36 protein-coding genes and 1 riboswitch are annotated in these 41,398 nt (G+C 67.5%); of the genes, 18 read left to right on the top strand and 18 right to left on the bottom strand.

Annotated elements, in window-relative coordinates:
- The first annotated feature begins 459 nt into the window (after window positions 1-459).
- Complete coding sequence (locus AC13GI_RS13050; RefSeq protein WP_482996506.1) at window positions 460-1,881, top strand: DEAD/DEAH box helicase; 1,422 nt, start codon at window positions 460-462, stop codon at window positions 1,879-1,881.
- 425 nt (window positions 1,882-2,306) lie between these two features.
- Here the strand turns inward: AC13GI_RS13050 and AC13GI_RS13045 are convergent, their stop codons facing one another.
- Together AC13GI_RS13045 and AC13GI_RS13040 are read right to left on the bottom strand one after the other, a co-directional pair.
- The gene (locus AC13GI_RS13045) at window positions 2,307-4,901 is read right to left on the bottom strand and encodes a M14 family zinc carboxypeptidase (RefSeq protein ID WP_482996505.1); all 2,595 of its coding nucleotides are present in this window, start codon (window positions 4,899-4,901) and stop codon (window positions 2,307-2,309) included.
- A gap of 64 nt (window positions 4,902-4,965) precedes the next feature.
- The gene (locus AC13GI_RS13040; protein WP_482996504.1) at window positions 4,966-7,605 is read right to left on the bottom strand and encodes a TonB-dependent receptor; all 2,640 of its coding nucleotides are present in this window, start codon (window positions 7,603-7,605) and stop codon (window positions 4,966-4,968) included.
- A 195-nt stretch (window positions 7,606-7,800) separates the two neighbouring features.
- Here AC13GI_RS13040 and queD point away from each other — a divergent pair, with 195 nt between their 5' ends.
- Window positions 7,801-8,163: a 6-carboxytetrahydropterin synthase QueD gene (gene queD, locus AC13GI_RS13035; protein ID WP_025878441.1), complete on the top strand. Its 363-nt coding sequence runs from the start codon at window positions 7,801-7,803 to the stop codon at window positions 8,161-8,163.
- Window positions 8,164-8,742: 579 nt separating this feature from the next.
- Here the strand turns inward: queD and asnB are convergent.
- The gene (gene asnB / locus AC13GI_RS13030) at window positions 8,743-10,644 is read right to left on the bottom strand and encodes an asparagine synthase (glutamine-hydrolyzing) (protein WP_482996503.1); all 1,902 of its coding nucleotides are present in this window, start codon (window positions 10,642-10,644) and stop codon (window positions 8,743-8,745) included.
- A gap of 345 nt (window positions 10,645-10,989) precedes the next feature.
- Between asnB and AC13GI_RS13025 the strand changes: the two genes are divergently transcribed.
- Entirely contained in the window at window positions 10,990-11,679 is a 690-nt protein-coding gene (locus AC13GI_RS13025) for a winged helix-turn-helix domain-containing protein (RefSeq protein WP_482996502.1), read from the top strand.
- Window positions 11,676-13,019, top strand: coding sequence for an ATP-binding protein (locus AC13GI_RS13020; protein WP_482996501.1), 1,344 nt, complete (start codon window positions 11,676-11,678; stop codon window positions 13,017-13,019). Before AC13GI_RS13025 ends, AC13GI_RS13020 begins: the two co-directional genes overlap by 4 nt.
- Here the strand turns inward: AC13GI_RS13020 and AC13GI_RS13015 are convergent.
- Together AC13GI_RS13015 and AC13GI_RS13010 are read right to left on the bottom strand one after the other, a co-directional pair.
- Window positions 13,016-14,488 (bottom strand): sensor histidine kinase, encoded by a 1,473-nt coding sequence (locus AC13GI_RS13015; protein ID WP_099821600.1) that lies wholly within the window; start codon window positions 14,486-14,488, stop codon window positions 13,016-13,018. The genes AC13GI_RS13020 and AC13GI_RS13015 overlap by 4 nt on opposite strands.
- Window positions 14,485-15,204, bottom strand: coding sequence for a response regulator transcription factor (locus tag AC13GI_RS13010; RefSeq protein ID WP_025878436.1), 720 nt, complete (start codon window positions 15,202-15,204; stop codon window positions 14,485-14,487). The genes AC13GI_RS13015 and AC13GI_RS13010 overlap by 4 nt, the downstream gene beginning before the upstream one ends.
- A gap of 144 nt (window positions 15,205-15,348) precedes the next feature.
- Here AC13GI_RS13010 and msrB point away from each other — a divergent pair, with 144 nt between their 5' ends.
- The 4 genes from msrB (at window position 15,349) to AC13GI_RS12990 (ending at window position 20,097) form a co-directional block, all read left to right on the top strand.
- Complete coding sequence (gene msrB / locus AC13GI_RS13005; protein WP_099821598.1) at window positions 15,349-15,924, top strand: peptide-methionine (R)-S-oxide reductase MsrB; 576 nt, start codon at window positions 15,349-15,351, stop codon at window positions 15,922-15,924.
- A gap of 2 nt (window positions 15,925-15,926) precedes the next feature.
- The gene (locus tag AC13GI_RS13000; RefSeq protein ID WP_482996500.1) at window positions 15,927-17,690 is read left to right on the top strand and encodes a cytochrome c biogenesis protein DipZ; all 1,764 of its coding nucleotides are present in this window, start codon (window positions 15,927-15,929) and stop codon (window positions 17,688-17,690) included.
- Between the two features lie 14 nt (window positions 17,691-17,704).
- A complete protein-coding gene (gene msrA / locus AC13GI_RS12995) occupies window positions 17,705-18,442 on the top strand; it encodes a peptide-methionine (S)-S-oxide reductase MsrA (RefSeq protein ID WP_482996499.1) in 738 nt (245 codons plus the stop codon).
- Between the two features lie 212 nt (window positions 18,443-18,654).
- A complete protein-coding gene (locus tag AC13GI_RS12990) occupies window positions 18,655-20,097 on the top strand; it encodes an aminotransferase-like domain-containing protein (protein WP_482996498.1) in 1,443 nt (480 codons plus the stop codon).
- Window positions 20,098-20,179: 82 nt separating this feature from the next.
- Here the strand turns inward: AC13GI_RS12990 and bioD are convergent, their stop codons facing one another.
- Window positions 20,180-20,866, bottom strand: a complete 687-nt coding sequence (gene bioD / locus AC13GI_RS12985; RefSeq protein ID WP_099821594.1) for a dethiobiotin synthase — start codon at window positions 20,864-20,866, stop codon at window positions 20,180-20,182.
- A gap of 68 nt (window positions 20,867-20,934) precedes the next feature.
- On the opposite strand from bioD, the gene AC13GI_RS12980 reads away from it, so the two are divergent.
- On the top strand, window positions 20,935-21,417 hold the full coding sequence (locus tag AC13GI_RS12980) for a GAF domain-containing protein (RefSeq protein WP_205405366.1): 483 nt from the start codon (window positions 20,935-20,937) through the stop codon (window positions 21,415-21,417).
- Complete coding sequence (locus tag AC13GI_RS12975; RefSeq protein WP_482996497.1) at window positions 21,414-21,776, top strand: TfoX/Sxy family protein; 363 nt, start codon at window positions 21,414-21,416, stop codon at window positions 21,774-21,776. Before AC13GI_RS12980 ends, AC13GI_RS12975 begins: the two co-directional genes overlap by 4 nt.
- Window positions 21,777-21,860: 84 nt before the next feature.
- On the opposite strand, the gene AC13GI_RS12970 is transcribed toward AC13GI_RS12975, so the two are convergent.
- Window positions 21,861-22,439 carry a histidine phosphatase family protein gene (locus AC13GI_RS12970; protein WP_482996552.1) on the bottom strand — a complete coding sequence of 193 codons (579 nt, stop codon included), beginning with the start codon at window positions 22,437-22,439 and terminating at the stop codon, window positions 21,861-21,863.
- A gap of 176 nt (window positions 22,440-22,615) precedes the next feature.
- Window positions 22,616-22,836, top strand: a riboswitch (cobalamin riboswitch).
- Window positions 22,837-22,953: 117 nt separating this feature from the next.
- Here AC13GI_RS12970 and btuB point away from each other — a divergent pair.
- The gene (gene btuB, locus AC13GI_RS12965; protein ID WP_482996496.1) at window positions 22,954-24,795 is read left to right on the top strand and encodes a TonB-dependent vitamin B12 receptor; all 1,842 of its coding nucleotides are present in this window, start codon (window positions 22,954-22,956) and stop codon (window positions 24,793-24,795) included.
- A gap of 87 nt (window positions 24,796-24,882) precedes the next feature.
- On the opposite strand, the gene gph is transcribed toward btuB, so the two are convergent.
- Window positions 24,883-25,551 carry a phosphoglycolate phosphatase gene (gene gph / locus AC13GI_RS12960; protein ID WP_482996495.1) on the bottom strand — a complete coding sequence of 223 codons (669 nt, stop codon included), beginning with the start codon at window positions 25,549-25,551 and terminating at the stop codon, window positions 24,883-24,885.
- 127 nt (window positions 25,552-25,678) lie between these two features.
- Entirely contained in the window at window positions 25,679-26,608 is a 930-nt protein-coding gene (locus AC13GI_RS12955) for a LysR family transcriptional regulator (RefSeq protein ID WP_482996494.1), read from the bottom strand.
- A gap of 105 nt (window positions 26,609-26,713) precedes the next feature.
- On the opposite strand from AC13GI_RS12955, the gene AC13GI_RS12950 reads away from it, so the two are divergent.
- A complete protein-coding gene (locus tag AC13GI_RS12950; RefSeq protein ID WP_482996493.1) occupies window positions 26,714-27,352 on the top strand; it encodes an NAD(P)-dependent oxidoreductase in 639 nt (212 codons plus the stop codon).
- Window positions 27,353-27,516: 164 nt separating this feature from the next.
- Complete coding sequence (locus AC13GI_RS12945; protein WP_482996492.1) at window positions 27,517-28,428, top strand: MBL fold metallo-hydrolase; 912 nt, start codon at window positions 27,517-27,519, stop codon at window positions 28,426-28,428.
- Between the two features lie 299 nt (window positions 28,429-28,727).
- On the opposite strand, the gene dinB is transcribed toward AC13GI_RS12945, so the two are convergent.
- Window positions 28,728-29,816 carry a DNA polymerase IV gene (gene dinB / locus AC13GI_RS12940; RefSeq protein WP_482996491.1) on the bottom strand — a complete coding sequence of 363 codons (1,089 nt, stop codon included), beginning with the start codon at window positions 29,814-29,816 and terminating at the stop codon, window positions 28,728-28,730.
- 191 nt (window positions 29,817-30,007) lie between these two features.
- Here dinB and fabA point away from each other — a divergent pair, with 191 nt between their 5' ends.
- Together fabA and fabB are read left to right on the top strand one after the other, a co-directional pair.
- Window positions 30,008-30,523, top strand: coding sequence for a 3-hydroxyacyl-[acyl-carrier-protein] dehydratase FabA (gene fabA, locus AC13GI_RS12935; RefSeq protein ID WP_025878420.1), 516 nt, complete (start codon window positions 30,008-30,010; stop codon window positions 30,521-30,523).
- Window positions 30,523-31,731 carry a beta-ketoacyl-ACP synthase I gene (fabB, locus tag AC13GI_RS12930; RefSeq protein ID WP_025878419.1) on the top strand — a complete coding sequence of 403 codons (1,209 nt, stop codon included), beginning with the start codon at window positions 30,523-30,525 and terminating at the stop codon, window positions 31,729-31,731. The genes fabA and fabB overlap by 1 nt, the downstream gene beginning before the upstream one ends.
- 98 nt (window positions 31,732-31,829) lie before the next feature.
- Here the strand turns inward: fabB and AC13GI_RS12925 are convergent, their stop codons facing one another.
- The 3 genes from AC13GI_RS12925 to AC13GI_RS12915 are packed head-to-tail and all read right to left on the bottom strand — an operon-like array spanning window position 31,830 to window position 34,278.
- The gene (locus tag AC13GI_RS12925; protein ID WP_482996490.1) at window positions 31,830-32,513 is read right to left on the bottom strand and encodes an HAD family hydrolase; all 684 of its coding nucleotides are present in this window, start codon (window positions 32,511-32,513) and stop codon (window positions 31,830-31,832) included.
- Window positions 32,510-33,211: a pseudouridine synthase gene (locus AC13GI_RS12920; protein WP_482996489.1), complete on the bottom strand. Its 702-nt coding sequence runs from the start codon at window positions 33,209-33,211 to the stop codon at window positions 32,510-32,512. The genes AC13GI_RS12925 and AC13GI_RS12920 overlap by 4 nt, the downstream gene beginning before the upstream one ends.
- Entirely contained in the window at window positions 33,208-34,278 is a 1,071-nt protein-coding gene (locus AC13GI_RS12915; protein WP_346587087.1) for a class I SAM-dependent methyltransferase, read from the bottom strand. The genes AC13GI_RS12920 and AC13GI_RS12915 overlap by 4 nt, the downstream gene beginning before the upstream one ends.
- 156 nt (window positions 34,279-34,434) lie before the next feature.
- Between AC13GI_RS12915 and AC13GI_RS12910 the strand changes: the two genes are divergently transcribed.
- Window positions 34,435-34,698 carry a hypothetical protein gene (locus AC13GI_RS12910; RefSeq protein WP_025878415.1) on the top strand — a complete coding sequence of 88 codons (264 nt, stop codon included), beginning with the start codon at window positions 34,435-34,437 and terminating at the stop codon, window positions 34,696-34,698.
- An 85-nt stretch (window positions 34,699-34,783) separates the two neighbouring features.
- Here AC13GI_RS12910 and AC13GI_RS12905 read toward each other — a convergent pair whose 3' ends face one another.
- Together AC13GI_RS12905 and AC13GI_RS12900 are read right to left on the bottom strand one after the other, a co-directional pair.
- Window positions 34,784-35,077, bottom strand: a complete 294-nt coding sequence (locus tag AC13GI_RS12905) for a DUF3247 family protein (RefSeq protein ID WP_099821582.1) — start codon at window positions 35,075-35,077, stop codon at window positions 34,784-34,786.
- A gap of 44 nt (window positions 35,078-35,121) precedes the next feature.
- Window positions 35,122-37,107 carry a hybrid sensor histidine kinase/response regulator gene (locus AC13GI_RS12900; protein WP_243380374.1) on the bottom strand — a complete coding sequence of 662 codons (1,986 nt, stop codon included), beginning with the start codon at window positions 37,105-37,107 and terminating at the stop codon, window positions 35,122-35,124.
- 247 nt (window positions 37,108-37,354) lie between these two features.
- Here AC13GI_RS12900 and AC13GI_RS12895 point away from each other — a divergent pair, with 247 nt between their 5' ends.
- Window positions 37,355-37,921: a DUF3016 domain-containing protein gene (locus AC13GI_RS12895; RefSeq protein ID WP_089238446.1), complete on the top strand. Its 567-nt coding sequence runs from the start codon at window positions 37,355-37,357 to the stop codon at window positions 37,919-37,921.
- A gap of 62 nt (window positions 37,922-37,983) precedes the next feature.
- Here AC13GI_RS12895 and alr read toward each other — a convergent pair whose 3' ends face one another.
- Together alr and AC13GI_RS12885 are read right to left on the bottom strand one after the other, a co-directional pair.
- Window positions 37,984-39,054, bottom strand: coding sequence for an alanine racemase (gene alr / locus AC13GI_RS12890; RefSeq protein WP_482996488.1), 1,071 nt, complete (start codon window positions 39,052-39,054; stop codon window positions 37,984-37,986).
- A complete protein-coding gene (locus tag AC13GI_RS12885; protein ID WP_482996487.1) occupies window positions 39,033-40,337 on the bottom strand; it encodes a D-amino acid dehydrogenase in 1,305 nt (434 codons plus the stop codon). Before AC13GI_RS12885 ends, alr begins: the two co-directional genes overlap by 22 nt.
- 149 nt (window positions 40,338-40,486) lie before the next feature.
- On the opposite strand from AC13GI_RS12885, the gene AC13GI_RS12880 reads away from it, so the two are divergent.
- Window positions 40,487-40,966, top strand: a complete 480-nt coding sequence (locus tag AC13GI_RS12880; RefSeq protein ID WP_482996486.1) for an AsnC family transcriptional regulator — start codon at window positions 40,487-40,489, stop codon at window positions 40,964-40,966.
- Window positions 40,967-41,023: 57 nt separating this feature from the next.
- Here AC13GI_RS12880 and AC13GI_RS12875 read toward each other — a convergent pair whose 3' ends face one another.
- Window positions 41,024-41,176 carry a lana protein gene (locus AC13GI_RS12875; protein ID WP_089238441.1) on the bottom strand — a complete coding sequence of 51 codons (153 nt, stop codon included), beginning with the start codon at window positions 41,174-41,176 and terminating at the stop codon, window positions 41,024-41,026.
- Window positions 41,177-41,398 lie beyond the last annotated feature (222 nt).

Here is a 41,398-nt window from a genome sequence, read left to right as displayed (position 1 = left end):
GGGGTGGGTCCGGTTGCGGGGGCGTGAGCCGCATGGATGCGGCGACCGAGCTTACATGGACGTACTTGCGGCGTCCCCCGCAACCGGACCCACCCCGCCATCCCACAGGAACCCGGCTTTTGCCGTTGCCGTTGCCTTGGCCTCGGCGGGTGCAGGGCGCAGCCCTGCCGGAAACCCCAACCTGAACAGCCTGTTTTGCGTCAGGTCTCATCCTTCCGCTAGACTATCCGGGTCTGCAGCGGCCGTCCGTTTCCCTCCGGGATCGCCGGCGACAGGGGTCCGCCCCATCGCCCGCCCCCACTCCGACGCCGTTCGTCACGCATTCCAGCCTGCGCTTCGCGTTGGCTGCACCCAATTCTCGCAGCGCGGTTCACGGGAACGCTCCGAGTCAGCCGATCAGTTTGATCTGCCCCCGTCTGTCCGTTCGGACAGGCGTTAACTGTACTTGGAGCAATCTCGATGTCTTTTGAATCCTTGGGCCTTGCGCCCTTCCTGCTGCGTGCGCTCGCCGAGCAGGGCTACGAAACCCCGACCCCGATCCAGCAGCAGGCGATCCCGCTGGTGCTGGCCGGTCGCGACCTGCTGGCCGGCGCGCAGACCGGCACCGGCAAGACCGCCGCGTTCGGCCTGCCGCTGCTGCAGCACCTGGGCACCGCTTCGCAGGAAGTGCGTACCGGCCCGCGCAAGCCGCGCGCGCTGATCCTGGCACCGACCCGCGAGCTGGCCACCCAGGTGCATGACAGCCTGCGCGGTTACAGCAAGTACCTGCGCATCCCCAGCGCCTGCATCTACGGCGGCGTCGGCATGGGCAACCAGCTCGACATCCTGCGTCGCGGCGTGGACCTGCTGGTGGCCTGCCCGGGCCGCCTGATCGACCACCTGGAGCGTCGCAGCATCGACCTGTCCGGCATTGAAGTGCTGGTGCTGGACGAAGCCGACCGCATGCTGGACATGGGCTTCCTGCCCTCGATCAAGCGCATCCTGGCCAAGCTGCCCAAGCAGAACCGCCAGACCCTGCTGTTCTCGGCCACCTTCGAGGACAACATCCGCCAGTTGGCGCTGGAGTTCATGCGCAACCCGGAGCAGATCCAGGTGACGCCGAAGAACACCGTGGCCGAGACCATCACCCACAAGGTGCATCCGGTCGATGCCAGCCGCAAGCGCGACCTGCTGCTGCACCTGTTGGCGCAGGACAGCCGCGAGCAGACCCTGGTGTTTGCCCGCACCAAGCACGGCAGCGACAAGCTGGCTGCGTTCCTGGAAAAGTCCGGCATCAAGACCGCGGCGATCCACGGCAACAAGAGCCAGGGCCAGCGCCTGCGTGCGCTGGGCGACTTCAAGGCCGGCCGTGTCACCGTGCTGGTGGCCACCGACATCGCCGCGCGCGGTATCGACATCAACGAGCTGCCGAAGGTGATCAACTTCGATCTGCCGATGGTGGCCGAAGACTACGTGCACCGCATTGGCCGTACCGGCCGCAACGGTGCTACCGGTGAAGCGATTTCGCTGGTTGCGCAGGATGAAGTGAAGCTGCTGCGCGCGATCGTGCGCCTGCTCGGCCGTGACATGGACATCCGCGATGTGCCGGGCTTCGAGCTGCAGACGCCGATCCGCTGGGGCAACAGTGCTCCGGGCAAGGCCGAGGCCGATACCGGCGAGCGCGTGCCGCGCAAGACCCACGCGCGCCGTCCGCACGGCGATGCGCCGCGTCATGCACATGCAGGCCCGAAGAAGGCCGGCGGTGGCCGTCGCGAGGGCGCTGGCAACAGCCAGCAGCGCGCGGGCGCAGGTGCCGGTCAGGGCCAGCGTCGCGGTGGCGGTGCGAATACGGGTGGCGGTCGTGGCCGCAGCCAGGGTGGCGGCGGCGGTCGCGCCAGCTGATCCCAGCTGACAGGGATGGCGTCTCCCGCTGCGCGGGGGCTGCTTATCGAGGGACGACGCTAACGCGTCGTCCCTTTTTTGTTGCTGGCTGCCGGGTGGTTTGAGAGCTGGCGGTTGGTTTTGTGTGGGCGTTGGGGAGCGGGGAGAAGAAGGATCAAATTCAAATTCAAATTCAAATGCAAAGACAAAGACAAAGACAAAAGCAAAAGCCGGAATTCCAGCTTTTGCTTTTGCTTTTGCCCTTGCTCCCGCCTTGGGTTTGATGCATCCGCGCCCGCAGGAAACTGTCCGGGGAGGACGGATGGGCTGCGCAGGACCGCAGGCGCCATGGATGGCGCCTACGAGCCTACAGGGACGTACTTGCGGCGTGTCCTGCGCGGCCCATCCGTCCTCCCAATCCCAGCGTCAGTTCGGCGCGTAATGCCTCAACCCCGCGCTTTACTCGGATTCACCAGATTCCCGAAGAAGATCGCATTGATCAGCAACCGGTCGGTGCCATGCCAGTACTTGCGATGCGCCGGATCATCCGCAAACAGGATCACGTTGCCCTGCCCCTGCGCCGACACCAGCAGCCACGCACTGCCGGCCACGCGACTGCGGTTGCGCTCGGACAGATACCCGTTCACCCGCGGCGTGTCGTCGATCCGCACCACCGTGGAAAACCCGTTCGCGCTCGGCTGCAGGATGACCGTGTTCTCCTTGTTGATCGCCAGTTGCCGGCGCGGCACGCCGAATGCCAAAGGATGGCTGGTGTCGACGTCGGCACTGAGGATGTTGCCGCTGACACGCTCGATCGCGGCAATATCGCGCTGGTCACCGAAGGCGCGGCGCGCGCTGTCACCTGCTTCCTCGTCCTTGCCCAGCTTCTCGCCGTCGGCAAGTTTCTGTTCGATCGCCCACTTTGAAGCGCTGCCATAGGTCACCAGTGAGCCACCGGCCTGGATCCAGCGCTTCAATGCCGCTACTGCGGTTGCGTCGATGCTGGTGTAGGTGCCGCCGGAGAGCACGATCGTGGTGTAGCGATCCAGCGATACCTTGCCCAGCTGCTGCGGGTCCAGTTTGCTGGCCGGCAGGCGCAGCTGCTGGTCAAGCAGGAACCAGGCCGAACCGATTTCGGTGGCGGCCACGCCCTCGCCCATCACCAGCGCGACGGCTGGCTTGCGTAGTGCCTTGACGCCATCACTGCCCAGGTCGATGCCATCGCGGCTGCGACCACTGGACAGCGCATGCACCTGCACGCCGGCTGCCCGCGCTGCAGCGGCGACCGCTTCCTGCAGCGCCGCGCCCTGCAGCGGCTGCCCGGCCACCGGTACCACGATGCTGCCACCGGCAAAGGCCACGTCGCCCTGTGCGGTGCTGGCGGTGAACGGCTGGAAGGTGGCACGCGTGGACAAGCCCTTGGCCTGCAGGCCGGCCAGTGCGCGGCCCGCGTTGTAGTCGCGCCAGTCGATTACATAAGCGAAGCCCGCTTCACCGCCGATCACCCCGCCCTGTGCTGCGGGAACCTCGAGCACGCGGGCGCCGCCGTCGATGCGGCTGCGGCTGCCGGCAGAGGCCACGCCGTAGGCCGGGGCGATCGCATAGCTGGTACTGCCGTAGAACACGTCGCCCTTGATCGGCGGCGTCTCGGCGAAGATCGAATGGACCAGGCGGAACTGCGCCTGCTGCACCGGCACCACGTAGGCGCTGCCCGCGTCGAAACGCTGGCCATCCACGGTGACGGCGCGATCCAGCGCATGCACTTCAATCCTGTGCAGCAACAGCAGTTCCAGCAGGCGCCGGGTCAATGCCGGATCATGCGCATCGCCGAACACGAAGCTCTTTACCGGCTGCTGCGCGGCCTGCTTCAGCGCGCTCTGGAAGAACTGCTTCTGCAGATCGAACAGGGCGCTGCGCTCGGTCACCGCGCCGCGCACGGTGCCCAAGCCGGTGGCCACCTGGTTGCGGATGGTGAACGGGAACGTCAGCAGGCCATTCACCGATTCCTGCACGCGACCACGCGAGCTGGCCTGTTCGACGGTGACACCAACCGCGCCGTGGAAGTCCGGATAGGTCGAGCCGTACACGGGCGAGAAATTGTCGAAGTTCTCACCGGTGTAGTACAGCGAACCCAGCGCATCGAGCGCCTGGGCATGGTACTTGGCCAGAGTCTTGTTGAACTCGTACGACGCCGCCGGGATCAACGGGCTATGCATGCTCTTCGGCGATGGCTCGAAGTAGTACGTGCTGTCCTTGCCCATCTCGTGGAAGTCGATCTGCACGTTCGGGTACCACTGGTGGAACTGCGCCACCTTCGGTCGCGAATCCTGCTGGGTCAGCGCCAGCCAATCGCGGTTGAGATCGGTGAAGTAGTGGTTGGTGCGGCCCTGCGGGAACGGCTCAACGTGCTCCTTGTCGGCTGGATCGGCCGAGGCCGGATCTGACGCCCAGGCGTTGTGCCAGTTGGCGGCGCGGTCGCGGCCATCGGGATTCTGCGCCGGGTCGAACAGCACCACCGCCTGCTGCAGCCACTGCTGCGTTTCCGCGCTGCGGTTGGCCACCAGGTAGTACGCGGTCAGCATCGCCGCTTCGCCGCTGGAGGTCTCGTTACCGTGCACGCTGTAGCCCAGCCACACCACCACCGGACTGTCACCGGCAGCGCTGCGCGGCTGCGCCGGATCAACCAGGGTCGCGTGCTGCTGGCGGATCTGTTCCAGCCGCGCGTGGTTGCCGGCAGCGGTGACCGTGGCAATCAGCAGCGTGCGGCCCTCATAGCTGCGACCGATCTCGCGCACGCTGATCTTGTCCGAGTGCTTGGCCAGCTCCTGGAAGTAAGCCACCAGCTGGTCGTGGCGGGTGTAACGGCTGCCGATCGGATAGCCGAGGAACTGCTCCGGCGTGGGAATGGCGGTATCGAAGGCCGCTGCATCGGTGGTCTTCGGGAAGAAATAGGCGCTCTGCGCATGCACCGCAGACGGCAGCGATACGGCGGTGGCGACGGCAAGCAACAGCGGGAAAACAGCACGGCGGTGGAAGGACACGGTGACTCCCCAGAAACATGGCAACACGGCCGGCCACACGGGCCGGCCGGCCGCGGCGGGTGGATCAGAAGCGGTAATCGAAGCCCAGCGTGAAGTAGCGGCCACGCAGGTCGTACTGGCTGAAGTCGTACGGCGCACGGATGCCCGGGAACGACGCGTCGTACGGCGGCGTCTTGTCACCCAGGTTCTGCACCTTGGCATACACGGTCAGGTTCTCGATGCCGGTGTAGCCCAGGTACAGATCGAACTGGTTGTAGGCATCGACGCGGCTCTGCACTGCGGCGGCGGCGGTGCTGGCCTTCTGGTCGTAGCCACTGGTGTAGTACCAGGTCACCGCAGCGGTGTAGTCGCTGTACTTCCAGTCCAGGGTGGTGGTGGCCTTGTTCTTCGGCAGGGTGGCGCCGAGGTTGCTGCCGGCATAGTCCACCAACGGGCCACCGACCACGGTCGGGCGCCGGTAGTCGCGCACGTGGGTATAGGCCGAGGTCACGGTGAAGTCACCGAAGGCGGTGGTCGGGATGCGCTGGCGCAGCTCGACGTCGATGCCCGAAGTCTTCAGCTCGCTCAGGTTCTGGTAGCGGTTGTAGACCGCCTGCAGCTTGCCACGCTCATCGCGCTGCACGGCGCCGGCGACGTTGTCGTTGACCAGGGTCTGGGTGTTGTTGGTACCGACCAGATTGTCCAGCTGGATGCGGTAGTAGTCGACGCTCAGGTTGGTGTTCGCCCACGGCGACAGCACCACGCCGAAGTTCACGCTCTTGGTACGCTCCGGCTTCAGGTCGCTGTTGCCGACGGTGAAGAAGGTCGGGTTCTGCCGCGAGCCCGGCACGTCCGGATCACGCGGGTCGACCACGCTGCCGTAGGCGATGCTGGTGCTGTTGGAGTTCTCCGACAGCGACGGCGCACGGAAGCCCTTCGACGCCGAGGCTCGCACCAGCAGGAAATCCAGCGGCTGCCAGCGCAGGCCAAGCTTGGGCGAGAACGCGTCGCCGAAATCATCGTAGTGATCGGCGCGGGCGGCGGCGGACAGCTCCAGGGTCGAGGCCAGCGGCACGTTGACCTCGGCATAGGCGGCGCTGACCTTGCGCTCGCCGTGCACTTCGGCAATCGCCGGGCGCACCTGCAGGCCGGCGTCGATCTGCCACGGGTTGTTCGAGTCGAGCTTCTCGCGGCGCCATTCAGCACCGGCAGCGAAACCGATGTCACCGGCCCAGGTGTGGCCGAGGCTGCCGGAGATCTTCGCGTCGATGCCCTGCAGCACCGACTCGGCCGGACGCAGGGTGGCGATGTTGATCGAATCGCGCACCGACTGCGGCGTCGCCGCCGGGTTCAGCAGGTTGTAGCTGCCGGTCGCCAGCGCATTGGCCAGCGCCCAGCGGTTGGCGAAGCCGCCGGAGACGGTTTCGCGCTCGCTGCTGCGCGCACCGAATGCAGCCACTTCCCAGTCCCACTTCTCGGAGTTGCCACGCAGCCCGAACACACCGCGATAGGCAGTGGAGCGGTTGGTCTTGATGGTGCCGCCGAGGTCGAAGAAGGTGTATTCGATCGGAATCGCGCGGCCGTACGGGTTGTACGGGCTGCTGGCCGGCAGGTTGGACGACACCGGCTCGGCCAGGCCGGTCTGCGCGTTCAGTGCGAAGCGACCGCTTTCCAGGGTGAAGAACGGGCTGCTGCCGAACCACGCAGCGCTCTTGATCTGGCTGTACAGCACTTCGCCGAACGCTTCGACGTTGTCGCCAAGGCGGAAGGTGCCGTTGGCGTAGGCCTGGTAGCGCTTGGTCGAGGGAATCAGGGTGGTGTACGGGGCCTGGTTGAAGCCGCAGGTATCACCGGCCAGACCGTCGATCGGTGCACTGGCCACGCGGGTGGTGCCGGTGGGGCAGTTGCCGTTGGCATCGAGCATCGGCACGGAGGTGCCATTGACCAGATAGCGTGCGCCCTTGGCCGACCAGCCGTTCCAGCGGCCGCCGGGCTGGTCGCTGTAGATGCCGCTCTTGGTCAGGTTGCGCTCGTCCTGGTCCAGTCGCTCGCGGTTGTAGGCCTGCAGGCTGAAGAGGATGTTGTAGCCGTCCTTGTCGATGTCGCCCAGACCACCGACGAACTTCAGGTTCTGCTCGTGCAGGCCGCCCTGGTCGGCGCCACCGAAGCTGCCGCCGATCTCGGCGCCTTCGAAGTTCTGCCGGGTGATGATGTTGACCACGCCGGCCACCGCATCGCTGCCGTACACCGCCGATGCACCGTCCTTGAGCACTTCAATGCGTTCGACGGCCACCAGCGGCAGCGCGTTGAGATCGACGAAGGTGTCCGACAGGCCGCCGGCCGGGAAGCCGTAGTTGGCCAGGCGACGGCCGTTGAGCAGCACCAGCGTGTTCTTCTGCGAGAGGCCACGCAGACCGATGCCGGCCGAGCCCGACGCCCAACCGTTGTTGGTGGTCTCGTTGTTGGCATTGCCGGTGTTGGCCGAGATCGAGCGCAGCACATCGGCCACGGTGGCCTTGCCGGTCTGTTCCAGCTGCTGGCGGCCGATCACCTGCACAGGGTTGGAGGCTTCGGTATCGGCGCGTTTGATGTTGGAACCGGTGACGCGCACGGCAGCCAGGGTGCTGGCTTCGCCGCTGGCGTCGGCGGTGGTTTCGGCGGCGGCAGACAAAGGCGCGGCCAGAGCGACGGCCAGGGCCGCCACGAGCAGGGTGTGCTGGGGCATGACGATGTGGGGGAGGTAGTGGAAGGACGAGGTAAGTTCCGCAGTAATCCATGCCTGGCCGGGTTGCGGCCAATAACATCTCTTCATACGGATATAAGAGAAACTATCATCTCTTCATCCGGATGAAAAGAATTTCTTCACAGAAAGGCAACGCGGGACCGGGCTGATCGGGCGCCTGCGGCGTACAATCGCGACATGGAAATCTTCAAAGTCTTCATGCTCGAGGCGGCGCACCGCCTCCCCAACGTGCCGCCGGGGCACAAATGCGCGCGCCTGCACGGCCACTCCTTCCGGGTGGAACTGAAGGTGGAGGGCGAGCCGGGTGCGCAGACCGGCTGGATCATGGATTTCGGCGACGTGAAGGCGGCGTTCCAGCCGATCTACGACCGCCTGGACCATCACTACCTCAATGACATCCCCGGCCTGGAGAACCCGACCAGCGAGAATCTGGCGGTGTGGATCTGGAACGAGCTCAAGCCCACCCTGCCGGCACTGAGCGAGATCACCGTGCACGAAACCTGCACCTCGGGCTGCCGCTACCGCGGCCCTGCTGCCTGATCAACCCATTGATCTGAAAGGGATCCAGGCGCCGGAAACGGCGCCTTCGTATTTTTTGTTGCATTGCCGCATGATCGGCGTATGCTGCATTGCATCAACGCAAATGCACGGCGGATGCGACTGGCAACAGCCACTGGCGCGACGCCCACGCTCATTGCATGGGTCCCTCCCCCCATGCAATCCGGACCCGGCAGATCCCTCCCTCTGCCGGGTCTTTTTTTGCCTGCCGTCTGGGATTCTGGAGCGCGTCTTCGTCCGGCTCTCTGCCAGCTGAAGGGCCCCGCCGGGGCAGGTAGGGGGCTGGGCAAATGTCCCCCGGCGCCGGCCTGCGGCCGCCCCCTCCTCCTTTACTTTGCCCAGACCCCTACCCGCCCCGACGAGGCTCGGCTTGCGGCACCAGGCGCGCAGATCGCTGCTTTTCCTGAGGCCACCGAAGATCTCCCCACGCAGGGCGGAGGCCCTTGCGTGCGAAGTAAAGGGGGAGGTGACGGCCAACGGCCGGCGCCGGAGGACATTCGCACGCAAGGGCCTCCGCCCTGCGCCAGCAAGATCCGCCGCGCCCGTAAGGATCGCTCCCGGCTAGCGCCCGCGATTCCCGTGCCAGTGCTGGTACCACGCCTGGAACATCAACACGTTCCACAGGTGCGTATGCCATTTGCGCTCGCCGCGCAGGAACGCCTCCCAGATCGCGCGCACGCGCACCGCATCGAAGCAGCCCTGGTTGCGCAGCAGTTGTGGGTCGAGCAGCGCTTCCGCCCAGTCACGCAGTGGGCCGGCCAGCCAGCGTGCCATCGGTGGGCCGAAACCGCGCTTGGGACGATAGACCAGCGGCGCGGGAAGGTAGCGCGACAGCAGATGCTTGAGGATCCGCTTGTGCTCACCGTCGTGGTATTTCAGGTGCTGCGGCAGGCGCCAGGCCAGGCGCACCACCTCCATGTCCAGCAACGGCGAGCGCGTTTCCACGCCGGCCGCCATGCCGGCGCGGTCGACCTTGGCAAGGATGCCTTCGGCCAGATCCATGCGGAAATCCAGCAGCTGGATGCGTGCTTCTGCCGGCAGTGCGGTGTCCTGCTGCTGGAAGATCGTCGCCGGCTCGCGTGCGCCCAATACCACCTGGGTCGGCTGCCGCCAGCGGGTGACGCGCTGCAGGTAATGCCCCTCCACATCGTTGGCGGCCACCTCGGCCACCAGTGCCCGCCATCCGCCAAGCCGGCCCCGCTCGACGTTCAAGCGGCTGCTGCCACGTCGCGCGAGGTCGCGCACCCAGTCCGGCAGGCCACCGCACAGGCGCGCATTGCGCAACGCACGGCCATAACTGGGATGGCCGAAGAACAGTTCATCGCCGCCGTCGCCGGTCAACGCCACCGGCTTGCGCGCGCCGAGCAGCTCGCTGGCCAGCAGGGTGGGCAGCTGCGAGGCATCGGCGAACGGTTCGCACCAGACCTGCGGCAAGCGTTGCAGCAGATCCAGGCCCTGCCGGCTGTCCATCCTGTGCAGGTGGTGATGCACGCCCAGGTGGCGGGCGACCTGCGAGGCCCAGTCGCTCTCGTCGTGACCGGGGTCGTCGAACCCCACCGTCCATGCTTCGATCGGCAACGCCGATTGCGCCTGCATCATCGCCACCACAAGCGACGAATCGGTGCCACCGGACAGGAACGCGCCGCAGGCCACGGGTGAATGCATGCGCGTGGCGATCGCCTGCTGCAGCACCACCTCCAGCTGGTCGGTGGCCTGCTCCAGGCTGGGCGCCGGCTGCAACGGCTGCTGCAGCGCGGATTGCATCGCATCGCGCGCGCACCAGTAACGATGGCCTCCCTGCGTCGCCTGCGTTGATCTGCCGGCGGCATGATCGTTGAGGTCCACGCGCAGCATCGCCCCGGCCACCAGCTTGTGGATGCCGCGATAGATGGTGTGCGGCGCGGGCACATAGTCATGGCGCAGCAGCAGGCTCAATGCATCCTGGTCGATGCTGGGAGCGAATCCGGCAAAGGCCTGCAGCGCCTTCAGCTCCGAAGCGAACAGGAACTGGCCCTGGTACCACCCGTAATACAACGGCCGTTCGCCGACCGGATCGCGCGCCAGCCAGAGTTCATGCGCATGGCGGTCCCAGACACTGAACGCAAACGCCCCTTCGATGCGCGTCAGCGCACGCTGCACGCCCCACTCGACGATGGCCTGCAGCAGCAGGCGTGCATCGGTGCAGCTGCGTGGCAGATCGCGCAGCTGCGACTGCAGCGCCGCCCTGTTGTAGATGCGGCCATCCAGGCACAGCACGTAGCGCCCGCAGCTGGAGCTGAGCGGCTGCAACGGCATGTCGGTCGGTGCACGGCAATGACCAAGGGCCAGTCCCGCGTCGGCATCGGTCCAGTAACCGATGCGACCGCGGCCGCGCTGCTGCAGCGCCCGCAACATCGGCGCCAACTGCTGCAGCAGCTGCTCGTCGTCGGCCGGCGGCAGCCAGGCCCCGACCACGCCGCTCATCGCTGGCCTCCATGGCAATGGCAATCAAGGGAACGCACGGGGCAGGAGGCGGACGGCATGAGGGCGGCACGCGGATGGGGAAAGCTGCCATGCTCGGCCCCGCCGAGCGCCACGTCAGTCGTAGCGCTGTCAGCGACCGTCACCACAGGCGCGCTTTGCGTAACGTTTTGTAACGACCGGATTGCTACGCTGCAGCCAAGTCATTGCCTGGCCTGAGGCCCGGCCCGTGCGCCAGCAACCCCGGCTGAATGGCGCCCGCCCCCAGGACCCGGGCGGCCCGACAGCTGGGATAGCATCGCCGCGCTCGTGCCACGGCGGTACGGAAGCGCCCCGGAGGCCTTGTAAATGCTGGATATCGTACTGGTTGAAGACGACGCTCGGCTGGGCACGATGGTCAGCGACTACCTGCAGCGGCACGGTTACCAGGTCGCCCATGAGCGCTGCGGCCAGCGCGCGATCGCCCGGATCCTCAGCGAGAAGCCGGCGCTGGTCCTGCTCGATATCGGCCTGCCGGACCAGGATGGTTTCGAAGTGTGTCGGCAGATCCGGCCCCACTATGACGGGATCATCTGCGTGCTGAGTGCCCGTACCGACAACATCGACCAGGTACTGGGGCTGGAACTGGGCGCCGACGACTACATCGGCAAGCCGATCGAACCACGGGTGCTGCTGGCCCGGCTGCGCGCCCATCTGCGCCGCCACCGCCGAGTCGAGCCACGCGATGAAGCGCTGCGTTTCGGTGAACTGAGCATCGACCCGTCCACCCGCAACGTGCATCTGCAGGGCCGCCTGCTGGAACTGACCACCGCCGAATTCGACCTGCTGTTCCTGCTGGCCGGCAACGCAGGCCAGATCCTCGACCGCGATGCGCTGCTGCGCGGCCTGCGCGGCATCGCCTTCGATGGCCTGGACCGCTCGATCGATGCGCGCATCTCGCGGCTGCGGCGCAAGCTGGGCGACAACCCGGAACAGCCCGAGCGGATCAAGACCGTGCGCGGCCGTGGTTACCTGTTCAGCCGATCGGCATGGGGATGAAGCATCCATCGTCGGCCATGCGTGGCCACGCCTTCCACTTCCTGCGCTACGGCATCGGCTTCCTGGTCGCCCATCTGCTGCTGATCGTGCTCGGATTGTGGGCCTGGGATGCGCTGCTGGAAGACCGCACCGAGGCCAGCCTGCAGGCGGAAATGCGCGGCCCGCATGCGATGCTGCAGCATCGATTCGCCGAAACGCCGCCGGCGCAGTGGCCAGCCCTGGCACAACAGCTGGACAGCGATTTCGCCTATCCGCTGCAGCTGATGCCGCTGACCGAGGCGGCCGCGATACTGCCGGCGAAACAGCGGCAAGGCCTGTACAACGGACACGTGCAGATCGAACTGGACAGCATGCGCAGCCTGCAGCGCGTCGGCACCAGCAGCAGCGCATTGATCCTGGGACCGTTGGACCAGGCCCTGCCCGAGGAAGGCTGGCAGGACAGCGAGGCCTCCGGCGTGGCCATCATCCTGCTGATCCTGATGGTGGCGGTGGCGTTGCCGATGTACGTGATGGTCTACCGGCTGTGGCGCGATGTCTCGCAGCTGGCGCAGACCGCGCGACGGATGCGCGATGGCCAGCTCGACAGCCGTGCGCCGCGTGCCGGCACCGCGCTGGTGCGGCCGTTGGCCAAGGCGTTCAACCACATGGCCGAACAGCTGCAGTTGCTGCTGGAAAGCCAGCGCGTGCTGGCCCAGGCGGTGGCGCACGAAGTACGTACACCGCTGGCGCGGATGCGTTTCGGCCTGGCCGATCTGGAAGACACCGGATTGGACGACGCCCAGCGCGATGCGCTGTCCGGGCTGCGCATTGATGTGGACCGCCTGCAGCACCTGACCGACGCTGGCGTTGAATACGCCGCACTCGGCCGCTGCCATCAGCTCACCCGCCAGCGCCTGCAACTGGCCGCACTGGTACGCGGGGTGGTCGACCAGTTCGCGCCTCTGACGATCCCGGTGCAGCTGGACCTGTCGCCGGCAGGGCTGGTCAACGTCAACCGGCACATGCTGGAACTGGCCCTGCGCAACCTGCTGGGCAACGCACTGCGCTATGCGCGCCGGCAGATCCGCATCGTCAGCACGCTCAACGAGGGATGGCTGTGCCTGCAGGTGGAGGACGACGGCCCCGGCATCGCCGTCGAACTGCGCAGCCAGGTGTTGCAGCCCTACGTGCGGCTGGACCAGGCCAGCCCGGGTTTCGGGCTGGGGCTGGCGCTGGTGCAGGTGGTGGCGGACAAGCATCGCGGCCACGTGGAAGTGGCCGATTCGGCGCTCGGTGGTGCCTGCATCCGGCTGCTGCTGCCGATGGAAAGCGGTGTCGCGCCAGCGGCAGAAGACGTCTAGTTCGTCTCCGCATCCGCGCGCGGCAAGGCGAACACGAACAGCGCACCCTGCTCGCTTTCGCGCAGCTCGATGCGGCGGCCATGCAACTGCACGATGCGCTGCACGATCAGCAGGCCGAGCCCGCCGTTTTCGCCACGCCGTGCCCCCAGTGCCGCTGGTGCCTGGAACAGTTGCCCACGCAGCGCTGGCGGCACTCCGGGGCCATCGTCCTGTACCGCCACCTGCACACTGTCGGGCAGCGCCGACAGCTGCACCTGCACGCGGCCACCGTCCGGTGCATGCCGCAGCGCGTTGTCGAGCAGGTTGGTCAGCACGCGCTCCACCAGACCGAGATCGGCGCGTACCAGCGGCAGGCCCGGCGGGAAGTCAGCATGCAGGCGCTGCCCACGCGCCTGCGCGGCCAGTTCGAATTTCTGCAGTACGTCCTGCAGCAGTTCCGGCAGCGCGAAGACTTCCCACTCCAGCCGCACTTCGCCGTGTTCCAGCCGCGCCAGTTCGAACAGCGCGCGGGCAAGACGGCCGACCTTGGCGCTCTGCGCCAGTGCGATACCGAGATAGCGACGACGCTCCTGCGGCGACAGCGTGGCTTCCTTCAGTGCCAGCGTCTCCAGGTAACCGTGCAGCGAGGACAACGGCGTGCGCAGGTCGTGCGAGATGTTGGCCACCAGCTCGCGGCGCTGCAGGTCCTGTTGTCGCAGCTGCTGCCACTGCTCGCCCAGCCGCTGTGCCATCTGTGCATGGGCATGTTCGAGGATCTTCAGTTCATCGCGTTCACCCACGCGCAGCGGTACCGGCGCGGGCAGCGGCGTTGGTGCATCGATATCGAAGGCCTGTATGCGCCGGGTGACCTGGCGCAGCGGCCGGGTCACCCAGTAGAAGGCCACCAGGCCGGCAAGCAGGCCCAGCCCGCCGATCAACAGCACCGACCACAGCGTGGTGCGCCATTGGCTGCCGGCGGCCAGGTCATCGGCCAGCATCTGCCGGTGTTCGCCCACCAGCACCACATACACGTAGCCGGCCTGGCGCCCCTGCACCACCAGCGGCGCGACACTGAACACCTTGCGGCCATCCGTGCTGCGCGGATCGTCACCGAGGATCGGCAGCGGCGCACCGGACAGCAGCCGCCGCAGCGGTGCCACGTCCACCTGGCTGCGCATCAGGTGGCCGCTGGGTGCATCGTGGCCGAGGATGCGGCCCTGGTCGTCCAGCAGGTACACCTCGACGCTGGGGTTGACCGCCATCAGCTGGCCGAACAAGGCGCGCACCGCCGCATCGCGCATGCCGCTGGTGTCCATCAGCTCGCTGCGCTGGGCGATGTGCTCGGCCAACCCCAGCGACAGGCGCTGCACCACTTCCTGCTCATGCCGGGTATTGGTGCGCATCTGCCAGGCCAGCAGCGCCATGCAGCACGTCAGCATCAGCGCCGACATCACCAGCGCCAGCTTCTGCCACAGATTCGGCTTGATCACGCTGCCGCCCCGGCCGGGTCGACCAGCTTGTAGCCACGCCCCCACACCGTCAGCAGACGCCGTGGATTGCCCGGGTCGGTCTCGATCTTGCTGCGCAGGCGGTTGATGTGAGTGTTGACCGTGTGCTCGTAACCATCGTGCTGGTAGCCCCAGACCTGGTTGAGCAGTTCCATCCGCGCAAAGACCTGGTCCGGGTGGCGGGCGAAGAACAGCAGCAGTTCGAACTCGCGCGGGGTGAGCTCCAGCGCGTTGCCATCGACGGCGGCGGTGCGCGCGACCGGGTCCAGGCGCAGCCCACCGAGCTCGATCGCCCCGGCATCGATGCGCGCGTTCTGTGCCATGGCTTCGGCGCGGCGCAGCAGTGCACGCACGCGCGCCACCAGTTCCGGCATCGAGAAGGGCTTGGCCAGGTAGTCGTCCGCGCCCAGTTCCAGGCCGACGATGCGTTGGGTCTCGCTGCCGCGCGCACTGATGATGATGATCGGCACATAGCGCGCCATCGCGCGTGCACGCTGGCAGACCTGCAGGCCGTCCACGCCCGGCAGCATCACGTCCAGCACCAGCGCATCCCACGGACCTTCCTGTTCGATCAGGCGCAGGCCGGCATCACCGCTGGCGGCGTGCGCGACTTCATAGCCCTCATCACCCAGGTGCATGCGCAGCAGGTCGGCGATATGGGCATCGTCTTCAACGATCAGGACACGTTTGGCGGACATCGGCAGGGTCGGGCCAGTGGGGAGGCTGCCCGCATTGTGGCGCGGGAGCGGCGTGGATACCTCACGAAAAATTGAATCCTGCGTGAGGATTCGTTGACCGGAGGGGGCGCAGCATGACCCCGTCGCCCCTTCCAGGAGTCCGCCATGTCCCTCACCCGCCGCCATCTGCTGGGCCTGGGCGGTGCTGTCACCGCCGCCGGCCTGCTGGGCCTGGGCGCATGCAGCCGCGCTGCCCCCGCCGCTGCCGAGGCACGGCCTTCGCGACAGTTCGAGGTGGCCCGCAGCGATGCCGAGTGGCGCCGGCTGCTGAGCCCGGCGCAGTACGCCGTGCTGCGCCAGCAGGCCACCGAGCGCCCCTGGAGCAGCCCGCTGAACAAGGAACACAGGCAGGGTACGTTCGCCTGCGCCGGCTGTGCGCTGCCGCTGTTCTCGTCGTCCACCAAGTTCGAGAGCCACACCGGCTGGCCCAGCTTCTGGGCACCGCTGCACAACGCCATCGGCGAAGACCGTGACACCACCTTCGGCATGTTGCGGGTGGAGGCACATTGCCGCCGTTGTGGCGGCCACCTCGGCCACGTGTTCAACGACGGCCCGCGTCCGACCGGACTGCGCTACTGCATGAACGGCGCGGCGATGACGTTCATTCCCGGGGCTGCACAACAGGACGCCGCTGGCGGCTGGCGCGTGCCGCTGGGTTCTTCCCCCACTTCGGGAGCGTGATGATGCTGCTGTTGCTGCTTGCCTATCTCGGGGGCGTGCTGACCCTGCTCAGCCCGTGCATCCTGCCGGTGCTGCCGTTCGTGTTCGCACGCGCCGATCGTCCTTTCCTGCGCAGCACCCTGCCGCTGCTGGTGGGCATGGCGCTGACCTTCACCGTGGTCGCCAGCCTGGCCGCGGTCGGCAGCCAGTGGGTGGCGCAGGCCAACCAGATCGGCCGCTGGGTGGCACTGGTGCTGATGGCCGTGTTCGCCGTCGCGCTGCTGTGGCCGACCCTGGCCGACCATCTGCTGGCGCCGTTCCAGCGCATCGGTGCGCGGCTGAGCGCGCGCGCCGACGCCGCGGATGCGGCCGGCCGTGGCGGCGCCTGGACCTCCCTGCTGATCGGCATTGCCACCGGCCTGCTGTGGGCGCCCTGCGCCGGCCCGATTCTTGGCCTGGTGCTGACCGGCGCCGCCCTGAACGGCGCCAGCGTCGGCACCAGTTCGCTGCTGCTGGCCTACGCGCTGGGCGCAGTCACCGCACTGGCGCTGGCAGTGTGGGTGGGTGGCCGCGTGTTCCGTGCCCTGCAGACCCGGCTCGGCCTGGGCAATGTGCTGCGCCGGGTGCTGGGTGTGGCCGCGCTGCTGGCGGTAGTGGCGATCGGCCTGGGCTGGGACACCGGCCTGCTGACCCGCCTGTCCGCGGTCAGCACCGCGCGCATCGAGCAGGTCCTGCTGGACGCCGTGCCCGACGCGCAACCGGCAGCACCGCCGATGATGATGATGGCGGCCGGGCAGGCAGGCGCGCCGCTGCCAGTGGAAGGCACACTGCCTTCGCTGGACGGCGCCACCGGCTGGCTCAACAGCCCACCGCTGAGTGCGGAGCAGCTGCGCGGCAAGGTGGTGCTGATCGATTTCTGGACCTACTCCTGCATCAACTGCCTGCGCGCGATGCCGTTCGTGCACGAGTGGGCGCAGCGCTACCGCGACCATGGCCTGGTGGTGGTCGGCGTGCATACGCCGGAGTTCGCCTTCGAGCGCGACCCGCGCAACGTGATGAAGGCCGTGCAGCAGCTGAAGGTCGAATACCCGGTCGCGCTCGACAACCAATATGCGATCTGGCGCGGGTTCAACAACCGCTACTGGCCGGCGCACTACTTCATCGACGCGCAGGGCAACATCCGCGGCCATCAGTTCGGCGAGGGCAACTACGCGCACTCCGAACAGGTGATCCGCCGTCTGCTGGTGGAAGCCGGGCAGACCGACCTGCCACCGCCTGCAGACCCCGCTGCGGCCGACCTGCAGGGCGTAGCCACGCAGGCCGACATGGGCAACCTGCGCTCGCCGGAAACCTACCTGGGCCACGCACGTGCCAAGCAGTTCGCCTCGCCGGGCGGGCAGCGTGCCGACGCAGCCTTCGGCTACGCGCTGCCGTCCACCCTGGCGCTGAACCAATGGGGCCTGTCCGGGCAGTGGCGGGTCAACGATGAAGCGGCACAGCTGCGGCAGGCCGGCGGGCGCATCGCTTTCCAGTTCCATGCCCGCGACCTGCATCTGGTGCTGGCACCGGGCGAGGACGGAACGCCGGTGCGCTTCCGCGTGCTGCTCGATGGCAAGCCACTGCCAGCGGCTGATGCCGGTGCGGACGTGGCCGCCGATGGCACCGGCACCGTCAACGAACACCGTCTGTACCAGCTGATCCGCCAGCGCGGCACGATCGGTCCGCATCGTTTCGAGATCGAATTCCTTGACGCAGGCGTGCAGGCCTACGCCTTCACCTTCGGTTGAACCGGGAGCACATGATGAAACTCTCCTTCGAACAGGGCATTGCCGCCGGCGTCGCCGGCCTGGTTGCCACCGCGCTGATCGCGGGTGTGCTGCTGGTGGACCACGGCGCGGTGGCCGCAGCAGCCGAGCCCACGGCGCAGGTGCAGGCGTTGCCTGCGCCCAGCGGCGATGCGGCGTTCGGCGATGACGCCAGCCATGCCAGCGTGGTCTTCGCCGGCGGGTGTTTCTGGGGCGTGCAGGGCGTGTTCCAGCACGTCAAAGGCGTGAGCAACGCGGTGTCCGGTTACATCGGAGGCAGTGCCACCGATGCCCGCTATGAGCGCGTCAGCGGTGGCCGCACGGGCCACGCCGAAGCGGTGAAGGTGGACTACGACCCGCGCCAGGTCAGCTATGGGCAGCTGATGCAGGTGTTCTTCTCGGTGGCGCACGACCCGACCCAGCTCAACCGCCAGGGACCCGATCACGGCAGCCAGTACCGCTCGGCGATCTTCGTCGATGACACGCGCCAGCTGGCAGCAAGCCGCGCCTACATCGGCCAGCTCGGCCAGGCCGGCAGCTACCGCGCGCCGATCGTTACCCAGGTGGGCAGTGGACAGCGCTTCTACCCCGCCGAGAGCTACCACCAGAACTACATGAGCAACTACCCGCAGGCCGCGTACATCCGCTATTACGACGCGCCCAAGCTGGCCGCGCTGGGCAAGCAGTTCCCGGCGTTGTACCGGCGCGATCCGGCGCTGGTACCGATGCGGTGACCCCCTCTTCTGTAGAGCCGGGCCCATGCTCGGCTGCTGTTGGCGGAAGAGCAGCCGAGCATGGGCTCGGCTCTACACACAACAGAAAAAGACGCACGGCCACAGGGCCGTGCGCTTGGGAAGTATCGACCCGGCCCCGATCAGGCCCGGCCGACAACGACATGCTAGGCTCGTCGGCATCATGGGTACAGAACCAGATGCGGGTCGAGTCGATGGATACAGAAGACACCACCACGATGATCCCACCCCGCTACCAGCGGCTGTCGGACGAGCTGGCTGAAGCCATCCACGGCGGGCGCCTGCCGGTCGGCAGCCGGTTGCCGTCGCTGCGGCAGATGGCTTCGCAGCGCCAGCTCAGCCTGAACACCGTGATTGCGGCCTATCGCCAGCTGGAAGATGCAGGGCTGGTCATTCCGCGGCCGAAGGCCGGCTTCGAAGTCGCGCCACGATTGTCGGCGCCGCAGCGATCGCTGCGCGATGCTCCGTCCGCACCGACCGCGCCGCTGCAGCAGGTGCTGATGGCCCGCGTGCTGGAAGCACAGCGCCGCCCCGGTGTGGTCGACCTGGCCTTTGCCGGCCCACGCGGACGACAGTTCTACCCGGGCGCGCAGCTGGCCCGGCACACCGCGCAGGTTCTGCGCCATGGTCAGCAGACCGTGGAAACCTACGCCCGTCCCAACGGTTCGCAGCGCCTGCTGGCGCAGATCGTGCGGCGTGGGCCCCGGCTGGGCCTGCATACCCATGCCGATCGCCTGCTGTTGACCCACGGCGCGATGGAGGCACTGCAGCTGGCGCTGCGCGCAGTCACCCAGGCCGGTGATGCCGTCGGCATCGAGGCGCCCTCGTACTTCAACCTGTACCCGTTGCTGACCACCCTCGGCCTGCAGCCGATCGAACTGCCCACCCATCCGCAGCGCGGTCTGGACGTGGATGCGCTGGACGCACTGCTGGAGCACACACCGCTGGCGGCGCTGGTGGTGATGCCGACCGTACACAACCCTCTTGGCTGCACGATGCCGATCGCCGACAAGCAACGCCTTGCCGAGCTGGTCAACGCGCGCCAGCTGCCGCTGATCGAAGACGCGGTGTATGCCGAACTGCAGTTCTGCGAGCCGCCGGCCCCCTTGCTGAAGGCGTTCGACCGCGATGGCTGGGTGATGGTGGTCGGTGGCTTTTCAAAGACGCTGGCGCCGGACTACCGGATCGGCTGGCTCGATGGAGGACGCTTCGCCGAACGCATCGCGCTGCTCAAATTCCAGTCCACCGGCGGCGAACCGCAGCTGCTCGGTGATGCGGTGGCCGCCTACCTGGAAGCAGGCAGTTACGAGCACCACCTGCATCGCATGCGCCGCCTGTACCGCGAACAGGTCGGTCGCCTGCGGCAACTGGTGGCCGAACATTTCCCTGCCGGCACCCGCGCGACCGAGCCGCAGGGCGGCTTCCTGCTGTGGCTGGAACTGCCGGGCGTGGACACCCGTGAACTGTTCGAGCGCGCACTGGCAGAGGACATCGTGTTCATGCCGGGCCAGGTGTATTCGCGTGGCGCGCGGTACCGGCACTGCCTGCGGCTGTCGTGCTGCCAGACCCTGGACGCGCGCTTCATCGGTGCGGTGGAACGGTTGGGTGCGATCGCGCGGGAGCTGGTGGCACGCTGATGGATCGGTAGCGCCGGGCCACGCCCGGCGGCTTCTCTGCCTGCCGCGCTGCGCGCTCGCCGGGCATGGCCCGGCGCTACCCTCACGCGTCGTGCAGGTGTGTGCTCAATGCTTCGCCACCGGCTTCCGGCAGATGCGGCAGCCGTCCCCAGCAGGGCATCGGCAGGCGCTGCTGCAGGGTCGCGAAATTCTCATCCTGGCGTTGCATCGACGGATCGATGTGGTTGCCGATCCAGCCCACGCAGTCCACGCCGCTTGCCTGCAGCGATTGCGCGGTCAACCGCGCGTGGTTGACGCAGCCCAGGCGCATGCCGACCACCAGCACCACCGGCAGCCGCAGCGCTCGCACCAGATCACGCTGGTCCAGCTGCGCCGACAGCGGCGCCAGCCAGCCGCCCACGCCTTCGACCACCACCACGTCGGCCTGTGCGCGCAGGCGTTCGAAGGCCGCCACGATCGGGGCCAGTTCGATGTGCACGCCATCTTCTGCCGCCGCCAGCTCCGGCGCCAACGGCTGGCGCAATGCGTAGGGGTTCAGATCGGCGTAGTCCGGCACCGGCAGGCTGGCGGCCTGCAGCGCCAGCGCGTCGTCGTTGCGCAGCCCCTGCCCCGGATCGTGGCTGCCGCTGGCCACCGGCTTCATGCCCACCGCGCGCAGGCCGCGCCGGCGCAGCGCGTGCAGCAGCGCGGTACTGGCGGCGGTCTTGCCGATCTCGGTATCGGTGCCGGTGACGAACAGGGCAGGCGGCAGCGTGGCGGGCAACGGCATCGATGGGCTCCAACGGGGAAACAGTGTGTGCATTATCGCCGGCCCGGCACGCTTGCTAGACTGCGGCCATGTTCGCCAACGCCTCGCTCACCGGCAGCAAGCCGGAACAATACGCCCAGCTGCTGGAACAGGCCCGTGGCCTGGTCTACGGCGAGTCCGACCGCATCGCCAATGCGGCCAACCTCGCTGCACTGGTCTACCACGCCCTGCCCGACCTGAACTGGGTGGGCTTCTACCTGTATGACGGCAAGGAACTGGTGGTCGGTCCGTTCCAGGGCCTGCCGGCCTGCGTGCGCATTCCGCTGGACAAGGGCGTGTGTGGTGCGGCCGCCAGCCAGCGCGTGACCCAGCGCATCGAAGACGTGGAGGCCTTTCCCGGCCATATCGCCTGCGATGCCGCATCGCGCTCGGAGCTGGTGGTGCCGCTGGTCCGGGGTGAGGAGCTGATCGGCGTGTTCGATATCGACAGCCCGGTCGTCGGCCGCTTCGATGCTGAAGACCAGGCCGGTCTGGAAGCCATCGCCCAGGTGTTCGTCGGGGCGTTGGCGTGAGCGCGGTCAAGCTGCGCAACATCGGCCCGAAGAGTGCGGCATGGCTGCGCCAAGTGGGCCTGCGCAGCCGCGAGGATCTGGTTGCCATCGGTGCCGTCGGCGCCTTCGTCAAGGTCAAGCGTGCCGGCTTCAAGCCCAGCCTCAACCTGCTGTATTCGCTGGAAGGTGCGCTGCTGGATTGCCACTGGCAGGAACTGAGCGAAGCGCAGCGCACCGCGCTGGTGCAGGACTACGAAGCGCGTATCGCCGTGCATCCGCTGAAGGCGGCAGGTCCGGCATCAGGCCCGGTGCATGAGCAGCGCTTCGACGCCGAGGACGACGGCGAAGAAAGCGCGGCCGAAAGCACCGACGAGGATTGATCGGTAGCGCCGGGCCATGCCCGGCGAGCGCGTAGCGCGGGTGATGTGGAATCCGCCGGGCATGGCCCGGCGCTACCGGATTCGTCAGGGCTGCTGCAGTTCCAGCAGCTCGCCCACCAGTCCCGTTTCACCGCGCTCGACCCACACCCGCAGGCGTGTTCCGTGGTCGATGCGCAGCGCCCAGCACAGCGACATCGGCAGGCCACACACCTGCGACAGCACCATGCGCAGTGGACCGCCGTGGCTGACCACGACCGTCGGCGCCGGGTCGTCGTCATCCAGCAGTCGATCCAGCGCGCGTGCGATGCGCCGTTCGAAGTGGCCCCAGCTCTCGCCATGCGGCGGCGGAAACGCGTGCGGATCGGCGTGGAAGGCGGCCAACGCGGCTTCCGGCAGGTCGAACAGCGATTGGCCATCCCAGTCGCCGAAATCCAGCTCTTCCCACTCCTCGTCCGTCTCCACGTCCAGCGCGCGCGGTGTGGCCAGTGCCATCGCCGTATGCAGCGAGCGCAGGCGCGGCGAACTGATCACCCGTTCCCACGACTGCCCGGCATAGGCATCGACCAGCTCCTGCGGCAAGCGGGCCAGCTGCGGCGGATCGCTGCGGCCATCAAGGAACTCATCACGACCGTTGCCGGCATGGCGGACCAGGTCGAGGATCATGCGCGTGCCCAGTACGGGCGGCGCGGGAACAGCGGAAAACAGACGGACATCGGCAACGGCACCACGATAATTCGAGCTGCATTCTAGGCGCTGGCGCAGGTCTGCTGCACCGTGCAGGTGCATTCGCGCCTGTCCAGGCGCGCAGGTTCAACGCTACGGGTCGGCCGCGATGCCGTAGACTGCGCGCACTTCCAGGTGACCTGCGGCCCTGCCGGCAGGTTGAAACGGGAAGCCGGTGACGCGTGACAACACGCCATGCCGGCGCTGCCCCCGCAACGGTAAGCACGTCAGTTCCAGGCAACCCGCCACTGTGCCGCAGGCATGGGAAGGCGCCTGGACGGTGGCCTCGGGCCACCCGGCGGCGAGCCCGGAGACCGGCCCGGAAGCCTCAGGTCGCGATGCGGTGGGCATGGCGCTGGATGCCTGTGGCGATGGCCGCGGCATCGGCGCGTGCCTGCCTGTTGTGACTCCTCCCCTTCGCTGCGCGGGCGTGCGCGGCACCTGGAGTCCCCCGATGAAACTGCAGTCCCGAATGCTGTCCCTGGCCGTGCTGGCCGCACTTCCTGCATTGGCCCTGGCCGATGATGGTGCCGCCGACCTCGACCAGGTGCTGGTCACCGCCACCCGCACGCCGATCGCCCTGCAGGACAGCATCGCGCCTGCGCAGGTGATCGACCGTGCGCAGATCGAATCCAGCCAGGCCACCTCGCTGCAGGAACTGCTGCAGGGACGCGCCGGCATCAACCTGACCAATGCCGGTGGCCTGGGCAAGCAGAGCTCGCTGTTCCTGCGTGGCACCAACTCCTCGCATACCGTGGTGCTGGTCGATGGCGTGCGCATCAACAGCGCCGATCTCGGCCTGGCGATGTACCAGGACCTGCCGCTGGCGCAGATCGAGCGCGTGGAAATCGTGCGCGGCCCGCAGTCCAGCCTGTACGGTGCCGACGCCATCGGTGGCGTGATCCAGATCTTCACCCGCCGCAACCAGGGCGACTTCGCGCCGCACTTCCAGCTGGGGGGCGGCAGCAACGGCCTGCGTGAAGCCAGTGGCGGCATCGGCGGTGGCACCGAACGCGGCTGGTTCGGCGCCGACATCGCCTACCAGCATTCGGACGGCATCGATGCCTGCCGCGGTTCGGCCACGCTGTTCACCGGCTGCTTCGCCGATGAACCCGACCGCGATGGCTACCGCAACCTGTCCAAGAGCCTGCGTGGTGGGTACAACCTGAGCGACCAGTGGACCGTGGAAGGCAGCGCCCTGCGTGCCGACGGCAAGAACCACTACGACGGCTACTACAACTACTCCGAGACCCGCCAGCAGGTGCTGGCCGGCAAGGTGCGCTACACCCCGTCCGAGCGGCTGACGCTGACTGCCAATGTCGGCCGCAGCGACTACGAGTCCGACAACTTCGGTGATTTCGGTGCACGCGGCAGCGCACAGACGCACCGTGACAGCGCTTCGCTGCAGGCCGACCTCGGTGTGGCCGAAGGCCAGCTGCTCAGCGCCGGCGTGGACTGGAGCGAAGACAACCTGGACGGCAGCAGCGCCGGCTACTTGGTCGACAGCCGCCGCAATACCGGCGTGTTCCTGCAGTACCAGGCGCGTTTCGGCCGTCACCAGCTGCAGGCCAGCGCGCGCAACGACGACAACCAGCAGTTCGGCAACCACGCCACCGGCAGCCTCGGCTGGGCGATGGAGCTGGGCCATGGCCTGCGCGCCAACGCCAGCTACGGCACCGCGTTCAAGGCGCCGACCTTCAGCGACCTGTACGACCCATGGAGCGGCGTGCCGACGCTGGACCCGGAGAAGTCCAAGAGTGCCAACCTCGGCATCTCGCAGCAGGGCCAGGGCTGGCGTTGGGGCCTGGACGTGTACGAGACCCGCATCGATGACCTGATCACCTATGACGCGGCCACCTTCCGCATGCAGCAGGTCGAAAAGGCACGCATCCGCGGTGCGGAACTGACCGGCGGCGCCACCGTGGCCGGCTTCGACATCAATGCGCAGCTCAGCTTCACCGATCCGCGCAACCGCACCCGCGGCAGCGCGCAGTTCGACAACTGGCTGGCACGCCGTGCGCAGCAGACCGCGCGCCTGGACATCGACCGCCGCTTCGGTGATTTCCGCACCGGGCTGACCGTGCAGGGCGCGGGCAAGCGCTACGACGATGCCGCCAACGCGGTGAAGGTCGGCGGCTACGGCACGCTGGATCTGCGCGCCGAATATGCGCTGACCCCGGCATGGTCGGTGCTGGCGCGGGTGGCCAATGTGTTCGACCGCGCGTACGAGACCGTGGCGTGGTTCAACCAGCCCGGTCGCGAGTACCAGCTGAGCGTGCGTTACCAGCCGAAGTGAAAAGGGGCGCCGGGCATTGCCCGGCGCCCCCAGATGCCATCGACGCATGGCGTCGATCTACTTGTAGAGCCGAGCGCAGGCTCGGCTCTACACCGGAATGCCTGCAGCCAACCCCGGCAGCTCGCGCAGATCGTAGATCACCGCGACAGCGTGCGCGTTGTCCAGGTCCAGTCCGCGCGGATAGCCGTAACGCACCAGCGCGATCGGCATGCCGGCGTCTTCGGCGGCGCGGTAATCGGTAAGCGAGTCGCCCACCATCAGGCACGCATCAACGGGCAGTTCGAAATGCGCGGCGATATGCCGCAACGGCTCGCCGCTGGGCTTGCGCTGCGGCAGCGAATCACCGCCCAGCACCAGCGCGAAGGCCTCGGCGATGCCCAGGTGCTGCAGCAACGGCGGCACCAGCGCGGCCGGCTTGTTGGTGCAGATGGCCAGCGGTACGTTCAGCGCGCGCAATCCTGCCAGCGCTTCCACCACGCCATCGAACAGCCGCGGGCTGCGCAGCAGGCATTCGCGGTAGTGGACCATGAACGTCGGCATCACCGCTGCCAGGTCGATTTCGCGCCCGGCAGCCTGCACCGCCTGTTCGACCAGCCGGCGCACGCCGTCGCCGATCCAGCCCAGCACGGTGGCTTCGGGTACGCGTGCCAGGCCGATGTCTTGCAGCGTGCGGTTCAGTGCTTCGGCGATATCGGCGGCGCTGTCGACCAGCGTGCCATCGAGGTCGAACACGACCAGCGGATAGGGATACGACAAGGGACGGCTCACTCGTGCAACGTGGGGCCGTCCATTGTACGCCCGCGCTTTCAGCCGATCCGGCGTGCGCGGCTGGCCTGGCGGTCCCAGGCGGCACGGTCGTGGTCGATCAACGCCTGTCCATGGTTCATGTGTTCTCCTTGCCCGAAGGACGCCAGTCCAGATCCTGGAAGGCCGGGCTCGCGAAGCACTCGGCGAGGAAGTCCAGGAATCGCCGCATGATGGCGGGCTGCTGTCGACGCGACGCGTACACCGCATGGATGCCGAGCTCGTCCAGGCTGTACTCGGGCAGCAGTTCGATCAGTTCGCCACTGCGCAGCAACGGTGCGACCTGGTAGGTCGGCAACATGGCGATGCCTGCATTGGCGCGGACGGCCTCCAGCAGCAGCGATGCTTCATTGGCACTGATGTTGCCGCCCACCGCAACCGACAACGAACGCCCTTCGCGATGCAGCTGCCATAGGCTCTTGCCGACGTAGTGATGGGTCAGGCAGTTGTGCACGGCGAGGTGTTCGGGTGCGGTCGGCGTGCCACGCGCCTGCAGGTAGGCCGGCGTCGCGCACAGCACCGAGCGGCAGATCGCCAAGCGACGTGCGATCAGGCTGGGATCGATCTGCCTTGCGATGCGCACCGCCAGGTCGACGCGCTCCTCCACCAGGTTGACCGTGCGGTCGACCAGCAGCAGTTCGATGCGTGCGGCCGGATGGCGCTGCACGAAGGCGGCCACTGCGCGCGCCAGATGACTCTGCCCGAACGACACGCTGGCGGTGATGCGCAATGTGCCGTGCGGCTCAGGATCGTCGCTGGCCAGCTCGCCCTGCAGTTCATCGCCGATCGCCAGCATCTGCCGGAAACGCGCCAGCGCGGCTTCACCTGCCCCGGTCAGGCTGACCCGCCGCGTGGTCCGGTGCAGCAGCCGCGCACCCAGCCAGCCTTCTACTTCGGCCAGGTAGCGGCTGACCATCGCCCGCGACATGTCCAGCACCTCGGCGGCGGCGGTCAGGCTGCCGCGCTCGGCGACCTCGACGAACACGGTCATGGCGGTCAATCGGTCCATCTGCTCGATCCATGCAACAAACAAGCGCGTTATACGCTGTTTTTCGAGCGACTGCAGCGGCCTACAGTGGCCTCATTCCCCCGCCCTACCCCACGGAGTCCTGCCATGAAGATCGCCCTCGTCGGTGCCACCGGCAACATCGGCCGCCAGATCGCCCGCCACGCGCTGGCCAACGGCCACCAACTGACCGTCATCGTGCGCAGCGCGCAGGACCTGCCGGCCGAGCTGGCCGGCGCCCATCCGGTCATCGCCTCGCTGGACGACCAGGATGCCCTGGTCGCCGCCATTGCCGGCCACGATGTGCTGGCCAGCGCCTACGGCCCGCGCCCGGGCGACGACATCGGCCGCGTCGGCGAGGTTGCCGCGCAGCTGGCCGACGCCGCCCGCAAGGCCAACGTGCCGCGCCTGGTGGTGGTCGGTGGCGCCGGCAGCCTGGAAGTCGCCCCCGGCGTGCAGCTGGTCGACACCCCCACCTTCCCGGAGGCCTACAAGCCCTACGCGCTGGCCCACCGTGAAGCCTTCAACCGCCTGCAGGCAGTGGATGACCTGGACTGGACCTTCTTCTCGCCGGCGGCCGAAATCGGCCCGGGTGACGAGCGTGGGCAGTATCGCGTGCAGCCCAAGGCCTTCCTCGCCGATGCCAGCGGCCACAGCCGCATCAGCTACGCCGACTACGGCGCCGCGTTCGTCGCCGAACTGGAAGCGCGCAAGTACCCGAAGCAGATCATCACGGCCGCATATTGATCGACACGCTTGTTCTATAGAGCCGAAGGCAACGGCAGGAGCCGTTGCCAACGTCGCTTGCGACGGCCCGCAGGGGGCCGGGCAAGGACGCCCGGCGTAGCTCACGCTCGGCTCAACGCAAACATGCAGCCGAGCGTGGCTCGGCTCTACACGAGGAATTCCCCATGCGTACCGCTGCCCTGCTGCTTCCCCTCGCGCTGGCTGCCAGCTTCGCCAGCACCCCGCTGCTGGCCGCACCGGCCGCGCCTGCGCCTGCCAGCGCCGCGAAATCCCAGCTGCGCCTGCAGACCTTCCATCCCGGCCCGCAGGCGATGTTCTCGGTGTCTTCGGTGCTGATCGAAGGGCGCAACGACGCGATCCTGGTCAACGCGCAGTTCGCTGCCGGCGATGCGCGCCGGCTGGTCGAGCAGATCCGCGCCAGCGGCAAGCGACTGACCACCATCTACATCAGCCATGGCGATCCGGACTATTACTTCGGCCTGGCTACCGTGCAGGACGCGTTCCCGCAGGCGCGCATCGTCGCCACCGCGCAGACCGTGGCGCATATCCGTGAATCCCAGGCCGGCAAGCTGGCGTACTGGGGGCCGAAGATGGGCGCCGACGCCCCCGCACGCATCGTGGTGCCAGCGGTACTGGAAGGCGATGCACTGCAGCTGGAAGGCCAGCGCCTGCCGTTGATCGGCCTGGATGGACCGACGCCGGACCGCAGCGTGCTGTGGGTGCCGTCGCTGCGTGCGATCGTCGGCGGCATTCCGGTGGTGGCCGGCGAGCATGTGTGGATGGCCGATACGCAGACGCCGCAGTCGCATGCCGATTGGCTGCGCACGCTGCAGCAGCTGCAGGTGTTGAAGCCGAAGGTGGTGGTGCCCGGTCATTACGCGGAGGGTGCGGCGCTGGATGCCAGTGCACTGCGCTTCACGGCGGAGTACATCCGCGCCTTCGATGCTGAAACGGCCAAGGCCAAGGACAGTGCGGCGTTGGTGAAGGCGATGCAGGCGCGCTATCCGAAGCTGGCGGGCGTGGCGTCGCTGGAGTTGAGTGCGAAGGTGGCCAAGGGCGAGATGCAGTGGCCGTAAGGTAGGGGTTTTCTTTTGCAGGGCTGCGCCCTGCACCTGCCGAATCGACGGCAACGGCAACGGCAACGGCAACGGCAACGGCAAAAGCGGGCATTCCGTGGGTTGGCGGGGTGGGTCCGGTTGCGGGGGACGCCGTGAATACGTCCCTGTAGGCTTGGCCGCGGCATCCATGCCGCGGACACCCCCGCAACCGGACCCACCCCGCCTTCGACATGTTCCCGCTGCTGTTGGTATCCGCTGCTGTTGGTAGGTGTCGACCTTGGTCGACACTTCGATCCACGCCATGCGTGGATGAACGATCAGGGACGATCGGTCTGGGTGTGCTCGAACAATTCGCCCTGCACCACCGGCTCTTTTTCGCGGAAGCCGCCGAGGCCGACGCCGACCAGGCGGTAGCGGGTGTCGGCGGGTAGGTCGACGCGGGCGCGCAATGAAAGTGCGATGTCGCGAAGTTCTTCCATCGACTCGGGCGGGCGTTCCGGGGTGAAGCTGCGGGTAAGGAGGCGGAACTGCGCGGTCTTCAATTTCAGCACCACGGTGTGGCCGATGCGTTCGGTCTTGCGCGTGGCATGCCAGGTCTTCTCGGCCAGCTGCACGATCGCTTCAGCCAGGTCTTCCAGCAACAGGTCCTCGGCGAAGGTGTCTTCGGAGGAGATCGACTGCACCTGCTGGTCAGGTTCCACCGGCCGCTCGTCGACACCGCGTGCGCGGTTGTACAGGCTGCGGCCGAAGCTGCCGAAGGCTTCTTCCAGGTCCGGCAGCGTCCACTGCCGCAGGTCGCCGCAGGTGACGATGCCGCGCGCTGCCAGCTTGCCTTCCATCACCTTGCCGACACCGGGCACGCGGTTCACCGGCAGCGGCAGCAGGAATGCGTCCACCCGCTGCGGCGGAATCACGAACTGGCCGTCAGGCTTGCGCCAGTCCGAGGCGATCTTGGCCAGGAACTTGTTCGGCGCGATCCCGGCGGAAGCAGTCAGCTGGGTTTCCTCGCGGATCTGCGCGCGGATGGTGCGGGCGATGTCGGTGGCCAGTTCGATGTCGCTCTTCGGCACCGTGACATCCAGATAGGCCTCGTCCAGCGACAACGGCTCGACCAGGTCGGTATGGCGCAGGAAGATCTCGCGCACGTGGCGCGACACCGCCTTGTAACGTGCGAAGTCCGGCGGCACGAAGATCGCATCCGGGCACAGGCGCTCGGCGCGCAGGGCCGGCATCGCCGAACGCACGCCGAACACGCGCGCCTCGTACGAGGCCGCACACACCACTGAACGCGCGCCGCGCCATGCCACCACCACCGGCTTACCGCGCAGTGACAGGTCGTCGCGCTGCTCCACCGACGCGTAGAAGGCGTCCATGTCGACGTGGATGATCTTGCGCAGTGCGTTCATGGTTGGCCCACATGATACCTGCACCGTACCCGTCCAGACGCCGAAGTATGGTCGTTGTGCATCAACGGGATGCGTGGTTTCAGCTGAAAACACTACGCACGCGTACGGAGACGCGGTTTGATATCCGCCTGATCCGTCGTGCATCCTCGGGAACTCGTTGCCTTGTTTTCGCTTCCAGGATTGCGCTTTCCATGACTCGTCTCCACGCGTTCAACCGCGACCAGCTGCTGGCCAGCGCACGCGGTGAACTGTTCGGCGCTGCCGCCGGCCGGTTGCCCAACGACCCGATGCTGATGTTCGACCGCATCACCGAAATCCGCGAGGACGGCGGACCGCATGGCAAGGGCATGGTACGCGCCGAACTGGATATCCGCCCGGACCTGTGGTTCTTCGGCTGCCACTTCATCGGCGACCCGGTGATGCCCGGCTGCCTGGGTCTGGATGCCATGTGGCAGCTGACCGGCTTCTTCCTCACCTGGCTGGGTGCCCCCGGCAAGGGCCGCGCCCTGGGCTGCGGCGAAGTGAAGTTCACCGGCCAGGTGCTGCCAGACGCGAAGCTGGTGCGCTACGAGATCGACATCAGCCGCGTCATCAACCGCAAGCTGGTGATGGCCCAGTCCGACGCGCGCATGTACGTGGACGACCGCGAGATCTACAACGCCCGCGACCTGCGCGTGGGCCTGTTCACTGAAACCGGGAGCTTCTGATGCGTCGCGTCGTCATCACCGGCATGGGCATCACGTCCTGCCTCGGCAATGATCTGGATACCGTTTCGGCTGCCCTGCGCGAGAGCCGCGCCGGCATCACCGCGCTGGCCGACCACGCCGAAGCCGGCCTGCGCAGCCAGGTCGGCGGTCGCGTCGACCTCGACCTGGACGCGCTGATCGATCGCAAGCAGAAGCGCTTCATGAGCGATGCCGCCGCCTTCGCCTACCTGGCGATGGCCGATGCCATCACCGATGCGGGGCTGACCCCGGAACAGGTCAGTGGCCTGCGCACCGGCCTGATCGCCGGTTCCGGCGGTGGCTCCAGCGAATGGCAGGTGGGTGCGGTGGATCTGCTGCGCAGCCGTGGCGTGCGCAAGGTGGGTCCGTACATGGTGCCGCGCACGATGTGCTCGACCGTGTCGGCCTGCCTGGCCACCGCATTCCAGATCAAGGGCGTCAGCTACTCGCTGTCGGCCGCCTGCGCGACCTCGGCGCACTGCATCGGTGCGGCTGCCGACCTCATCCGCCACGGCGCGCAGGACATCATGTTCGCCGGCGGCGGTGAAGACCTGCACTGGTCGATGAGCGTGATGTTCGATGCGATGGGCGCACTGTCCACCAGCTTCAACGACACCCCCGCCAGCGCCTCGCGCCCGTATGACAAGGACCGCGATGGCTTCGTCATCGCCGGCGGTGGCGGCATGCTGGTGCTGGAGGATTACGACCACGCCGTGGCACGTGGCGCGCACATCCATGCCGAGCTGATCGGTTATGGCGTGACCTCCGATGGCGCCGACATGGTCGCCCCGTCCGGCGAAGGCGCCGTGCGCTGCATGAAGATGGCGCTGCAGAACGTCGATCGTCCGCTGGATTACCTCAACACCCACGGCACCTCGACCCCGCTGGGCGATGTGACCGAGCTGGGTGCGATCCGCGAGGTGTTCGGCGATGCGATTCCGCCGCTGTCCTCGACCAAGGCGCTGTCGGGCCATTCGCTGGGCGCTGCCAGCGTGCATGAAGCGATCTACTGCCTGCTGATGATGCGCGACGGCTTCGTGGCCGGTTCGGCCAACATCGGTGAGCTGGACCCGAGGGTGGAAGGCTTCCCGATCCTGCGCGAAAGCCGCGAGCAGAAGCTGGACACGGTGATGTCCAACAGCTTCGGCTTCGGTGGCACCAACGCGGCGCTGGTGTTCGGCAGGGTGTGATCTGAAAGCGTGCCAACCAAGGTTGGCACCTACCAGAGCGGTTGCCAGGGATGTAGAGCCGAGCCTATGCTCGGCTCAGTGCCAACCAAGGTTGGCAGCTACCTTGGCAACAGCGGCAGCAGCAGTGCGTGGGCGTCCACCAGCGAGCCGACGATGCGGTGGCCCAACGCACGCAGTTCTTCATCGGGATGCACCAGGTCCGGCACCTGGATCACGGTCATGCCCGCCGCCAGCGCGGCACGCGTGCCGGCCGGGGAATCCTCCAGCGCCAGGCAGCGTTCCGGTGCCTTGCCCAGCCGCTGCGCGGCCAGCAGGTAGATATCCGGTGCCGGCTTGGCCCGCGCCACGTCGCCACCGGCGATCACCGCATCGAAGTACGGCAGCAACCCGGTCGCGGCCAGCTTGCGGTTGGCCCGCGGTTGCCGTGTCGAGGTCGCCACCGCACGCGGCACCGCGTGCGACTTCAACAACTCAAGCAGTTCCAGGATGCCCGGACGCAACGGCAGGCCGGTCTGGGTGCGTTCCTCGTACAGATCATGACAACGCGCGGCCATCGCCTCGATCACGCTGTCTTCGATCCCCTGCTGGCGCAGCAGCGCTTGGCTGTCGCGGTCGCCAAGACCGACCATGCGCACGAAGAAGCTGGCATCCAGCGGCAGGCCAAACGCCTCTGCGGCCTCGCTCCAGCACGCAAGCGATACACGCTCGCTGTCGATCATCAGGCCGTCCATGTCGAAGATGACGGCGTCAGGCAGGAACGGCAGCGCAGCGATGGAGGTCATGGAGCGAACAGCGTATCCAGATCGGTGGAGGTCAGCAGCCGCCATTGCCCTTCGGCCAGTCCCTGCAGGTCCAGGCCACCGACACGGCTGCGATGCAGTGCCTGCACGTGGTTGCCTGCGGCAGCGAACATGCGGCGTACCTGATGGTAGCGACCTTCGTGCAGTACCAGGCGCGCCTTGCGCGGCCCGAGCACCTGCAGTTCAGCCGGCAGCAGGGGCGTCTTCTCCGCTTCCAGCATCAGCGTGCCGCTGGCAAACAGCGCCACCTCGTCACCGCGCAGGTCTTCAGCCAGCTCCACTTCGTAGACCTTGGGCAGCTTCGACTTCGGCGAAATGATCCGGTGCAGCAGGTTGCCGTCGTCGGTCAGCAGCAGCAGGCCGCTGGTCTCGCGGTCCAGGCGGCCGACGGTGGACAGCACCGGGTCGCGGTCGCGGAAGCGCGGCGGCAGCAGGTCGTAGATCAGGCGGCCCTTGTCCTTGGTCGAACAGGTGTAGCCGGCCGGCTTGTGCATCGCCAGCGACAGGCCCACCGGCGGATCCAGCGGCTCGCCGTCGACGCGCACCGCTTCATGCGGCACCTGGTCGTCGGCATACAGCACCTCGCCGTCGGCGTCGGTGACGCGGCCTTCGCGGAACATCCACTGCACCTGCTTGCGGCTGCCGTAGCCGAGGTTGGCGATGAGCTTGACCAGTTTCACCGACCCTTCCCCTTGCCCTTCACCGCCTCGACCAGCTTGAAGCCATCGCGCTCGGCAACCACGCGCACCGCGCCGAAGCTCTCATTGAGCGTGTACTCGTACGGCAGGTGGCGGTTGGCCACCACGTACAGGCGCCCACCCGGGCGCAGCGCCTGCGCGGCCACGGCGATGAAGCGCTGGCCGATGTCCGGGCGATCCGCACGCGAGGGCGTGTGGAACGGCGGGTTGCTGATGATGACGTCGTAGTCCGGCTCGATACCGGCGGTGACATCACGCCACAGGAAGCGCAGCGGCACCGGGCGCGGCGGCGGCGCAAGATTGAGTTCGGCCAGGTCCAGCGCGCGCTTCTCGGCCTCGTACAGGTCCAGCGCGGTGATCTTCGGGCAGCGCTCCAGCAGCTCGCGCGACAGGTAGCCGTAACCGGCACCGAGGTCGGCCGCACGCCCGGCCAGGTCGGCCGGCAGGTGTTCGGCCAGCAGCGCCGAGGCCGGGTCGATGCGGTCCCAGGCGAACACGCCCGGTCGGCTGAGGAAACGGCCGCCGACGATCGGCCGCACCGCGTCCAGGCTGCCCCAGCGCTTGGCCACGTCCACATCGTGCTGGCCCTGCAGCGGCGCGGTCCAGAACACGCGGCAGTGGTTCTTGGTCAGGCTGCCGCCGAGGCCGGCCAACTGCTTGAGGTCGCCTTCGCCGGAGCGGGCGCCCTCGTTGTTGTGCTGGCAGGCCACGATGCGGCCCCCCTCGGCGACCAGCGCCAGGGCGCGGGCGAACAGCGCGCGGGCTTCCTCACGCTGGCGCGGCGGCAGCACCAGCACCAGCGGGTAACGGCCGCGGCCGGCAACATCATCCAGCTGGCCGCTGACGGTCCAGCCAGCGGCCTGCTGCAGCGGCTGCGCGAACGGAGCGAAGCTCTGCTCGCAGTCGACCTCGCGGCCGCCGGCCTGCTCGCGCAGAGGCCAGCCGTCACGGGCGCGCAGGAAGGCCACCGGCCCCTCCGGCCAGCGCAGGGCGCCGCTGGAGAACGGCAGGAACAGGGTCTGCAGGGGGGCGTCGTCGCTGGATGCCATCGGCGCGGGTACTGGAAGCGTGAGGGCCGTCCATTGTACCGGCTTGTCCTGCCCGGCCCCGGCCGCCGCTTTGCGAAACTTCAACGTTGCCTTGATGCCGCAGCAACATGCCAGCGTTCAGGGTAGAAGCTCCCCCGCAACTCCTGGAGATCCTGCATGCGTGCCTTGTTCGTCGGAGGTGTTGTCGACAACAGTGAAATGGACCTGGAAGGCAGCCATCCCCCCGTGCATTACCCGGAGGACACCGGCGGTGGTCATTCCCGCTACCGCCTGCACCAGGTCGGCCACGGCGCCGATGGCAGTGTGGCCTACGCCGTGTATGGCGCGCCGGACTTGGCAGACGATGAAGTGACCCGCGTAGCCGAGGAGCGCGCCTATGCGCGCAGGTTCGAGGCGACGGCAACGCTGTTCGAGCACTGACAGGCCTGTAGCGCCCGAGCCCATGCTCGGGCGGCGGCGCAGCTGCGCGGACGGCAGCCGAGCATGGGCTCGGCTCTACATCGGATCAAGGCGCTGTGGGCGGCAGCTCGCGGATGCTGGCGATTTCATCCAACCACACGTGATGCTGCTGCACCGGCGTATCGAGGTCATCCAGCCGCAGCTGGCCGTTGCTGCCTTCGTCGCCGGCGTCGTTGCGGTACTGCTGCAGCGTCGGCTGCACCGCAACCGTGCCCAGCAGGCGGCGGCCATCGTGCAGGGTCAGCTGCACCTGGGTTTCGCCGCGCAACTGTGGCAGCAGGGCTTCCAGGCGCGTGATCTGCGCTGGATCGGTATGGATGCGGGGAGCAATACGGGACATCGGCGACCTCCTGCTCTGCAGGGTCGCCGATTGGCCGTGAATGCTCAGTGCAGCAGTCCGTCCCCGCGCGTGGCCTGCACGCGCCGCACGACACCTACCAGCTGGGCCACCGAGTACGGCTTGGCCACGTGTTCCTGGAAGCCCGAGGCCAGCGCGCGACGTCGGTCGTCCGCGCGCGCCAGCGCCGTCACCGCCACCGCTGGCAGTGCGGCGGCATCCACGCCCAGATCCTGTCGCAGCGTGCTCACCAGGCCATAGCCATCCATGCCCGGCATGCCGATATCGGTCAGCAGCACGTGGTACTGCAGGTGGCCATTGTCGGCCAGCAGCGCCAGCGCCTCGCCTGCGGAACTGGCCGCGGACACGCTGGCGCCCTGCTCTTCCAGCATGCGCCGCAGGTACTCCAGCACTTCTGGCTGGTCTTCCACCGCCAGCACATGCAGGCCGCGCAGCGGGTAGGGCTCGACCACCATCGGCTCCAGGATCGGACCGCTGACGACCTCACGCAGCGGACGCCGCTCGGCATCGGGCAGGTGCTGCGGCAGGCGCACAGTGAAGGTGGAACCGTGACCGTGGCCATCGCTGGCCGCGCTGACCGTACCGCCGTGCAGTTCGACCAGCTGCTGCACGATGGCCAGGCCCAGGCCCAGACCGCCGTGGCGGCGGGTGGTGGTGCCGTCGGCCTGGCGGAAGCGGCTGAACAGATGGTTCAGGAACTCCGGCGCGATGCCGTCGCCGGTATCGCGCACGGTGATCGTCCAGTAGTTGCCATCGGCCTGCAGCTGCACGTCGATGCGGCCTTCGGCCGGGGTGAACTTGATCGCGTTGGACAGCAGGTTCCAGAACACCTGCTGCAGCCGGGTGGCATCGCCCAGCACCTGGCAGGCCTGCGCCGGCAGCTGCAGGGTGACGTCCAGCGCCTTGCCCTCGGCCACCAGCTCCTGCGCGCCCATCGCTTCGTTCAACTGGTCGCGCAGATCCAGCACTTCCACTTCCAGCTGCACCTTGCCCAGCAGCATGCTGCTGAGATCGAGCATGTCCGAGATCAACCGCTTCTGCGCGGTGGCACTGTTGGCGATCACCCCCAGGCCCTTGTACAGCGGGCTGGTGGCATCGACGCGCTGCAGCAGCAGTTCGCTCCAGCCCAGGATCGTGGTCAGCGGCGTGCGCAGCTCGTGCGACAGCGTGGCCAGGAACTCATCCTTCAGCCGCGCCATGTTTTCCGCAGCACTGCGCGCGGCGCGCTCGGACTGCAGCAGCTCCTCGCGCGCCAGTTCGATCTCGCGACGCTCGGTGACGTCCGGGCTGCTGCCGGCCAGGCCGATGAAGCGGCCCATCCGCGAGAAGCGCGGACGCGCGTTCATTTCCAGCCAGCGCCACTGTCCATCGGCACGGCGGGCGCGCACCAGCGCGTGCATCGAACGCTGCGCTTTCAGTGCTTCCTGCAGTTCGTATTCGAACACCGAGGCATCGTCGGGATGCACCAGGCCGCGCCAGACATCTTCCGGCACGCGGTTCTCGTCGCCGCCGAAGAACTCGCTGAAGGCACTGTTGACGAAACGGGCGTGGCCGCGCTCATCCAGCACCCACACCGGCATCGGCAGGCCATCGGCCAACGCACTGAAACGGGCCTCGCTCTCGCCCAGTTCCACTTCCATCTGCTTGCGCGCGGTCACATCGAAGAACAGGATGCCGACCTTGTCCTCGCCTGGCCGCCCCACCCGAACGGCATCAACGGCGAACGTACGCCCCAGGGCACGTGCCTCCATCTCGAACTGGGCCGGTCGCCCGGTCCGGGCGACTTCGCCATAGATGCGGAACCAGTCGCCTTCGTGCTGCGGCTCCAGCGCGCTCATGCGCTTGCCACAGGCATCCTTCAGGCCGGTGTGGCGCTCGAAAGCGTCGTTGACCTCGAGGAAGCGGTAATCGATCGCCTCGTCGCCATCGAACAGCACCTGGATCACACAGAAACCTGCGTTGATGCGCTCAAGCACGCCATGGTGCAGGTCAGTTTCGGGCGTCGGCACCATCAAGGGTGAGCGCTCCACGAGGGGCGGCAGTGTGGACAAGGGCGTCGTGAAAAGACCGGATGGAGGTACAGCATCTTCCAGAGCGCGTATTCACAGCGTCAAGCGCCGTCAGTCACGGTTGACGACCATGAATTGGCGGCAACTGTTGACGCATTTGACGCTACTGACCATTGCTGCGGCCCTCCAGCGGGATCACACTCGATCCGAGATCATCACCCTCCCCGCTTCGGGGACGCAGGAGACTGCCATGAAAGGTTCGCTTTCAACCGCCCTGCTGCTGGCCGGCATGCTTGCCGTGGGCAGCGTGGCCGCCGCGCCGCGCACGGTAACCGCGCCCGACGCACCGCGCGCGCTGCAGGCCGATGGCCCGGTCAGCGTGAAGTGGGACGATCCGGCGAAGTTCACCGAGCTCCGTCAGAGCAGCAACCGCTTCGAGGCTGAACGTGGGGACTGGGTGCAGCAGCTGGCACGTTACGTGCAGACCAGCGCCGCCAAGCCACTGCAGGCCGGGCAGACGCTGGACGTGACCCTGGTCGATATCAAGCGCGCGGGCGACTACGAGCCTTGGCACGGCCCGCGTGGCAGCGACATCCGGATCATGCGCGACATCTACCCGCCGCGGATCACCCTGCAGTACACGCTGAAGGATGCCAGCGGGCGCATCATCGATGAAGGCGACGCCCGCCTGAGCGACAGCGGCTACCTGCACAACATCGGCCTGAAGAGCGATACCGATCCGCTGCGCTATGAAAAGCGCCTGATCGATGATTGGGTGAAGCGCCAGCTGACCTCGCGCGTCACCGCTGCCCGGTAGGTGTCGACCTTGGTCGACACGCATTCAAAGCGCCGACCAAGGTCGGCCGCTACCAGAGCCGGTCAATCCTGGTAGACGCGTGCCACGCGCTTGACGCCGCATGGCAGCTGGTAAGCACTGACGCCGCAGCGCGGCGCCAACTCCGAAAGGGTCGGCGCAGTGCCCCACAGCTCCACCACGCTGCCGACGCCGGCCTGCGCATGCGCGGTCAGGTCCACGGTCAGCATGTCCATCGACACCCGGCCGATCAGCCCACCGGGTTGGCCATCGATCAGCAGCGGGGTGCCGTTGGGCGCGAACTGCGGATAGCCATCGGCATAGCCCAGTGCGACCACGCCCACGCGTGTGCGTGCCTTGGCGACGAAACGCGCACCGTAGCCGACCGGCTCACCGGCCTCGATCCAGCGCTCGGCGATCACCTTGGACTGCATCGTCATCACCGGGCGCAGGCGCGCAGTGAGTTCGCTGTTGTCCGGCAGCGGGTTGGCCCCGTACAGCATCAGGCCCGGGCGCACCCAGTCACTGCACACATCCGGCCAGCCCAGCAGCGCCGGCGAATTGCAGACGCTGGTCTCACCTTGCAGGCCTTCGATGGCCTCCACGAAGGTCGCGGCCTGCTCATGGGTGCGCTCGCTGTCCAGCTCATCGGCGCGCGCCAGGTGGGTCATCAGTACGATGCGCGCCACCTGCGGCAGTGCCGACACGCGCGCGTGCGCGGCGCGGAAACCGGCCACGTCCAGGCCCAGCCGGTGCATGCCACTGTCCAGCTTCAGCCACACCGTCAGCGGGCGCGGGCTGTCGAACGCGGCCAGCGCTTCCAGCTGCCACGGCGAACCGACCGAGAACCACAGGTCATGCTCGGCCACCAGCGTCATTTCGCTCGGCTCGAAGATGCCTTCCAGCAGCAGGATCGGGGCACGGATACCGGCCTGGCGCAGTTCCAGCGCCTCTTCAATCGTGGCCACACCGAAGCCGTCGGCCTCACCTTCCAGTGCCTGCGCGCAGCGCACCGCACCATGGCCATAGGCATCGGCCTTGATGATCGCCAGCGCCTTGCCACCGCCCAGTTCACGGGCCAGGCGGTAGTTGCTGCGCAGTGCGCCCAGGTCGATCAGCGCGCGGGCAGGACGCATGTGCGGTTCTCATGTTGCGGGGCGTGGCGGTACTGGCCGTAGCGGAAGATATCCAGGCCTTCGGTGCTGATCTGCGGCTGGCGCGCGCTCATCAGGTCGGCCAGGTAGCGGCCCGAGCCGCAGGCCATGGTCCAACCCAGCGTGCCGTGGCCGGTGTTGAGGAACAGGTTGCGGAACGGCGTGGCGCCGATCACCGGCGTGCCGTCCGGCGTAGCCGGGCGCAGGCCGGTCCAGAACTCGGCCTTGGCCAGGTCACCGCCCTTCGGGTACAGATCGCGCACCACCAGTTCCAGCGTCTCGCGGCGACGCGGCGACAGCGACAGGTCGAAGCCGGCCACTTCGGCCATGCCGCCGACGCGGATGCGGTTGTCGAAGCGGGTGACCGCCACCTTGTAGCTCTCATCGAGGATGGTCGAGGTCGGCGCCATCGCCGGGTCGGTGATCGGCAGGGTCAGCGAGTAGCCCTTCAGCGGGTACACCGGCAGGCGCATGCCCAGCGGCGCAACCATTGCCGGCGAATAGCTGCCCAGTGCGACCACGAAGCGGTCCGCGGTTTCCAGCTTGCCGCCGATGCGCACGCCGGTGATGCGGTCGCCGTCGAATTCCACGCCGGTGATGTCCTGGTCGTAGCGGAACTCGACGCCCGCTTCGGCCGCCATCTGCGCCAGACGGCGGGTGAACAGCTGGCAATCGCCGGTCTGGTCGCGCGGCAGGCGCAGCGCGCCGACCAGGCCATCGACGTGGGCCAGCGCGGGCTCGGCCTTGATGATGCCGGCGCGATCCAGCACTTCGTACGGCACGCCGTACTGGGCCAGGATCTCGATGTCCTGCGCCGAGGCATCCAGCTGCTGCTGGGTGCGGAACAGCTGGGTGGTGCCCAGGTCGCGCCCTTCGAAATCGATGCCGATCTGCGCGCGCAGCTCGTTCAGGCAGTCGCGGCTGTACTCGGACATGCGCACCATGCGCGCCTTGTTGATCGCGTAGCGCTCGTGGGTGCAGTTGCGCAGCATCTGCCACAACCAGCGGTACTGGGCCAGGTCCATGCCCGGCTTGATCGCCAGCGGCGCGTGCTTCTCGAACAGCCAACCGATGGCCTTCTTCGGCACGCCCGGGGCGGCCCACGGCGAGGTGTAGCCGAAGGACAGCTGGCCGGCATTGGCGAAGCTGGTTTCCAGCGCGGGACCGGGCTGGCGGTCGACGACCGTGACTTCAAACCCGGCCTGTCGCAGGTACCAGGCACTGGTGGTGCCGATCACGCCGCTGCCGAGAACTAGGACTCGCATGGGAATTCTCCAACCCGATCATTCCCTGCATTTGGGTGCGCAGGGGCCACAATCGGGGAAGTATATTCTTACGTTCCTAGGTGATTTGCCTGATTTTAGGAATGCAGGCAGGATATTTTCCTCTGATTCATTCCCCGAGGTTGACGGCCATGACCACCCGCCCCCGCGAACTGGACAAGATCGACCGCAAGATCCTGCGCATCCTGCAGGGCGAAGGCCGCATTTCCTTCACCGAGCTGGGCGAACGGGTCGGTCTGTCGACCACCCCGTGTACCGAGCGCGTGCGCCGGTTGGAGCGCGAAGCAGTGATCACCGGCTATCACGCCCACCTGGACCCGTCGGCGCTGAAAGCCAGCCTGCTGGTGTTCGTGGAGATCAGCCTGGCCTACAAGTCCGGTGACATCTTCGAGGAGTTCCGGCGGGCGGCGCTGAAGCTGCCCAACGTGCTGGAATGCCATCTGGTGTCGGGCGATTTCGATTACCTGCTGAAAGCGCGGATCAGCGAGATGGCTTCGTATCGCAAGCTGCTTGGCAGCACCCTGCTGACCCTGCCGCATGCGCGTGAATCGAAGAGCTACATCGTGATGGAAGAGGTCAAGGAGACCTGGTCGCTGCCGATTCCCGATTGAATCGACCGGCGGCAGCGGGACCAGATCCCGTAGCACGGGCTCTGGCCCCTGGCTGCATCAACGCTGCTGCGGGTTCTTCATGGAACCCTGTTGCGGATTCTTCTTCTGCTGCTCGTTCGGCTGCTGTTGCTGTTGCTGCTGGCGCTGCTGGTCCTGCGGTGTTTTGCCCTGCTGTTCCTTGCCGGGATGACGGTTCTGCTGGTTGGCCATGATCGTATTCCAAGGGGACGAGGGAAGCGCGACGGCGGGGATGCCGGCGCAGGTCCACCGTGGTCCTGGCGCGGTTAATCGCAGGCGAAAAACGGGTGATGCGGGGTGTGCAGGGCGGGGGCTGTTTTCCGGCGTTCATGTGGGTGGCGGGTTTCCTGCCAACGGCTGAGCCCCTCGTGGCTGGAGCCTGGTGCGGCGCTGCGCGTGGGCCGGGGGGGGGGG

Source organism: Stenotrophomonas sp. 82F1, from assembly GCF_056861525.1.
The sequence above is the reverse complement of the archived record's forward strand: the minus strand, read 5'-3'. Positions and strand labels throughout refer to the sequence as shown.

What these genes read in the sequence shown, in the direction of transcription:
- alr (WP_482996488.1), bottom strand. Translation starts at nt 39,054, where the DNA reads ATGCGTCCTGCCCGCGCGCTGATCGACCTGGGCGCACTGCGCAGCAAC.
- AC13GI_RS12875 (WP_089238441.1), bottom strand. Translation starts at nt 41,176, where the DNA reads ATGGCCAACCAGCAGAACCGTCATCCCGGCAAGGAACAGCAGGGCAAA.
- btuB (WP_482996496.1), top strand. Translation starts at nt 22,954, where the DNA reads ATGAAACTGCAGTCCCGAATGCTGTCCCTGGCCGTGCTGGCCGCACTT.
- AC13GI_RS12885 (WP_482996487.1), bottom strand. Translation starts at nt 40,337, where the DNA reads ATGCGAGTCCTAGTTCTCGGCAGCGGCGTGATCGGCACCACCAGTGCC.
- AC13GI_RS12980 (WP_205405366.1), top strand. Translation starts at nt 20,935, where the DNA reads ATGTTCGCCAACGCCTCGCTCACCGGCAGCAAGCCGGAACAATACGCC.
- msrB (WP_099821598.1), top strand. Translation starts at nt 15,349, where the DNA reads ATGTCCCTCACCCGCCGCCATCTGCTGGGCCTGGGCGGTGCTGTCACC.
- AC13GI_RS12970 (WP_482996552.1), bottom strand. Translation starts at nt 22,439, where the DNA reads ATGATCCTCGACCTGGTCCGCCATGCCGGCAACGGTCGTGATGAGTTC.
- AC13GI_RS12880 (WP_482996486.1), top strand. Translation starts at nt 40,487, where the DNA reads ATGACCACCCGCCCCCGCGAACTGGACAAGATCGACCGCAAGATCCTG.
- msrA (WP_482996499.1), top strand. Translation starts at nt 17,705, where the DNA reads ATGAAACTCTCCTTCGAACAGGGCATTGCCGCCGGCGTCGCCGGCCTG.
- AC13GI_RS13020 (WP_482996501.1), top strand. Translation starts at nt 11,676, where the DNA reads ATGAAGCATCCATCGTCGGCCATGCGTGGCCACGCCTTCCACTTCCTG.
- AC13GI_RS12900 (WP_243380374.1), bottom strand. Translation starts at nt 37,107, where the DNA reads ATGGTGCCGACGCCCGAAACTGACCTGCACCATGGCGTGCTTGAGCGC.
- AC13GI_RS12955 (WP_482996494.1), bottom strand. Translation starts at nt 26,608, where the DNA reads ATGGACCGATTGACCGCCATGACCGTGTTCGTCGAGGTCGCCGAGCGC.
- AC13GI_RS12990 (WP_482996498.1), top strand. Translation starts at nt 18,655, where the DNA reads ATGGATACAGAAGACACCACCACGATGATCCCACCCCGCTACCAGCGG.
- AC13GI_RS13025 (WP_482996502.1), top strand. Translation starts at nt 10,990, where the DNA reads ATGCTGGATATCGTACTGGTTGAAGACGACGCTCGGCTGGGCACGATG.
- AC13GI_RS13010 (WP_025878436.1), bottom strand. Translation starts at nt 15,204, where the DNA reads ATGTCCGCCAAACGTGTCCTGATCGTTGAAGACGATGCCCATATCGCC.
- AC13GI_RS13000 (WP_482996500.1), top strand. Translation starts at nt 15,927, where the DNA reads ATGCTGCTGTTGCTGCTTGCCTATCTCGGGGGCGTGCTGACCCTGCTC.
- fabB (WP_025878419.1), top strand. Translation starts at nt 30,523, where the DNA reads ATGCGTCGCGTCGTCATCACCGGCATGGGCATCACGTCCTGCCTCGGC.
- queD (WP_025878441.1), top strand. Translation starts at nt 7,801, where the DNA reads ATGGAAATCTTCAAAGTCTTCATGCTCGAGGCGGCGCACCGCCTCCCC.
- AC13GI_RS12945 (WP_482996492.1), top strand. Translation starts at nt 27,517, where the DNA reads ATGCGTACCGCTGCCCTGCTGCTTCCCCTCGCGCTGGCTGCCAGCTTC.
- asnB (WP_482996503.1), bottom strand. Translation starts at nt 10,644, where the DNA reads ATGAGCGGCGTGGTCGGGGCCTGGCTGCCGCCGGCCGACGACGAGCAG.
- dinB (WP_482996491.1), bottom strand. Translation starts at nt 29,816, where the DNA reads ATGAACGCACTGCGCAAGATCATCCACGTCGACATGGACGCCTTCTAC.
- AC13GI_RS12910 (WP_025878415.1), top strand. Translation starts at nt 34,435, where the DNA reads ATGCGTGCCTTGTTCGTCGGAGGTGTTGTCGACAACAGTGAAATGGAC.
- AC13GI_RS12925 (WP_482996490.1), bottom strand. Translation starts at nt 32,513, where the DNA reads ATGACCTCCATCGCTGCGCTGCCGTTCCTGCCTGACGCCGTCATCTTC.
- AC13GI_RS12905 (WP_099821582.1), bottom strand. Translation starts at nt 35,077, where the DNA reads ATGTCCCGTATTGCTCCCCGCATCCATACCGATCCAGCGCAGATCACG.
- fabA (WP_025878420.1), top strand. Translation starts at nt 30,008, where the DNA reads ATGACTCGTCTCCACGCGTTCAACCGCGACCAGCTGCTGGCCAGCGCA.
- AC13GI_RS12950 (WP_482996493.1), top strand. Translation starts at nt 26,714, where the DNA reads ATGAAGATCGCCCTCGTCGGTGCCACCGGCAACATCGGCCGCCAGATC.
- AC13GI_RS13040 (WP_482996504.1), bottom strand. Translation starts at nt 7,605, where the DNA reads ATGCCCCAGCACACCCTGCTCGTGGCGGCCCTGGCCGTCGCTCTGGCC.
- AC13GI_RS12895 (WP_089238446.1), top strand. Translation starts at nt 37,355, where the DNA reads ATGAAAGGTTCGCTTTCAACCGCCCTGCTGCTGGCCGGCATGCTTGCC.
- AC13GI_RS12915 (WP_346587087.1), bottom strand. Translation starts at nt 34,278, where the DNA reads ATGGCATCCAGCGACGACGCCCCCCTGCAGACCCTGTTCCTGCCGTTC.
- bioD (WP_099821594.1), bottom strand. Translation starts at nt 20,866, where the DNA reads ATGCCGTTGCCCGCCACGCTGCCGCCTGCCCTGTTCGTCACCGGCACC.
- AC13GI_RS13050 (WP_482996506.1), top strand. Translation starts at nt 460, where the DNA reads ATGTCTTTTGAATCCTTGGGCCTTGCGCCCTTCCTGCTGCGTGCGCTC.